The organism is Pseudoclavibacter sp. RFBB5, from assembly GCF_002931555.1.
GTDB lineage: Bacteria > Actinomycetota > Actinomycetes > Actinomycetales > Microbacteriaceae > Pseudoclavibacter.
Window position 1 is genome coordinate 172,127 of record NZ_PSTZ01000010.1, and the last position, 54,236, is coordinate 226,362.

Annotated in this window: 57 protein-coding genes, 1 tRNA gene, 1 pseudogene and 1 riboswitch (1 of these 60 cut by a window edge); of the genes and pseudogenes, 28 read left to right on the forward strand and 31 right to left on the reverse strand. The window is 69.1% G+C overall.

Annotated elements, in window-relative coordinates:
- Positions 1 to 87: 87 nt before the first annotated feature.
- The 4 genes from C5B97_RS15515 to C5B97_RS15530 form a co-directional block, all read right to left on the reverse strand.
- Positions 88 to 1,473, reverse strand: a complete 1,386-nt coding sequence (locus tag C5B97_RS15515) for a hypothetical protein (RefSeq protein ID WP_104312896.1) — start codon at positions 1,471 to 1,473, stop codon at positions 88 to 90.
- A gap of 249 nt (positions 1,474 to 1,722) precedes the next feature.
- Positions 1,723 to 2,106, reverse strand: coding sequence for a 50S ribosomal protein L7/L12 (gene rplL, locus C5B97_RS15520; RefSeq protein ID WP_104252146.1), 384 nt, complete (start codon positions 2,104 to 2,106; stop codon positions 1,723 to 1,725).
- A gap of 45 nt (positions 2,107 to 2,151) precedes the next feature.
- Positions 2,152 to 2,667, reverse strand: a complete 516-nt coding sequence (rplJ, locus tag C5B97_RS15525) for a 50S ribosomal protein L10 (protein ID WP_104252145.1) — start codon at positions 2,665 to 2,667, stop codon at positions 2,152 to 2,154.
- 278 nt (positions 2,668 to 2,945) lie between these two features.
- Positions 2,946 to 3,818: a LysR substrate-binding domain-containing protein gene (locus C5B97_RS15530; RefSeq protein ID WP_104313035.1), complete on the reverse strand. Its 873-nt coding sequence runs from the start codon at positions 3,816 to 3,818 to the stop codon at positions 2,946 to 2,948.
- 113 nt (positions 3,819 to 3,931) lie between these two features.
- On the opposite strand from C5B97_RS15530, the gene C5B97_RS15535 reads away from it, so the two are divergent.
- The 4 genes from C5B97_RS15535 to C5B97_RS15550 all read left to right on the forward strand — a co-directional run bounded on the left by C5B97_RS15535 (position 3,932) and on the right by C5B97_RS15550 (position 8,514).
- Positions 3,932 to 5,083 (forward strand): FAD-dependent oxidoreductase, encoded by a 1,152-nt coding sequence (locus C5B97_RS15535; RefSeq protein ID WP_104312897.1) that lies wholly within the window; start codon positions 3,932 to 3,934, stop codon positions 5,081 to 5,083.
- A 14-nt stretch (positions 5,084 to 5,097) separates the two neighbouring features.
- Positions 5,098 to 6,354, forward strand: a complete 1,257-nt coding sequence (locus C5B97_RS15540) for an allantoate amidohydrolase (RefSeq protein ID WP_258068306.1) — start codon at positions 5,098 to 5,100, stop codon at positions 6,352 to 6,354.
- Between the two features lie 76 nt (positions 6,355 to 6,430).
- On the forward strand, positions 6,431 to 7,423 hold the full coding sequence (locus tag C5B97_RS15545) for a YqaJ viral recombinase family protein (RefSeq protein WP_258068307.1): 993 nt from the start codon (positions 6,431 to 6,433) through the stop codon (positions 7,421 to 7,423).
- 89 nt (positions 7,424 to 7,512) lie between these two features.
- On the forward strand, positions 7,513 to 8,514 hold the full coding sequence (locus C5B97_RS15550; protein ID WP_258068308.1) for an NADP-dependent oxidoreductase: 1,002 nt from the start codon (positions 7,513 to 7,515) through the stop codon (positions 8,512 to 8,514).
- 21 nt (positions 8,515 to 8,535) lie between these two features.
- On the opposite strand, the gene C5B97_RS15555 is transcribed toward C5B97_RS15550, so the two are convergent.
- Complete coding sequence (locus C5B97_RS15555) at positions 8,536 to 9,204, reverse strand: FadR/GntR family transcriptional regulator (protein ID WP_104312898.1); 669 nt, start codon at positions 9,202 to 9,204, stop codon at positions 8,536 to 8,538.
- A 276-nt stretch (positions 9,205 to 9,480) separates the two neighbouring features.
- Between C5B97_RS15555 and C5B97_RS15560 the strand changes: the two genes are divergently transcribed.
- Positions 9,481 to 11,181 (forward strand): 2-isopropylmalate synthase, encoded by a 1,701-nt coding sequence (locus C5B97_RS15560; protein ID WP_308471456.1) that lies wholly within the window; start codon positions 9,481 to 9,483, stop codon positions 11,179 to 11,181.
- Positions 11,182 to 11,302: 121 nt separating this feature from the next.
- Here the strand turns inward: C5B97_RS15560 and rplA are convergent, their stop codons facing one another.
- The 5 genes from rplA to C5B97_RS15585 form a co-directional block, all read right to left on the reverse strand.
- Positions 11,303 to 11,989: a 50S ribosomal protein L1 gene (gene rplA, locus C5B97_RS15565; RefSeq protein ID WP_068482355.1), complete on the reverse strand. Its 687-nt coding sequence runs from the start codon at positions 11,987 to 11,989 to the stop codon at positions 11,303 to 11,305.
- A gap of 103 nt (positions 11,990 to 12,092) precedes the next feature.
- Complete coding sequence (gene rplK, locus C5B97_RS15570; RefSeq protein WP_104252140.1) at positions 12,093 to 12,524, reverse strand: 50S ribosomal protein L11; 432 nt, start codon at positions 12,522 to 12,524, stop codon at positions 12,093 to 12,095.
- A 110-nt stretch (positions 12,525 to 12,634) separates the two neighbouring features.
- Positions 12,635 to 13,564 carry a transcription termination/antitermination protein NusG gene (gene nusG, locus C5B97_RS15575; RefSeq protein WP_104312899.1) on the reverse strand — a complete coding sequence of 310 codons (930 nt, stop codon included), beginning with the start codon at positions 13,562 to 13,564 and terminating at the stop codon, positions 12,635 to 12,637.
- Between the two features lie 75 nt (positions 13,565 to 13,639).
- A complete protein-coding gene (gene secE / locus C5B97_RS15580) occupies positions 13,640 to 13,951 on the reverse strand; it encodes a preprotein translocase subunit SecE (RefSeq protein ID WP_104252138.1) in 312 nt (103 codons plus the stop codon).
- Between the two features lie 70 nt (positions 13,952 to 14,021).
- A tRNA-Trp gene (locus C5B97_RS15585) sits at positions 14,022 to 14,094 on the reverse strand.
- A gap of 192 nt (positions 14,095 to 14,286) precedes the next feature.
- Between C5B97_RS15585 and C5B97_RS15590 the strand changes: the two genes are divergently transcribed.
- Positions 14,287 to 15,498 (forward strand): pyridoxal phosphate-dependent aminotransferase, encoded by a 1,212-nt coding sequence (locus C5B97_RS15590; RefSeq protein ID WP_181027041.1) that lies wholly within the window; start codon positions 14,287 to 14,289, stop codon positions 15,496 to 15,498.
- Between the two features lie 159 nt (positions 15,499 to 15,657).
- Here C5B97_RS15590 and C5B97_RS18335 read toward each other — a convergent pair whose 3' ends face one another.
- The 4 genes from C5B97_RS18335 to C5B97_RS15615 all read right to left on the reverse strand — a co-directional run bounded on the left by C5B97_RS18335 (position 15,658) and on the right by C5B97_RS15615 (position 19,697).
- Positions 15,658 to 16,902 carry a hypothetical protein gene (locus tag C5B97_RS18335; protein WP_181027042.1) on the reverse strand — a complete coding sequence of 415 codons (1,245 nt, stop codon included), beginning with the start codon at positions 16,900 to 16,902 and terminating at the stop codon, positions 15,658 to 15,660.
- Positions 16,903 to 16,972: 70 nt separating this feature from the next.
- Positions 16,973 to 18,706: a ubiquinone-dependent pyruvate dehydrogenase gene (gene poxB / locus C5B97_RS15605; RefSeq protein WP_104312903.1), complete on the reverse strand. Its 1,734-nt coding sequence runs from the start codon at positions 18,704 to 18,706 to the stop codon at positions 16,973 to 16,975.
- Between the two features lie 81 nt (positions 18,707 to 18,787).
- Entirely contained in the window at positions 18,788 to 19,192 is a 405-nt protein-coding gene (locus C5B97_RS15610) for a VOC family protein (RefSeq protein WP_104312904.1), read from the reverse strand.
- A gap of 10 nt (positions 19,193 to 19,202) precedes the next feature.
- A complete protein-coding gene (locus tag C5B97_RS15615; protein ID WP_104312905.1) occupies positions 19,203 to 19,697 on the reverse strand; it encodes a helix-turn-helix domain-containing protein in 495 nt (164 codons plus the stop codon).
- 133 nt (positions 19,698 to 19,830) lie between these two features.
- Here C5B97_RS15615 and C5B97_RS15620 point away from each other — a divergent pair, with 133 nt between their 5' ends.
- The 6 genes from C5B97_RS15620 (at position 19,831) to C5B97_RS15645 (ending at position 24,751) form a co-directional block, all read left to right on the forward strand.
- Positions 19,831 to 20,754 carry an ABC transporter ATP-binding protein gene (locus C5B97_RS15620; RefSeq protein ID WP_104312906.1) on the forward strand — a complete coding sequence of 308 codons (924 nt, stop codon included), beginning with the start codon at positions 19,831 to 19,833 and terminating at the stop codon, positions 20,752 to 20,754.
- Positions 20,751 to 21,650, forward strand: coding sequence for an ABC transporter permease (locus tag C5B97_RS15625; RefSeq protein WP_104312907.1), 900 nt, complete (start codon positions 20,751 to 20,753; stop codon positions 21,648 to 21,650). Before C5B97_RS15620 ends, C5B97_RS15625 begins: the two co-directional genes overlap by 4 nt.
- A 54-nt stretch (positions 21,651 to 21,704) precedes the next feature.
- On the forward strand, positions 21,705 to 22,940 hold the full coding sequence (locus C5B97_RS15630; RefSeq protein WP_258068320.1) for a sensor histidine kinase: 1,236 nt from the start codon (positions 21,705 to 21,707) through the stop codon (positions 22,938 to 22,940).
- A complete protein-coding gene (locus tag C5B97_RS15635; protein WP_104312909.1) occupies positions 22,937 to 23,650 on the forward strand; it encodes a response regulator transcription factor in 714 nt (237 codons plus the stop codon). Before C5B97_RS15630 ends, C5B97_RS15635 begins: the two co-directional genes overlap by 4 nt.
- Positions 23,651 to 23,660: 10 nt before the next feature.
- Complete coding sequence (locus C5B97_RS15640) at positions 23,661 to 24,107, forward strand: hypothetical protein (RefSeq protein WP_104312910.1); 447 nt, start codon at positions 23,661 to 23,663, stop codon at positions 24,105 to 24,107.
- Between the two features lie 392 nt (positions 24,108 to 24,499).
- Positions 24,500 to 24,751 carry a hypothetical protein gene (locus C5B97_RS15645; protein WP_146080841.1) on the forward strand — a complete coding sequence of 84 codons (252 nt, stop codon included), beginning with the start codon at positions 24,500 to 24,502 and terminating at the stop codon, positions 24,749 to 24,751.
- Positions 24,752 to 24,846: 95 nt separating this feature from the next.
- On the opposite strand, the gene C5B97_RS15650 is transcribed toward C5B97_RS15645, so the two are convergent.
- The 3 genes from C5B97_RS15650 to C5B97_RS15660 are packed head-to-tail and all read right to left on the reverse strand — an operon-like array spanning position 24,847 to position 26,853.
- Positions 24,847 to 25,902 (reverse strand): UDP-N-acetylmuramate dehydrogenase, encoded by a 1,056-nt coding sequence (locus tag C5B97_RS15650; protein WP_104312912.1) that lies wholly within the window; start codon positions 25,900 to 25,902, stop codon positions 24,847 to 24,849.
- Complete coding sequence (locus C5B97_RS15655; RefSeq protein ID WP_104312913.1) at positions 25,899 to 26,390, reverse strand: MaoC family dehydratase; 492 nt, start codon at positions 26,388 to 26,390, stop codon at positions 25,899 to 25,901. Before C5B97_RS15655 ends, C5B97_RS15650 begins: the two co-directional genes overlap by 4 nt.
- 4 nt (positions 26,391 to 26,394) lie before the next feature.
- On the reverse strand, positions 26,395 to 26,853 hold the full coding sequence (locus C5B97_RS15660) for a MaoC family dehydratase N-terminal domain-containing protein (RefSeq protein WP_104312914.1): 459 nt from the start codon (positions 26,851 to 26,853) through the stop codon (positions 26,395 to 26,397).
- A 211-nt stretch (positions 26,854 to 27,064) separates the two neighbouring features.
- Here C5B97_RS15660 and C5B97_RS15665 point away from each other — a divergent pair, with 211 nt between their 5' ends.
- The 3 genes from C5B97_RS15665 to C5B97_RS15675 are packed head-to-tail and all read left to right on the forward strand — an operon-like array spanning position 27,065 to position 28,809.
- Positions 27,065 to 27,637, forward strand: coding sequence for a hypothetical protein (locus C5B97_RS15665; protein WP_104312915.1), 573 nt, complete (start codon positions 27,065 to 27,067; stop codon positions 27,635 to 27,637).
- Positions 27,634 to 28,206: an OmpA family protein gene (locus C5B97_RS15670; protein WP_104312916.1), complete on the forward strand. Its 573-nt coding sequence runs from the start codon at positions 27,634 to 27,636 to the stop codon at positions 28,204 to 28,206. The genes C5B97_RS15665 and C5B97_RS15670 overlap by 4 nt, the downstream gene beginning before the upstream one ends.
- A gap of 9 nt (positions 28,207 to 28,215) precedes the next feature.
- Positions 28,216 to 28,809 (forward strand): hypothetical protein, encoded by a 594-nt coding sequence (locus tag C5B97_RS15675; RefSeq protein ID WP_104312917.1) that lies wholly within the window; start codon positions 28,216 to 28,218, stop codon positions 28,807 to 28,809.
- Positions 28,810 to 28,844: 35 nt separating this feature from the next.
- On the opposite strand, the gene C5B97_RS15680 is transcribed toward C5B97_RS15675, so the two are convergent.
- Positions 28,845 to 29,168 (reverse strand): hypothetical protein, encoded by a 324-nt coding sequence (locus C5B97_RS15680; protein WP_104312918.1) that lies wholly within the window; start codon positions 29,166 to 29,168, stop codon positions 28,845 to 28,847.
- A gap of 204 nt (positions 29,169 to 29,372) precedes the next feature.
- Between C5B97_RS15680 and C5B97_RS15685 the strand changes: the two genes are divergently transcribed.
- Together C5B97_RS15685 and C5B97_RS15690 are read left to right on the forward strand one after the other, a co-directional pair.
- Positions 29,373 to 30,593, forward strand: coding sequence for a glycerate kinase (locus tag C5B97_RS15685; RefSeq protein ID WP_104312919.1), 1,221 nt, complete (start codon positions 29,373 to 29,375; stop codon positions 30,591 to 30,593).
- Positions 30,590 to 32,134: an SLC13 family permease gene (locus tag C5B97_RS15690; protein WP_104312920.1), complete on the forward strand. Its 1,545-nt coding sequence runs from the start codon at positions 30,590 to 30,592 to the stop codon at positions 32,132 to 32,134. Before C5B97_RS15685 ends, C5B97_RS15690 begins: the two co-directional genes overlap by 4 nt.
- Positions 32,135 to 32,282: 148 nt before the next feature.
- On the opposite strand, the gene C5B97_RS15695 is transcribed toward C5B97_RS15690, so the two are convergent.
- The 3 genes from C5B97_RS15695 to C5B97_RS15705 all read right to left on the reverse strand — a co-directional run bounded on the left by C5B97_RS15695 (position 32,283) and on the right by C5B97_RS15705 (position 36,469).
- Positions 32,283 to 33,173: a class II glutamine amidotransferase gene (locus C5B97_RS15695; protein ID WP_179557843.1), complete on the reverse strand. Its 891-nt coding sequence runs from the start codon at positions 33,171 to 33,173 to the stop codon at positions 32,283 to 32,285.
- Positions 33,174 to 33,407: 234 nt separating this feature from the next.
- On the reverse strand, positions 33,408 to 35,570 hold the full coding sequence (locus tag C5B97_RS15700) for a chorismate-binding protein (protein ID WP_104312922.1): 2,163 nt from the start codon (positions 35,568 to 35,570) through the stop codon (positions 33,408 to 33,410).
- A complete protein-coding gene (locus tag C5B97_RS15705; RefSeq protein ID WP_104312923.1) occupies positions 35,567 to 36,469 on the reverse strand; it encodes an aminotransferase class IV in 903 nt (300 codons plus the stop codon). Before C5B97_RS15705 ends, C5B97_RS15700 begins: the two co-directional genes overlap by 4 nt.
- A gap of 233 nt (positions 36,470 to 36,702) precedes the next feature.
- Between C5B97_RS15705 and C5B97_RS15710 the strand changes: the two genes are divergently transcribed.
- Positions 36,703 to 37,116, forward strand: a complete 414-nt coding sequence (locus C5B97_RS15710; RefSeq protein ID WP_181027053.1) for a low molecular weight phosphatase family protein — start codon at positions 36,703 to 36,705, stop codon at positions 37,114 to 37,116.
- A 28-nt stretch (positions 37,117 to 37,144) separates the two neighbouring features.
- Here C5B97_RS15710 and C5B97_RS15715 read toward each other — a convergent pair whose 3' ends face one another.
- From C5B97_RS15715 to C5B97_RS15745, 7 genes and pseudogenes are all read right to left on the reverse strand, one after another.
- Positions 37,145 to 37,816 carry a riboflavin synthase gene (locus C5B97_RS15715; RefSeq protein ID WP_104312925.1) on the reverse strand — a complete coding sequence of 224 codons (672 nt, stop codon included), beginning with the start codon at positions 37,814 to 37,816 and terminating at the stop codon, positions 37,145 to 37,147.
- 1 nt (position 37,817) lies between these two features.
- Entirely contained in the window at positions 37,818 to 38,312 is a 495-nt protein-coding gene (ribH, locus tag C5B97_RS15720; RefSeq protein ID WP_104312926.1) for a 6,7-dimethyl-8-ribityllumazine synthase, read from the reverse strand.
- 92 nt (positions 38,313 to 38,404) lie between these two features.
- Positions 38,405 to 39,007: pseudogene (ribB, locus tag C5B97_RS15725) on the reverse strand (3,4-dihydroxy-2-butanone-4-phosphate synthase); the annotation flags it as partial.
- The gene (ribD, locus tag C5B97_RS15730; protein WP_104312928.1) at positions 39,004 to 40,110 is read right to left on the reverse strand and encodes a bifunctional diaminohydroxyphosphoribosylaminopyrimidine deaminase/5-amino-6-(5-phosphoribosylamino)uracil reductase RibD; all 1,107 of its coding nucleotides are present in this window, start codon (positions 40,108 to 40,110) and stop codon (positions 39,004 to 39,006) included. The gene ribD and the pseudogene ribB, both read right to left, overlap by 4 nt.
- A gap of 109 nt (positions 40,111 to 40,219) precedes the next feature.
- Positions 40,220 to 40,344, reverse strand: a riboswitch (FMN riboswitch).
- Between the two features lie 87 nt (positions 40,345 to 40,431).
- Positions 40,432 to 41,211, reverse strand: coding sequence for a PIG-L deacetylase family protein (locus tag C5B97_RS15735; protein WP_181027043.1), 780 nt, complete (start codon positions 41,209 to 41,211; stop codon positions 40,432 to 40,434).
- Positions 41,204 to 42,466 carry a glycosyltransferase gene (locus C5B97_RS15740; RefSeq protein WP_104312930.1) on the reverse strand — a complete coding sequence of 421 codons (1,263 nt, stop codon included), beginning with the start codon at positions 42,464 to 42,466 and terminating at the stop codon, positions 41,204 to 41,206. The genes C5B97_RS15735 and C5B97_RS15740 overlap by 8 nt, the downstream gene beginning before the upstream one ends.
- A gap of 87 nt (positions 42,467 to 42,553) precedes the next feature.
- Positions 42,554 to 43,000, reverse strand: coding sequence for a hypothetical protein (locus C5B97_RS15745; protein ID WP_104312931.1), 447 nt, complete (start codon positions 42,998 to 43,000; stop codon positions 42,554 to 42,556).
- Positions 43,001 to 43,270: 270 nt separating this feature from the next.
- Here C5B97_RS15745 and C5B97_RS15750 point away from each other — a divergent pair, with 270 nt between their 5' ends.
- Positions 43,271 to 43,624, forward strand: coding sequence for an ATP-dependent DNA ligase (locus tag C5B97_RS15750; RefSeq protein ID WP_104312932.1), 354 nt, complete (start codon positions 43,271 to 43,273; stop codon positions 43,622 to 43,624).
- An 86-nt stretch (positions 43,625 to 43,710) separates the two neighbouring features.
- Positions 43,711 to 44,118: an ATP-dependent DNA ligase gene (locus C5B97_RS15755; protein ID WP_104312933.1), complete on the forward strand. Its 408-nt coding sequence runs from the start codon at positions 43,711 to 43,713 to the stop codon at positions 44,116 to 44,118.
- Here the strand turns inward: C5B97_RS15755 and C5B97_RS15760 are convergent.
- A complete protein-coding gene (locus C5B97_RS15760; RefSeq protein WP_104312934.1) occupies positions 44,100 to 44,357 on the reverse strand; it encodes a hypothetical protein in 258 nt (85 codons plus the stop codon). The genes C5B97_RS15755 and C5B97_RS15760 overlap by 19 nt on opposite strands.
- Positions 44,358 to 44,526: 169 nt before the next feature.
- Here C5B97_RS15760 and C5B97_RS15765 point away from each other — a divergent pair, with 169 nt between their 5' ends.
- The 5 genes from C5B97_RS15765 (at position 44,527) to C5B97_RS15785 (ending at position 48,235) form a co-directional block, all read left to right on the forward strand.
- On the forward strand, positions 44,527 to 45,234 hold the full coding sequence (locus tag C5B97_RS15765) for a GAF and ANTAR domain-containing protein (RefSeq protein WP_181027044.1): 708 nt from the start codon (positions 44,527 to 44,529) through the stop codon (positions 45,232 to 45,234).
- Positions 45,231 to 45,944, forward strand: coding sequence for a GAF and ANTAR domain-containing protein (locus C5B97_RS15770; protein WP_258068309.1), 714 nt, complete (start codon positions 45,231 to 45,233; stop codon positions 45,942 to 45,944). Before C5B97_RS15765 ends, C5B97_RS15770 begins: the two co-directional genes overlap by 4 nt.
- A 167-nt stretch (positions 45,945 to 46,111) precedes the next feature.
- The gene (locus C5B97_RS15775; protein ID WP_104312936.1) at positions 46,112 to 46,372 is read left to right on the forward strand and encodes a hypothetical protein; all 261 of its coding nucleotides are present in this window, start codon (positions 46,112 to 46,114) and stop codon (positions 46,370 to 46,372) included.
- Between the two features lie 73 nt (positions 46,373 to 46,445).
- The gene (locus C5B97_RS15780) at positions 46,446 to 47,822 is read left to right on the forward strand and encodes a cytochrome P450 (RefSeq protein ID WP_104312937.1); all 1,377 of its coding nucleotides are present in this window, start codon (positions 46,446 to 46,448) and stop codon (positions 47,820 to 47,822) included.
- A 122-nt stretch (positions 47,823 to 47,944) separates the two neighbouring features.
- Complete coding sequence (locus C5B97_RS15785; protein ID WP_104312938.1) at positions 47,945 to 48,235, forward strand: hypothetical protein; 291 nt, start codon at positions 47,945 to 47,947, stop codon at positions 48,233 to 48,235.
- A 22-nt stretch (positions 48,236 to 48,257) separates the two neighbouring features.
- Here C5B97_RS15785 and C5B97_RS15790 read toward each other — a convergent pair whose 3' ends face one another.
- Both C5B97_RS15790 and C5B97_RS15795 read right to left on the reverse strand, forming a co-directional pair.
- Positions 48,258 to 48,599 (reverse strand): ATP-dependent DNA ligase, encoded by a 342-nt coding sequence (locus C5B97_RS15790; RefSeq protein WP_104312939.1) that lies wholly within the window; start codon positions 48,597 to 48,599, stop codon positions 48,258 to 48,260.
- A 137-nt stretch (positions 48,600 to 48,736) separates the two neighbouring features.
- Positions 48,737 to 49,624, reverse strand: coding sequence for an SDR family oxidoreductase (locus C5B97_RS15795; RefSeq protein WP_104312940.1), 888 nt, complete (start codon positions 49,622 to 49,624; stop codon positions 48,737 to 48,739).
- Positions 49,625 to 49,813: 189 nt separating this feature from the next.
- Here C5B97_RS15795 and C5B97_RS15800 point away from each other — a divergent pair, with 189 nt between their 5' ends.
- The 3 genes in view from C5B97_RS15800 to C5B97_RS15810 are tightly spaced (at most 57 nt apart) and all read left to right on the forward strand, a layout consistent with a single transcriptional unit that may run on beyond the window.
- The gene (locus C5B97_RS15800) at positions 49,814 to 50,788 is read left to right on the forward strand and encodes a cation diffusion facilitator family transporter (RefSeq protein ID WP_104312941.1); all 975 of its coding nucleotides are present in this window, start codon (positions 49,814 to 49,816) and stop codon (positions 50,786 to 50,788) included.
- A 57-nt stretch (positions 50,789 to 50,845) separates the two neighbouring features.
- Positions 50,846 to 51,877 carry a PfkB family carbohydrate kinase gene (locus tag C5B97_RS15805; RefSeq protein ID WP_104312942.1) on the forward strand — a complete coding sequence of 344 codons (1,032 nt, stop codon included), beginning with the start codon at positions 50,846 to 50,848 and terminating at the stop codon, positions 51,875 to 51,877.
- On the forward strand, positions 51,874 to 54,236 hold the 5' portion of the coding sequence (locus C5B97_RS15810; protein ID WP_104312943.1) for a glycoside hydrolase family 65 protein. Its footprint extends 16 nt past the window's final position; the window shows 2,363 of its 2,379 coding nt (coding positions 1-2,363); it begins with the start codon at positions 51,874 to 51,876; its stop codon lies beyond the right edge, outside the window. Before C5B97_RS15805 ends, C5B97_RS15810 begins: the two co-directional genes overlap by 4 nt.

Sequence of the window (54,236 nt, forward strand, 5' to 3'; positions counted from 1 at the left end):
GAAAGATCACCCCGGCCTGAACGCAGCAGCGGGGCTGGCACCGTATGGTGCCAGCCCCGCTCAGCGTCAGTCCAGGTCGTGCGGTCGTCAGCTCTCGCGACGGCGGCTCAGGAAGCGCGCTCCCGTGACGGCCGCCGCGCCGAGCCCAAGGACCAGGAGGCCGATGCCAGCGGCACCGAACGCATCCTCAGCGCCCGTCGTGGCGAGGGACTTGCTCTGGGCCTTGCCCTTGGTGTCCGCGGTCCCGCTCGCGTTGCCGGTACCGCCGTTGCCAGCCGGCGCGGCAGTCGAGCTCGGGGAAGTCTCGGAAGTCGCGGGCGTCTCACCGGTGACGGCGAAGGACGTCGTTGCCGTCTGCTCCTCTGCCGGCTCATCGGCCTCGAGCTCGACCGCCGCGGACGACTCCGCCGGGGCAGTCAGGTCGGACTCCTCCTGGACGATCAGCGGCACGCCTCGCGCAGAGTCGGCCGCCGGAGCGTCGGTCTCCTCGCCAGCGGCAGGGCTGATGCTCGTCAGGGTGATGCCGTAGTCGCCGGCAACCCAGGCACCGTCGTAGGTGATGATTCCTGCGTAGTTGCCATCCGCATCCGGAACGATCGGCTCGGCCGACTCGAACTCCGCCGTCGTCTTGTCTGGAAGCAGCAACGTGAGGCCGAGCTCGACACCGGGAGTGAAGCCGGTAGCGACGTAGGTGATGCCCTCGGCCGCCTCTTCCTGCGTGTAGCTGGCCTGCTCGGTGGCGACGGCCGGCGCAGCGATGGGCGCTTCGGTCTCCGTCGGCTCCGGAGTCATCGTCTCGGTGGCTGTGGGCGGGACGCTCGCCGTCTCGGTCGGCTCGAGCGTCGGCTCTTCGGTGAGCGTAGGCTCTGGCGTCTCCGTGGAGGTCTCCGTGGGCTCAGGTGTGGCCGTCTCGGTCTCCGTGGGCTCAGGTGTGGCCGTCTCGGTCTCCGTGGGCTCAGGTGTGGCCGTCTCGGTTTCCGTGGGCTCAGGTGTGGCCGTCTCGGTCTCCGTGGGCTCAGGCGTCGAGGTCTCGGTAGGAGCCGCTGCCGAGAAGGCCGTGGAGGCCTGCACGTCGTCCGACTCGAAGAGCACAACCGAGTAGTCGCCCTCGCTCCAGTCCTCGTCGCTGGTCAGTTCGGCGCTGACGGCGCCCGACGCGTCGACTTCGTGTGACTCGGTGCCCCAGGACCAGTTCGTCTGGCCCTCTGGTCCGACGACTCGCACGTACACGAGGTTGCCCGGCGTGAATCCCGAGCCGGTGACCGTGAGGCCGGGGGTATCAGCGGAGATCGAGTCCGCAGAGACCGATGCGGATGCAGTGCTGGTCTCACCATCGACGCTCGCGTCTACCTGGTCGCCGTTCGCGGCGAACGAGGGCGCTGCCGTGACGGCGACTCCACCGGCAACGACGCCGAAGGCGATGACGAGGGCCGTGGTGCGAGCGCGAGCGCTCTTGAAGGTGTCGGAAAGCATGAAGGGACGCTAACACGGCGGATTATTGTCCGTCGAGGCTGAAAACGGGTCAAGCGACACGCGGAAAGTCGCGATTCTCCGTCGACACACCAGTCACATTCGTCACACTGACCTCAGAAATCGCATCTTCAACAGGGATTTCCCGGGGAAACGGAACGAGGCACCGCATCCGGAAACCGGATGCGATGCCTCGTGAAAAAAGTTCCTTCGGCGTGTCGGAACACGCCGCGAAGAACAGCTACGGGATGACTACTTGACGGTCACCGAAGCGCCGGCAGCCTCGAGGGCGTCCTTTGCCTTGTCAGCAGCTTCCTTGTTGACGCCTTCGAGAACGGGCTTCGGAGCGCCGTCAACGAGTGCCTTCGCCTCACCGAGACCGAGGCTCGTGAGGGCGCGCACCTCCTTGATGACCTGGATCTTCTTGTCGCCAGCACCCTCGAGGATGACGTCGAACTCCGTCTTCTCCTCCTCTTCGGGTGCGTCAGCTGCTGCAGCAGCAACGCCTGCAACTGCAACGGGAGCAGCAGCGGTGACCTCGAAGGTCTCCTCGAACGCCTTGACGAACTCGGAGAGCTCGATGAGCGTGAGCTCCTTGAATGCTGCGATGAGCTCGTCAGTCGTGAGCTTTGCCATGTGTTTTCTCCTTGTGTGTTGTTCTAGCCGCGAGATCCCGGAGGACTAGTTCGCGGACTCCTGCTTTTCGCGCAATGCCTCGACCGTGCGAACAGCCTTGGCTGCAGGCGCGGTGAACAGGTATGCGGCACCGAACAGCGAGGCCTTGAAGGCGCCGGCAAGCTTGCCGAGCAGAACTTCGCGGGACTCGAGGTCGGCGAGCTTGTTGACCTCTTCTGCGCTGAGAGCGTTTCCGTCGAAGAAACCGCCCTTCAGAACCAGCTGAGGGTTGTCCTTGGCGAAGGTACGAAGACTCTTCGCGACTGCGACGGGGTCGCCGTGCACGAACGCGATTGCGCTCGGTCCGGCCAGCTCGTCGTCGAACGCGGTGATTCCGGCGTTGTTCGCCGCAATCTTCGTCAGCGTGTTCTTCACCACGGCGTAGCTTGCGTGCTCACCGATCGTGCGACGCAGCGTCTTGAGCTGCGCAACAGTGAGACCGCGGTACTCAGTCAGCAGGACGGCGGTCGAGTTCTGGAACAAGTCCTGAAGCTCGGCAACAGTTGCTTCCTTGGTCGCCATGGCACTCCTCTCTCTCTTGCACGTGAATCACGTTTGTCATTCACGCACCGCAGGCGCATCTTCGATGCACAACACACAAAAAACGCTCCGGCCGCAGATGGCCGGAGCGGAGAGGATGCGATTGCTCGCACGACAACTTTGCTTCGTACACCTGCGCGGGACGTTCTTGCGAACTCTTCGTTCGTGTACGTTCTCACGCACAACGAAGACCTGCGGTCTTGGGCTTCGGTAAGAGTACATCCTCGTGGGCATCTCGTCAACGCGGGTCGCGCACTCCGTCACCGCGGTCCGCGGAGGCTGTCGACGAGCAGGTGCGCGCTCGGGTGGGAGCGCTGAGCTTCCACCGCGTGGAGCTCGGTTCGAGGCGACCCCAGCAGGGGGCGCGTGATCACTCCTGGCATGTGGAAGCGCGCGACCGACGCGGGCAGGATCGATGCGCCGACGCCAGCTGCGACGAGACCGAGCACCGTCTCCTGGTGGATGACGCTCTGCACGATGCGCGGCACGGCCTGCGCTTCCCCGAGCCAGGACATGACGGCGGACACGAAGCCGGGCATGAGCTCGAAGGGAAAGAGCACAACCTCTTTCTCGTGAAAGCTCGCGGGTGCCACGGTCGACTCTGCGGCGAGCGGGTCCCCCGCCGGAAGCACCGCGACCAAGTCCTCGCCTTCAAGGAGGGTCGTACGCAGCCCGGGCACCGAAAGGGGGTCGCGCAGGATCCCCACGTCGAGCTCCCCCTCGAGCAGGAGCGTGATCTGCTCAGCGCTCGTGAGCGACCGAGGCTCGAGGCGGATGCGCGGCCTGAGTTCCTGGAACGCCTGCAAGCCCCTTGGCAGCACGCTGTAGCTCGCGGAGCTCACGAATCCCACGCGAAGCCTGCCCGCGGTCCCGGCCGCGACGTCGCCGAGGTCGACCACCGCGACGTCAAGGTCTTCGAGGACCACGCCGACTCGCTGACGGAACGTGCGACCGGCCGCCGTCAGCGAGACGCTGCGAGTCGTGCGCTCGAAGAGCTGCACGCCGAGCTCGTCTTCCAGCCTGCGCACGGCGACTGTCAGGGGCGGCTGGGTCATGTGCAGGCTCGCGGCGGCGCGACCGAAGTGCAGTTCGTCGGCGACGGCGACGAAGTACCTGAGCTGACGGAGCTCCATGAGATCCATTCGAGAGAGCTATCAAAGTGTCCCTCAATGATATTGGACGCGGCGCCCTGTGAGTGGGGTAATCGAAGCACAGCAGCATCCGGACCACCTCCCGAGGAGCGGACATGACCGAAACCATCGTCATCGGCGCGGGACTCGCGGGCGCAGCAGCGGCCTGGCAGCTCGCCGAGCGCGGGCACCACGTGACCGTGCTCGAGCGCACGACGCCCGCCAACGAGCACGGCAGCTCTCACGGGTCCGCGCGCATCTTCCGCTACGCGTATCCCGAGCAGACGTACACCGACCTCGTCGTGCGCTCGAAGGCAGGGTGGGACCAGCTGCAGCGCACGACCGGAACCCAGCTCATCCGGCCGACGGGTGCGCTCGACCACGGCGACATCCGCAACCCCACCGGCCTCGCGACCGTGCTGGAGGCAGCTGGCGTCGAGCACGAGCTCCTCAGCGCAGGTGAGGCGCGTGCGCGCTGGCCGCAGTTCCGCTTCGAGACCGACGTGCTCTGGCACCCTGGGGCCGGCGTGCTCGACGCGGGCGGCACTGTGGACGCGATGCTGGCCGCCGCGTCCGCGACCGGGAGGCTCGAGGTGCGGACCTCGTGGCCAGTCGCTCGAGTCGAGCGCCGAGGCGCGGGCTACCGCGTGCACTCGGCGGCCGGCGAGATCGCCGAGGCGGACGCGATCGTGGTCGCTGCCGGCGGCTGGCTCCCCGCACTCCTCGGGGAGCTCTCACTGCCGAGCGCATTCCTCGACCAGTTCCCAGCGCTCGAGGTGCGGCAGGAGCAGGCGTACCACTTCCCCTACCGCGAGGCGGGGGACGCCGGGGCTGACGCCGACCCCTGGCCCACCTTCATCTTCAAGTCGCGCGAGCTGCAGACCTACGGACTCCCCGGTGGCCGGGACGCGGACTGGCGGGGGCAGAAGGTCGCGCAGTTCAACGGCGGCAAGGTCATCGACTCTGCGCTCGGGCAGGACGGGGTCGTGGATGCGGCCAATCGGCGCGCGCTCGTCGCCTACGCCGAGGCGTTCCTGCCAGGCGTGGAGCCGGAACCCTACGCGGAGACCACCTGCCTCTTCACGACGACGCCGACAGAGGACTTCGTGATCGACCGAGTCGACAACCTCGTGGTCGTCTCCGCCTGCTCCGGGCACGGCGGGAAGTTCGCCCCGCTGCTCGGGGAGTTAGCAGCCGACGTGCTCACGGGAGCCGGAAGCGTGCCAGCCGAATTCCGCGTCGCGGCCCAGGCCGGTGCACGCGCATGAACGGGGAGAGCATCATGGAGAGCATGGAAGCGACCAGCAGGGCCCAGCAGCCGACGAGCGTCTCATCGCTCATGCGCGAGATCGAGCACCTGGGCCGCGATCGAACGCGCGGCGGCTACAGCAGGCCCGTCTACTCGCATCCAGAACTCGAGCTGCGCGAATGGTTCCTCGCCGCAGCCCAGGCTCGAGGCCTCGACATCGAGGTCGACGCCAACGGCATCATCTGGGCCTGGTGGGACCGACCAGACGGCGACCGCTCCGGCGCGCTCATCACGGGGAGCCACCTCGATTCCGTCCCGGGCGGCGGTGCGTTCGACGGGCCCCTCGGCGTGACGGCGGCCCTCGCCGCGATCGACCTGCTGCGCAGCGAAGGGCGCGCGCCGAGCGTCGCCGTCGCGATCGCCGTCTTCCCCGAGGAGGAAGGGTCACGCTTCGGCGTCGCCTGCCTCGGGTCAAGGCTCCTCACGGGCGCCATCGACCCGGACCGCGCGCGCTCGCTTCGGGATGCGGACGGCACGACCTTCGCCGAGGCCTCCGCCGAGGCCGGCTTCGACCCAGCGCACCTCGGCCCCGACCCCGCTCGGGTCGCGCAGTTCAGCGCGTTCATCGAGCTGCACGTGGAGCAGGGCCGCGGCCTCATCGACCTCGCGGGCCCCGTCGCGATCGGATCCTCCATCCTGGGCCACGGCCGCTGGCGCGTGAGCTTCACCGGCCAGGGCAACCACGCCGGCACCACGCTCATGGCCGACCGCCGCGACCCCATGGTGGCCGCGGCGCGCCTCATCGTGGGTATCGAGGAGATCGCCCGATCTGTGCCAGGAGCCCGAGCGACTGTCGGGCGGCTCGAGCCGGTGCCAGGCGGAACGAACGTCATCGCCTCCCGCGTCGACACGTGGCTCGATGTCAGGCACCCCGACGACGAGGTGACCGCCGCCCTCGTGGAGCGCATCCGCGCCCGAGCGACGGAGGTGGCCGCTGAGCAGGGATGCGAGGCGACACTCGTCGAGGAGTCGCTCTCCCCCACCGTGTCCTTCGACGCCAGCCTCCGAGACACGCTCCAGCGCGCACTCCCGGACGCGCCGGTGCTCGACACCGGCGCCGGCCACGATGCCGGCGTGCTCGCCGCGCACCTGCCGACCGCGATGCTGTTCATCCGCAACCCGAGCGGCATCTCCCACTCGCCGGAGGAGTACGTCGAAGACGTGGATGCGGACCACGGTGCGCGCGCGCTCGCCACGGTGATCATGGCGACAGGTGCGGCGGAGGCCTGAGCCCGACCAGATTTCGGCGAGATCGGCGCTTGGTACCGCGACTGTCGGTGGTGTGGGAAACAATAGACAGATGGTCATGTTCCGCCCGAGCCACGACGTCGACGAGACGTCCTGGTTCCGAGAACCCCAGGAGGCACCGAAGTCGCGCCGCCGTGACCGCGAGCTGTACGGCCCGGCCGCACTGATGGACTACGCATCGGCACCCGCGCCGACATCGGCACCCAGAGTGGAGTCCCTGCCGCGCTTCTACACCTCGGAGACCAGGACCGCGCCGGCGACGACGCCGCTTTCGGCGAGCGAGGTCGGCGTATGGCGCGCCCGTGGCCCGGCCTCGGCCGAGACATCCGCCATCGAGCTTCCCGCGACCCCGGAGGTCGAGGCCATGAGCGCGCACCTCCTGCGTGTCCTCGCCGACTCCAACGACCGCGCAGCCTGGCTCAAGGCCCGCGCCGACGGCGTCACGGCCACCGATGCGGCACGCCTCGCAACACCGTCATCGGTCAAGCAGGTCGTCAAAGACAAGGTCATGGGCAACTCGTTCAACGGAAACGCCTACACCGACTTCGGACGTCAGCGCGAGCCGGAGATCGCCAGGTGGGTCCTCGAGCGCCACGGCATCCCGGCAAGCGGCCTCCTGTTCCACGCCGAAGCGTCCAAGAGCCACCTCGCGACCCCGGACGGCCTGCACTGCGACGAAGAGGGCCGCATCCTCCTCGCCGAGATCAAGACCACGAACAAGGTGTGGAAGCGCATCCCCCGGTCCTACATGCGCCAGATCTGGTGGCAGCAGTACGTGCTCGGCGCCGAGCGCACGCTCATGGTGTGGGAGCGACACCAGGACTTCATCGTCGTCGACCGTGAACCGAAGTTCGTGTGGATCGACCGCGACGAGGAAGAGATCGCCAAGCTCGTGACCCTCGCCAACGAGGTGCTCAAGGACGTCGAGAAGTACCGGGGCGAGTTCGCCCAGTACTCGACCGGCAACGCTCAGCCTTTCCAGGGATACGGAAACACGCACAGCAGCAGCGACTACACGCAGTCGTTCTACGACGCCGAGACCTACGCGTAGCGAGCATCCTCCCGGCCACGCCCATCTGTTCCACGCGAGTCTCATCTGTTCCGCGCGAGTCTCATCTCGTCCGCGCGAGAATGGCAGCTATGACTGACGCCGCAGATCTCCAACCGACCTCCGACACCATGCGCGCCGCCCTCCTCACGGGCATCGGCGGGCCAGAGATGATGCAGCTCGGCGAGACCGCCGTGCCGCTCACCCTCAACTCGGACACGCTCGTGCGCGTCAGGGCGGCGGGGGTGAACCCCATCGACGGCAAGACCCGCTCGGGTGCCGGGGCGGCGAAGGCGATCACCAGCTTCCCGTCGACCCTCGGCGGTGAGTTCTCGGGCGTCGTGGTGCGAGCTTCCTACGAGCTCGCCCCCTTCCAGCCCGGCGACGAGGTGTACGGGATGCTCCTCTTCCCCCGATACTCGGGCGCGTACGCCGAATACGTCTCGGTCCCCTTCATGAGCCTCGCGAAGAAGCCAAAGAACCTGTCCTTCATCGAGGCCGGCGGCGTTCCGCTCGCCGTGCTCACCGCCTGGGCCGCCGTCGTCGAAGCAGGCGGCGTCTACACGGGACAGCGCGTCCTCATCCACGCTGGCGCCGGCGGGGTCGGCCATTTCGCAGTGCAGCTCGCGAAGTACTACGGCGCGCACGTCATCACCACGGCCTCCGAGCGCAACCACGAGTGGCTGCGCGAGCTCGGAGCCGACCAGGTCATCGACTACCGCAACGAGCGCTTCGAGGAGGTCATCAGCGAGCCCGTCGACGTCGTCATCGACCTCATCGGCAACGTCAAGGATCAGACCGGCAGTCGGTCCCTTCGCGTCCTCCGCGACGGCGGCACGCTCATCAACGTGCCGACCGGCAGCTACCCGGACCTCTTCGACGAGGCCGCCGCCGAGAACCGGGGCATCGTCGCCTCCACGCTCAAGCTCTCGCCCGAGGGGCGCATCCTGCAGACCATCACGCAGCTCTTCGAACAAGGGGCCCTGCAGACGCACGTCGACCGTGTCTTCCCCCTCGCCGAGGCCGGCGCCGCGCAGGAGCTCATCGCCGACGGCCACGTGCGCGGCAAGGTCGTCCTCGACATCGACGCGTAGTCCGCGGCATCCCCGACGCGGCTAGCCCGTCCTCGCTTTGAGATCGAGCAGGTGGTCCCGAGTGAGGGCGGCGGCCGTCGGAGCGTCCTGCGCCTCGATCGCATCCAGGATGCGGAGGTGGACGTCGTGGTCGGCATCGCTGCCGAACTCGCCGCGAAGGCGCAGCATGCCGATCATCGCCCCCCTGCTGCGGGGCGCGAAGCCGTCGAAGAGCTCCGTGAGGATCTCATTGTGAGCCGCGATGACGATGCTGCGGTGTAGCGCGATGTCCGCGTCGACATGCGCTTCGATACTCGTGCGCTGCGCGATACGGACCTTGGCGGCGCGGACCATCGCCTGAAGCTCCGCGGTCGTGCGCCGTTCGGCCGCGAGCCCTGAGGCTTCCACTTCGATTGCGATGCGGGCCTCGATCACCCTCTCGATGTCCGCACGCATCACGATCGAATCCAGGGGCTCAGCCGCGTCGAGAGCGGTGACGAACACCCCAGCCCCCTGCCTGGTGGCCAGCACGCCGCTCCCCGCAAGCTGGCGGATGGCCTCGCGGATCGTCGACCGACCGACCCCGAGTTGGGGCGCGAGGGTCGTCTCGCCCGGCAGCTTCTGCCCCAGTTCCCACTCGCCACCGCGGATTCGCTCGAGGAGCAGCTGGGCAGCCTGCTCGGCAAGTGGTTCACGGCGAAGTGCGCTCATGCACCCATCATCCCCCACGTCGCATACTCCTCTACTTGTCTGAGGAGTTGTGATAGGTTCTGGCACATGCTCCCCGCATCGCTCCTTCTCCTTCGCCGCCACGACGGGTCCTAGCCTGACCGGCTCCCCGTCGTGGAGCCGAAGCGCGCGCCGGTCGTCACCCCCCACGCGACCACCAAGGACAAGAACATGCACAGCACCGAATCCAGAATCTCCACACCCGCCGGCCCCGTTCCAGACCAGGCACCGCACTGGAACCGCCAGCGGCACTCGCAGATGCCCTCCCACCGCTACCTCGACGTGCACTCCCGAGTGGACGTGCCGCTCACCGAACGGGACTGGCCCGCGAATCGACTCACGACCGCGCCCCTCTGGGTTCCCGTCGACCTGCGAGACGGAAACCAAGCGCTCTCGGAGCCCATGGATCCCGACCGAAAGCGCCGGTTCTTCGAGCTCATGATCCGCATGGGATACAAGGAGATCGAAGTCGGCTACCCCTCCGCCTCCCAGACCGACTACGACTTCGTGCGCCTCATCGCGACCACCGAACTCGCACCAGAGGACGTCACGATCGTCGTGTTCACGCCCGCGCGCCGTGACCTGATCGAACGAACAGTCGCCGCCATCCAGGGGATCAGGAACCCGGTTGTCATCCACCTCTACACGGCGACAGCTCCCGCCTGGCGCGACGTGGTCCTCGGGAAGAGCAAGCAGCAGCTCAGGGAGCTGATCCTCGCTGGTGCGAGCGACGTCCTCGAGCTCGCCGGCCACCTGCCGAACGTGCGATTCGAGTTCTCACCTGAGGTGTTCAACCTCACTGAGCCCGACTACGCCCTCGACATCTGCAATGCCGTCACGGAACTCTGGATGGCGACCCCCGAGCGGCCGGTCATCCTGAACCTCCCCGCCACCGTCGAGGTCGCGACCCCGAACATCTACGCGGACCAGATCGAATACATGCACAAGCACCTGGCGCGACGCGACTCCGTGATCCTCTCCGTGCATCCCCACAACGATCGAGGGACGGGAGTCGCCTGCGCAGAACTGGCGGTGCTCGCGGGCGCGCAGCGCGTGGAAGGGTGCATCTTCGGCAACGGCGAGCGCACGGGCAACGTCGACATCGCAGTCCTCGCGCTGAACCTGCACGCGCAGGGCATCGACCCCATGATCGACTTCTCCGACATCGACGAGATACGCCGCACCGTCGAAGACAGCAACCGCCTCGAGGTCCACGCGAGGCACCCCTACGTGGGAGACCTCGTCCACACTGCCTTCAGCGGCACGCATCAGGACGCCATCAGGAAGGGGTTCGCCGAGCAGCGCTCCCGCGCCGCGCACGAGGGGCGTCCGGAACGTGATGTCGAGTGGCGGGTCCCCTACCTGCCCATCGACCCGGCGGACATCGGCCGCAGCTACGACGCCGTCATCCGCGTCAACTCGCAGTCGGGCAAGGGCGGTATCGCCTACCTGCTCGAAACCGACTACGGCATCGAACTCCCCCGGCGCCTCCAGATCGACTTCGCTCGACGCGTTCAGGAGCACACCGACGCGAACGGCGAAGAGGTGGGGGCCGCGCAGCTGCTCGAGCTCTTCGAGCGCAGCTACCTGCGCGGCTCGTCTCCTGACGTGGAACTGCTCCAGCTCAGCGTCGAGACCCGCGCGGGGACCTCACGCACGAGCATCCGCGTTGGCATCGACGGCACCGAGCACAGCGGCACCTTCGACGGCATCGGTCCAGCAGAGGCCGTCACGAAGCTGCTCGCAAGCGCGGGTGTCACCGTCGACATCCTCTCGCTCCACCAGACAGCACTCGGGTTGGGCAGCAGCAGTGAAGCGCTGACGCTCCTCGAGTACCGGGACCCCTCGGGCACGCATTGGGTCGCCGGCCGAGACCGGTCGGTGCTGTCGGCAACCGTCACCGCGATCCTCAGCGCAGCACGCGACAGCGTCTCGACGCGCGTGCACACACCCGCGTAGTCGGGGCGGCGAGGCCCGGCGGATGCGCTCGCCGGGAACGCACGAACGGCCCAGTCCGAGGACTGGGCCGTTCGTGCTGGCGGATGCGCGCATCCGCCTGAGCTCTGCAGCTCGCGACAGACTAGATCGCGTTGACGTCCAGCGGGATGCCGGGGCCGAAGGTCGTCGAGACGACAGCCTTCTGGATGTAGCGACCCTTCGAGCTCGACGGCTTGAGGCGGACGACCTCGTCGAGGGCTGCGCGGAGGTTCTCTCCGAGCTGCTCCGACGTGAACGCCGACTTGCCGACGATGAAGTGCACGTTGGAGTGCTTGTCGACGCGGAACTCGATCTTTCCGCCCTTGATCTCGGTGACAGCCTTCGCCGGGTCGGTCGTGACCGTTCCGGTCTTCGGGTTCGGCATGAGGCCACGGGGTCCGAGGACCTTTCCGAGGCGTCCGACCTTGCCCATGAGGTCAGGGGTGGCGACTGCGGAGTCGAAGTCGGTCCAGCCGTCTGCAACGCGAGCGATGAGCTCGTCGCCGCCGACCTCGTCGGCGCCAGCAGCGATAGCCGCCTCAGCCTTGTCACCCGTCGCGAAGACGATGACCTTGGCCGTCTTGCCGGTGCCGTTGGGCAGGCTGACGGTGCCACGAACCATCTGGTCAGCCTTGCGCGGGTCTACACCCAGGCGAAGAGCGACCTCGACGGTGCTGTTGAACTTGGACGAGCCGGTCTCGCGTGCGAGCTCGACGGCCTCGGCGAGACCGTAGAACTTGTCCTCGCCGATCTTCTCTGCCGCGGCACGGTATGCCTTGGACTTAGCCATGTTGTTCTCCTTCAAGAGTTGCGGTTGCGAGCCTGGCCGGCTCTCCCGCGATGTTCAATGCCGCGCCCGAGGCGCGACGTGTGGTGTTGGGAGCGGGAAGGCCTTAGCCCTCGACCGTGATTCCCATGGAGCGAGCCGTGCCGGCGATGATGCGCGACGCCATGTCGAGGTCGTTCGCGTTCAGGTCGGACTGCTTCGCCTCCGCGATCTCGCGGACCTGGGCGGCGGTGAGCTTGCCGACCTTGGCCGTGTGAGGCGTCGGGGAGCCCTTCTTGACGCCGGCAGCCTTCTTGATCAGCTCGGCAGCAGGAGGGGTCTTCAGGATGAAGGTGAACGAACGGTCTTCGTACACGGTGATCTCAACGGGGATCACGTTGCCACGCTGCGACTCGGTAGCCGCGTTGTAGGCCTTGCAGAACTCCATGATGTTGACGCCGTGCTGACCGAGCGCGGGGCCGATAGGAGGAGCCGGGTTAGCGGCGCCAGCCTGGATCTGAAGCTTGATCAGACCCGAGACCTTCTTCTTGGGTGCCATGTCTTTTCCTTCTTTCGATTCGAACTCCGCGCAGACGCGCGGTGCTCTCCCGGTGGCCCGGCGGTTCCGGACTCCGGTGGTTTAGGGGCAGTCGCTTGGTGGAGCGAGTGCTAGAGCTTGGTGACCTGGTCGAAGCTGAGCTCGACGGGGGTCTCGCGCTCGAAGAGCGACACGAGCACGGTGAGCTTGCCGCTCTCCGGCTTGATCTCGCTGATCGAGCCGGTGAGCCCCTCGAAGGAGCCCTCCTTGATCGTGATGGTCTCGCCGATCTCGAAGTCGATCTCTGCGATCGGCTGGCGCTTCTGCACGCCACCCTGACCTGAAGCGTTCGCCTTCGCGGGTGCTTCTGCGATCTCGACAAGACTCTTCAGCATCTCAAATGCCTCGTTGAAGCGCAACGGGGTCGGGTTGTGGGCGTTGCCCACGAAGCCGGTGACACCCGGGGTGTGGCGCACGACGGACCAGCTGTCCTCGTTGAGCATGAGGCGCACGAGCACGTAGCCGGGGATGCGGACGCGCGTGACCATCTTGCGCTGGCCGTTCTTGATCTCGACCACGTCTTCCATGGGAACTTCCACCTGGTAGATGAAGTCGCTCATGTTCATGGACTCGGTGCGCTGGTGCAGGTTCTGCTTGACGCGACGCTCGAAGCCGGCGTACGTGTGGATGACGTACCACTTGCCTGGCTTGAGGCGCAGTTCGCGCTTGAAGGTCTCGTACGGGTCGACGTCAGGGTCTTCCTCGCGAGCCTCGACCTCTTCATCTTCGGTCGCGGCGGCCGCAGCCGCCTCTTCCTCGCTCGTGTCGATCTCGAGGACATCGTTGACGATCGCGTCGACCTCTGGGTCGACGACATCGGCGCCTTCTCCGTCGTCGAGGTCTTCCTCGGTCACGACTTCGTCGGACTCTTCGATCTCGTGGGCCTCTTCGAACTCTGCGTCGATGTCGCGGTCACCCTCCTGGGCCTCTGCGACTTCGGAGTCCTGCTCCAGCGCGGTCTCGTAAAGACCGTTCGGGTCGGCGACGTTCGGGTCTGACACGATTCCTCATCTCGATTGTGTGGTGCGGGGCTGCTCGCCCTTTTCGGTGGAGGCTCGGGAGCCGGAGCGGTGCGACTATTCCGTCGGAACGGGCGTCGCCGCCGGCTCACTCGGGAAGAGCGAGCTGCCCTGACCGAACACCCACGATGCGCCCCACCCGAAGAGCAGGTCGAGCACCGTGACGAGCAACATCATGAAGATGACGAAGACGAGCACGACACCCGTGAACTTGAAGAGCTCGGCGCGGGTCGGTGTGACGACCTTCTTGAGCTCGCCCATGACCTGGCGGAAGAAGAGAGCGATGCGGCCGACAAGGCCGCGCTTGGGCTCGGAGCCTCGCTTTGACTCGGCGACGTCGGTCGCTTCGTCGGACTTGCTTGGACTCACGCGCTCTCCCTTTCGATGGTTGAGACCTTCGATGGTGGGCCCCGTAGTGGGTGCGTTCAGCACCGAAATGCAGGGCGGACAGGACTCGAACCTGCAACCTGCGGTTTTGGAGACCGCTGCTCTACCAATTGAGCCACCGCCCTTTGCGTGAACACCGGATGCGTGCATCCGTTCACCCTGATACCGTCTGCAGCCGCTCCATAGGGAACGGTTTCAGGCGCGGTTCAGTATGTCGCTTTCGGCAACCAGGAAAGCATACGACAGGTGCGCGCCGGAAGTCCAACGCGGGTGCAACTCGCGGACGGCGACGTGCCTCCGGACCTAGACTCAAGGCCATGGTTTCCGACTCACGTCTCTCTCCTCGCATCGCCGCGATCGCCGAATCCGCCACCCTCAAGGTCGACGCGAAGGCCAAGGGCCTCAAGGCCGCCGGCCGACCCGTCATCAGCTATGCAGCGGGCGAGCCCGACTTCCCCACGCCGCAGCACGTCGTCGAGGCTGCGCTCGTCGCCGTCAGCGACCCCAAGAACCACCGCTATACGCCCGCAGCCGGCCTGCCGGAGCTCCGCGAGGCCATCGCCGAGAAGACCAAGCGCGACTCCGGCTGGGATGTCCCCGCCTCGCAGGTCATCGTCACGAACGGTGGCAAGCAGGCCGTCTACCAGGCCATCAACACGGTCGTCGGCGCCGGCGACGAGGTCCTCCTCCCCGCCCCCTACTGGACCACCTACCCCGAGGTCATCCAGCTCGCTGGCGGCACGACCGTTCCCGTCTTCGCCGGAGCCGACCAGGAGTACAAGGTCACCGTCGACCAGCTCGAGGCCGCGCGCACGCCCGCCACGAAGGCGATGCTGTTCGTCTCGCCGTCCAACCCGACCGGTGCCGTCTACTCCGAAGAGGAGACGCGGGCCATCGGCGAATGGGCTGCCGAGCACAGCATCTGGGTCATCGCCGACGAGATCTACCAGAACCTCACCTACGACGGCGTCCGAGCCGTCTCCATCGTCGAAGCGGCCCCTGCTGTCGCCGACCGCACCATCCTCGTCAACGGCGTCGCCAAGTCGTTCGCGATGACCGGCTGGCGCGTCGGTTGGATGGTCGGCCCCGCCGACGCCATCAAGGGCGCGGGCAACCTGCAGTCGCACCTGTCGAGCAACGTCAACAACATCGCCCAGCGCGCGGCCATCGCAGCCCTGACGGGGCCGACCGAGCCCGTCGAGGAGATGCGCCTCGCCTTCGACCGCCGCCGCAAGACGATGGTCGAAGAGCTCAGCAAGGTCAACGGCTTCCGCGTCCCGACGCCCGAGGGCGCCTTCTACGTCTACGCCGACGTGCAGCAGCTCATCGGCACGGAGATCGAGGGGCGACAGATCACCTCGTCGCTGGACCTCGCCGACCTCATCCTCGACGTCGCCGAGGTCGCCGTCGTGCCAGGTGAGGCGTTCGGGCCGTCCGGCTACCTGCGCCTCAGCTACGCGCTCGGCGACGACGCGCTGCTGGAAGGCGTGCGGCGCCTGCAGAAGCTCTTCGCCGGCGTCGAGCTCTAGGCACGCGGCGGCTCGGCACGCATCCGCTCGCCGCGCATACGCTTCGCTGAAGAGGCCAGTTTCACCTCATCCTGGCGCTCAGGACGGGGCGGAACTGGCCTCTTCTCGCGGTTCTCGGTTCTCGGTCCGCGGGCGCGCAGGGCCCGCGAGCAGGCGTGACTACGGCGTCGTGAAGCTGATCTCGGCGACCTTCTGCGAGATACGCGAGTTGGGGTCGTCGAGCTCGCCGCCCCACGCATTCGCCAAGATGGTGATCTTCGTACCGGTCGACGGCATGTAGCGGGTCGCCATCATCCCCTCGGACCCGTCCGACCAGCGCAGGCGCTGCGCGAGCAGCTCCAGCTCGTACCCGCCCTGCCCCTTGAGCACCAGCGGCACGGGATCACCGATCGGCTCGGGCTTCGCCGTGAACTGCAGCGAGGCCGAGTTCAGCTCCGACCGCGTCATGTCCTCGTCGCGGTACTCGCTCTTGTGCAGGTTCTCCTGCGCCACCGAGAAGTACGCGCCGGACTGCGGGTCGCTCAGGATGTACAGGTTGGGCTGGCGCTCGGAGACGTCCTGCTCCCAGCCGCCGACAGGTGGGTTCACCACCGTGATGCCGTTCGGGAACACGACGTCCGTCGTGATCGGGATGTACCCGGCGACCGCGTCCTGGGGCGCGGCGGGCATGAGCGTGCTCGTCGGGACGGGCGTTGACGTCGGAGCCTGCGGGTCAGCGCCCCCGACGGGGATGGTGGGGTCGTTCGGCGAGGTGAACGCCATGAAGAGGCCGACCACGAGGGCGACGATCGCGACACCGCTGATGCCGATGCCGACGAGGAGACCGACCGGGCGCTTGCGCTGCTTCTGCAGTTCCGGGTCCTCCCCCAGCTCGCGGCGCCTGGGCTGCGCGGCAGTCTGCTGCTGCGGCGCGAACCGGGGCGGCGGGACACCGGCGGGAAGATTCGCGGGAGGACCCTGCACGAACGGGGGCTGCCCTGGGAAACCGGCACCCGGCTGCCCCGGGCCCTGCACAGGACGTGGCATCGGAGCCTGCGACGGGAGATTGCCCGGCCCAGGGACGGAGGCGTTCGCGGGGTGCTGCCCGTGCGCGGGGTGCTGGGCCGGCGCGGGGTACTGGCCCGGCGCGGGATGCTGGCCCGGCGCGGGCGCCTGGCCCGGCGCGGGCGCCTGGCCCGGCGCGGGGAACTGCCCTTGCCCCGGTCCGGCAACGCGCGGTGGTGCGGAGAACTGTCCAGGCACTCGAGGGTGCCCCTGCGGCACGCCAGCCGACGGCACGCCCCACGGGGTCTGCTGACCGGCACCCTGCGCGGGTGGCACGGGTCCACCTCCGCGCGGCCGATCCCGGCGTCGGTCCTGACCGCCGTTCTGGCCCGGCGGTGGTGTGATGGGCGGTTGCGTCATGCCTGCGAGAGTACCGCCCGCGTCAGGCAGTCGCCTTGGCGCGGGCGGTACTCACCGAGAGAGCTGCGACTCAGTCGAAGATGCGGCGAAGCAGGTTCGTGTCTGCGAGGTCGACGAGCTCGTCACCGCGCCCGGACAGGACGGTGCGCAGGGCGTACAGCGTGAATCCCTTGACCTGCTCCGCTGAGATGGTCGGGGGAATCGACAGCTCCTGCCTCGCCGTCACCACATCGATGAGCGCCGGTCCGTCGTGCGCGAACGCCTCCCGGAGGGCACCCTCGAGGTCGTTCGGGTTCTCGACCCGCTGCCCGTGGATGCCGACCGCCTTCGCGACGTCTGCGAAGTTCGGGTTCTCGAGGTCGGTGCCGTAGTTGACGAAGCCGGCGGCCTTCATCTCGACCTCGACGAAGTTGAGGGAGGAGTTGTTGAAGACGACGATCTTCACGGGGAGCTTGCTCTGCCTGAGCGTGAGCAGCTCACCGAGGAGCATCGCGAGTCCGCCGTCACCCGCGAGCGCCACCACCTGGCGATCGGGGAACGCTGACTGCGCACCGATGGCCTGCGGCACGGCGTTGGCCATCGTGCCGTGGCTGAACGAGCCGATGAGCCTCCGCTGCCCGTTCATCTCGAGGTAGCGGGCGGCCCAGACGACGGGTGAGCCAACATCCGGGATGAACACGGCGTCTTGCGTCGCGAGCTCGCTGACGAGTCGGGCCACGTACTGCGGGTGGATGGGCGTGCGCCCGTGGTCGTTGTCGGCGAGCGAGTCGAGTTCCTTGCGCGCCTTGCGGTAGTGCTTGACGGACGACTCGAGGTGCTTGCTGCTCTTGTTTCCCGCGAGGAGCGGGAGCAGCGCGTCGAGGGTGTCCCCGACGTCGCCGACCAGTCCCAGGTCGAGCGGCGTGCGCTTGCCGAGCTGCTCGCCGCGGATGTCGACCTGGATGATCTTCGCCTTCGATGGGAAGAACTGCTGGTAGGGGAAGTCGGTGCCGAGCATGAGGAGCGCGTCGCAGTCCTCGATGGCGCGGTAGCCGGACGAGAAGCCGAGGAGCCCCGTCATGCCGACGTCATAGGGGTTGTCGTACTCGATGAACTCCTTGCCGCGGAGCGCGTGGACGATCGGGGCTTGCAGCGCCTCGGCCGCTGCCAGCAGCTGCGCGTGCGATCCCTGCGTGCCGGCGCCGCCGAGAATGGTGACCTTCCTTGCCGAGTTGAGGATGTCCGCGGCCCTCGCGAGGTCCTCGTCCGTCGGGCGCACCACTGACCTGGTGGGGAGGATCGGTGCGGACTTGCGCCGCCCGGCGCTCTCCTTCAGGAAGATCTCCCCCGGGATCACGACCACGGCCACGCCCTGCTTCTCGACAGCGGCGCGCATGGCGATCTCGAGCACCCGTGGCAGCTGCTCGGGTACGCTGACCATCTCGCAGTAGACGCTGCTCTCGCGGAAGAGCTCCTGCGGGTGCGTCTCCTGGAAGTAGCCGCTGCCGATCTCGGCGGAAGGGATGTGGGCGGCGATCGCGAGCACGGGCACGCGGCTGCGGTTCGCGTCGTAGAGGCCGTTGATGAGATGCAGGTTGCCCGGCCCGCAGCTGCCAGCGCAGACGGCCAGGTCCCCGGTCAGCGCGGCGTCTGCCGAAGCCGCGAAGGCCGCGGCTTCCTCGTGCCGCACATGCGACCAGGCGACGCGTCCGTTCCGGCGGATGGCGTCGGTGAACCCGTTGAGCGAGTCACCGGGAAGCCCGTAGACCCGCTCGACTCCGGCATCGTGGAGGATATCGACGATCGTGTCAGCGACTGTAGTCATGGCGCGATCTTCTGCCTCGAACCGGGGAGACAGCCGAGCGATCGACAGCCTGTCACCGCGAGACCGTGCTAGGCGTTCCCGCTAGGCCTGGCTGACCCGCACGAGGTTGCCCGAGGGGTCGCGGAATGCGGCGTCGCGCACGCCCCAGAACTGGTCGGTCGGCTCCTGCAGCACCTCGACCCCGCCCGCCGTCTGCACCTTCTCGAAGAGCGCGTCGAGGTCGCTCGTGCGGAAGAGGAGTCCGGGCAGCTCGCCCTTCGCGAGCATCGCGGAGAGCATCTCGCCGTCTTGCTCGGAGCGACCCGCCTTGGGATGGGAGAGCACGATCTCGAGCTCGGGCTGCTCCTGCGTCGACAGGGTGATCCAGCGGAAGCCCTCGTTCGGAACCTCGCTGCGCACCTCGAGGCCGAGGGCGTCTCGATAGAACGCGAGCGCCGCATCCGGGTCATCGGCGAACACGTGCACATGGCTGAGTGAGAGTGTCATGCTCCCGATGCTAGGACCGGCAACCGACATTCACTTCTCGGAAACTGCTCGAAGCCTCGACGACCGGTACGGCAGCCAGTCTCCCCTCCTTCTCGGCGCGCTCATGGACGCGCCTCGGCCGACCCCAGACCTGCGAGGTGCAGCTCGGGATGACGACGCTCTCGCGGTGATCGCGCGCTCGGTAGGCGCTCGGTGACTCCCCCACGATCTCCGTGAAGCGACTGCTGAACGAACCGAGGCTCGTCGCGCCGACCGCAGTGCACGCATCCGTCACGCTCACATCGCCTCGGCGCAGCAGCGCCTTCGCCCGCTCGATGCGCCTCGTCATGAGGTGCGCATACGGGGTCTCGCCGTAGGCCTCCCGGAAACGGCGGCTGAAGTGGGCCGTCGACATGTGCGCCGCCTTCGCCATGGCCGGAACGTCGAGCGGCCGCGCGTACTCGCGGTCGATGAAGTCGCGCGCGCGTCGGAGGCGGCGAAGCTCGTCGAGGTCGGTCGAGGCCATACCTCCAGTATGCGCGGGCGCCGTCGTGGGTTCGGTCACCGAAGTTGGCGGGCCCGCGCCTCCACCGATCGGTGGAGGCGAATCAGCCGGTCGGGCCCTGCCGCTGCGGGCAGGCTCACCGTTGGATAGGAGCATGAGCACACAGGCAGCCTTAGAGGTCACCGACCTCGTCAAGCGCTACGGAGACCGCGACGTCGTCGACGGCCTCTCCTTCGAGGTCCGCCACGGCGAGACCTTCGCCCTGCTCGGTCCGAACGGGGCCGGCAAGAGCACCACCATCGAGATCCTCGAGGGCTTCCGCACGGCGACGTCCGGCAGTGCGCGTGTGCTCGGCCATGACCCGGCACACGGGGACGCTGGATGGCGCGGCCGCATAGGCGTCGTCAGCCAGTCGAGCGCCGACATCGAGCGCTACTCGGCGCGTGAGGTGCTGCGTCACTTCGCGAGCCTCTACCGACAGCCTCGCGATGTCGCCGAGACCATCGAGCGCTGCGGGATCGCGCCGTTCGCGACGCAGCGCGTCGGTCGCCTCTCCGGCGGCCAGAAGCGCCGTGTCGATGTCGCGCTCGGCATCATCGGCAATCCGGAGGTGCTGTTCCTCGATGAGCCGACCACGGGCTTCGACCCCAACGCCCGCCGCGAGTTCTGGGGGCTCATCCAGCAGCTGAAGGGCGAAGGCATGACGATGGTGCTCACGACGCACTACCTCGACGAAGCGGAGCACCTCAGCGACCGAGCCGGGATCATCGCGGCGGGGAAGCTCGTGGAGATCGGCGACATCACGACGATCGGTGGGCCTGCGTCCCGCACTCCGCGGGTGCGCTGGCAGGAAGCCGACGGCCGATGGCGAGAGCAGAAGACGGATGCGCCCGCCCAGCTCGTAGCCGCGCTCGCGGACAGGCTCGGCCCGGAGCCCGCCGGCCTCACCATCACCCGGCCCTCGCTCGAGGACGTCTACCTCGAGATCATCGGCGAGCATCCGGTCGACAGCCCGGCGCATCCGGCAGCCGACACCCCCACAGCACTCACTCCCGCACTCCTCGGAGGCACGAAATGACTCAGATCTCAGCACTCGGCACCGCTGGCGACAGCACGCAGGACGCCCCGAAGTCCGGGCTGCGGGCGGCAGGCCGCCCGCCCAAGCCCAAGACGACGATCGGCAACGGGCTGCGGCGCATCTCCTTCGAGCTGCGGGGGTACTTCCGCCAGACCGATCAGGTGTTCTTCGTCTTCCTGTTCCCTCTGGTCATGTTCGCGCTCTTCGCATCGATCTTCAGCGGTGAGACGGTCGTCGACGACCCGAGGTTCGCCGACGTGACGATGTCGCAGTACTACCTGACGGGCATGCTCGCGATGGCGATCCTCCTCTCGGGCATGCAGTTCCTCGGCATCGACATCGCCACCGAGAAGCATGAGGGCGGACTCGCGCGCCTCGGCGCGACCCCGCTCAGCCCCGTCTCGTTCTTCATCGGGAAGATCGGGCTCGTGCTCCTCACCTGCACGGTGCAGCTCGCCCTGCTCATGGCCCTGGCGGTCATCGCGTTCGACATCACGCTGCCGGACTCGGGCGAGCTGTGGATGCGGTTCGCGTGGCTGTCGATCCTGGGCATCTTCTGCTTCGCCGCCCTGGGCATCGCGATCTCCGCGATCCCGCGGTCTGCCAGGTCGGCATCAGCGATCGTGCTGCCACTGGTGCTCGTTCCTCAGTTCCTCTCGGGCATCTACGTGCAGTTCTCGGTCCTGCCCGAGTGGATGCAGCAGGTCTCGAACCTCTTCCCCCTCGCCGGTCTCGTTCGGGGCATGCGCAGCGTGTTCCTTCCTGACGCATTCGCGGCGGCGGAGGTCGGCGGCACGTGGGGCCTCGGCAACGCGGCGATCACACTCGGCGTCTGGACGGTCATCGGTCTCGTCGCGAGCCTGCTGACGTTCCGGTGGAGCCGCGGCCGCAACTAGGTGCGAGCGCAGGTGGGCGTCGTTGTCGGTGGGTCGCGAGAGGATGAGCACGTGATGGATTTCCTGGTTCGCAACGGCCGCTGGTGGCACCTGCTGATCGTGGGCACGGCGCTCGCGAACGCGGTGGTCGCCGGCTTCGTCGCGGTCACGGCCCGGACTGCCGCCGAGCGCGCGGAAGGCCTCATCGCAACGGGGGCACTGCTCCTCATCCCCGTCGTGTGGCTGGTCTTCGGAGTGAAGTCCTTCGGGGACCGACGCCGGGGCGCGGCGCTCATCGTGCTCATGACGCTCCTCGTGACGGTGGCGATGGTGCTCGTGCCCTGGACCGGGTTCGTGCAGACCCTCATCTACCCGCTTGTCTGGCTCGTGTGCGTGAGCGCGCGGCGCAGCATCCTCGTCTCGATCGCCATCGCGTTCGGCATCGGCGCCGCGTCGGCGCTCTACAACGGTGTCGAGGAGATCCCGGACATCCTCCCCGGCCAGCTCTTCAGCGTCGCGGCGACCTGCGGTATCGGACTCTCGATCAGCTACGCCTGGCGGGTGGCGGACGAGCGGCGGGAACTGCTCGAGCAGCTCACCGCCGCTCAGGGTCACGTTCAGGAGCTGTCGCGGCAGAGTGGCGCATCCGTTGAGCGCGAGCGCATCTCCCGCGACCTGCACGACACGCTCGCTCAGACCCTCGCGGGGCTCGCCATGCTCGCCGACAGGAGCGCGAAGGACATCTCCCGCCTGCGCGACGATGAGGGGGCTGCCGGTGAGGCGGCGCAGGCGGCGCTCCTCGCCCAGGAGGAGCGCGCCGACCTCATCGCGTCGCTTGCCCGCGATGCCCTGGCAGAGGCCCGAGTGCTCATCGCCGAGAACGCGCCGGTGCGGTCGGCCGACGCCGCCGTCGCCACCTTTCCTGATGCTGTCGCGCGCCTCGTCGAGCGGTTCCGGCGGGAGACGGGGGTGCTGGCTGACGCGCAGATCGAGGTCTCACCCGGCGCTCTCGACCGCGAGAGCGAGGTGGTCCTCCTCCGGTGCGCCCAGGAAGCGCTCTCGAATTCGAGACGGCACGCGCACGCCTCGAACGTGCACCTGTCCGTGACCCCGCTGGGCACCAGCGTCCGCCTGCAGATCGAGGACGACGGCCGCGGATTCGCGCTCGACGCCGAGCCCACCGGCTTCGGTCTCGCCAGCCTCCGCGACCGCGCAGCGGCCATTGGCGGCCTCGTGTCAATCTCCAGCGAACCGGGCCGTGGCACGATCGTGACCGTGACGATTCCGGCGAGGGCAGGTGACCGCGCGTGATCCGCATCCTGGTCGCCGATGACCACCCCATCGTCCGCGCGGGCCTGGTCGGCATCTTCGAGGACGAAGCCGACATCGAGGTCGTGGCCGAGGCGGCAGACGGCGCCGCGGCGGTGACCCGGGCGCTCGCGACGACACCGGCGGTCGTCGTCATGGACCTCCGGATGCCGGTCACCGACGGCGTCTCGGCGACACGACAGATCCTGGCGGCCCTCCCGAGCACTCGTGTGCTCGTCGTCACGACGTACGACAGCGATGATGCGATCATCGGCGCCATCGAGGCCGGCGCAAGCGGCTACCTCCTCAAGACCGCGAGCGGGGCGGAACTCGTCGAAGCCGTGCGTCGCGTTGCTGCCGGCGAGCTGGCCCTGGCGCCCTCCGTGACCGCGAAGCTGGTCGCGCAGACCCGGGCGGCTGCTGTCGCAGCGTCCGGCGGTCCTGGTACCGCGCATCCGCCCGCCGGTTCGGCCAACGCCGCGCCCGCGCTGAGCGAGCGTGAACTGCAGGTGCTGCAGCTCGTCGCCGACGGACTCTCGAACCCCGAGATCGCGGTTCGCCTCCACATCGGGGAGGCGACCGTGAAGACCCATCTCGGCAAGGTCTTCGTCAAGCTGAACGTCAACTCGCGAGTGCGCGCCGTGACGCGCGGCCTCGACCTCGGCCTGCTCCGGCGAGGTGAGACGCCGGAGCATCCCAGGCGCCAGTCCTAGAGTCGGGGTCATGAAGTCTGCGCGTCGGGCCCTGCTCACCCTCCCCGTGATTGCGGCGGCGGCGCTCGCCCTGACTGGATGCGCGGACGCGTCCATGCCGACGAGCGTCGCGACCGACAGCTACGGCGGCCTGCCTCCCGAGCACAGCGGCGACGTGGGCGCCGGAGACATGGAGGGGCCGCTCGTGCTGTGGCTCGACGAGGGCAGCTCGATCTCTGTGACCACGTGGGGAAGCTCGGGGTGCCCGGCGATCCTCACCGAAGTCAACGTGGTGGACGCACAGACGCTCGACCTGCAGTACGCGGACACCACCGCCTACGCCGACCAGGTGTGCACGGCGGATTATGCGCCGCACACGAGCGAGATCGACCTGCCGGCAGAGATCACGGGCGCGCCGCTGACCGTCTCGGTCAGCTTCGACGGCGAAGAGCCGCGCGCCTCCGTCATGCTCGACTGAGCCCGACACGAAGGGGTCCCGTTTCGGTCGTGCTGAGGTCCACCTCTCATTCGGGTTGCGTCCCTCACCCAAGACACGATTGACGGGCAACCGCGGTATCGGTAGGGTCGCAGCACACGCCTAGCCAGAGAGGAGTCCCGATGATGCGCACGATCACGTTCAGCAAGCAGCCGCCGGTGACCCGTCTGCTGGGCGCCCACATCTCCTAAGCTCCGCGTCGCGGGTGGACTCTGTCCCCGCTCAGCCCGGATGCGCCTCGGCACAGGAGCCGAAGCCTCCCCATGCCGCCCCGGCAAGCACCATCGCCGTGCCATGCCCGCGCAGCGCCGCTCCTTCGCGAGCCCCTCCTTCGCACGTCTTCTTCAAGAGAAACGCCTCTCATGCACCACGTCATGACCACCGTCCAGACCCCAACGCCGAGCACCGTGCTCGTCACCTTCGCACCCACCACCACGACCACGTCCTCGCTGCTCCAGCGCCTGGAGCTGCGAGTCGCTCTGTGGCTGCTCCTGCGCACCGCGCGACGTCAGGACCCCGAGCTGAACCACGCTGAGCAGCATCGCCGCCGTCGCAACCGCGCGGCGCGGGCCCGACGCGAGCAGGCTGCGCTCCGTGCCTGGTGCACGCAGTGCATGCACCACTGAATCGCGTCCGAGGGGAACGATTTCAGCACCACTAGGAAAAGCCCCGAAGCGCTGACAGCGCTTCGGGGCTTCCGCCTCACGGGGTCTTGCGGGCTCTAGAGCTCGAGGCCGACGAGGACGGGCTCGTTGACGAGCCGCACGCCGTACTCGGCTTCGACGCGGGCGCGCACGTAGCGTGCGAGCTCCACGATCTGCTCCGCCGTCGCTCCCCCTCGGTTGGTGATCGCAAGGGTGTGCTTCGACGAGATCGCCGCGTTCGAGCCCGGCAGCGAGAACCCCTTCTTCACGCCTGCGTGGTCGATGAGCCAGGCGGCGCTGAGCTTCACGAGCGGCGCGCCGTCCTCGTCCTTGCCCGCGTCGAACTTCGGCATCTCGGGAAGCTCACTCGCGAACGACGAACGCACGATGGGATTCATGAAGAACGAGCCAGACGAGACGGAGTCCTGGTCGTGCGCATCCAGCACCATGCCCTTCGACGCCCGCAGTCGGACGACGGCATCGCGCACAACGTGCACGGGCATCCGCTCACCGAGGGGCACACCCAGGGCGCGGGCGAGCTGGTCGTAGCGCACGGGTTCGCTCTGGCCTTCCGGCATCTCGACGAGGTCGAGCTCGACGCGGGTGACCACGCCCCGCAGCTCACCGCGTTTGATGGCGGACGTGCGGTAGCCGAGGCTCAGGTCGGCGGCGTTGATCCAGCGCACGGTGTCGAGGTCGGCGTCGTAGAACTCGACGCGCGCGAGCACGTCGGAGAGCTCCTGGCCGTACGCCCCGATGTTCTGCACGGGCGTCGCGCCAACCGAGCCGGGGATGCCGGCGAGGGCCTCGATGCCGCTCCAGTTGCGGGCGACGGCGTAGTCGACGAGCGCCGTCCACGACTCCCCCGCATCGACGCGTACGCGCGCCTGACCGACCTTGTCGACGGGACCGTCGAGCTGGTGGATGCCCCGCGTGACGACGTGGAGGACAGGTTCGTCGATGCGGTCATCGGTCGCGATCGTGTTGGACCCGCCGCCCAGGACTAGCGGCTGCTCGTAGTTCGCGAAGAGCTTCCCGGCAGCGTCGACCAGCTCGTCACGGGTCGCGGCGGCGACGAGGTTCGTCGCCTCACCGCCCACCTGCGTGGTCGTCAGCTCGGAGAGCCTCGTCACGCGACGATCTCCTCAGGGAGCCCCGCGGGCACCTCACCCTGGAGGTTGGCGCGCACCTGCGACTTGGCGAGCACCGTCTGTCCGCCGAAGGAGACGACGAGATCGATGCGGCCGATGCCGTCTTCACCTGCGAGCTGACCGATTTTCGCGACGATCGACACCTCGGCGCCGTCCTGCGGGTCGACGACGACGGGGCGCGTGAACCGCACCTGGTAGTCGACGACGCGGCCAGGGTCGCCGAGCGCGTCGACGACCGGCTGCAGCGCGACGCCCATGGTGAGCATCCCGTGCGCGAGCACCCCGGGGAGACCGACCTCTTCGGCGATGTCGTCGCGGTAGTGGATGGGGTTGAAGTCGCCGGATGCGCCGGCGTAGCGGACGAGGTTGTCCCGCGTGAGCGTCACCGTGCGCTCCGCGATGACCGTGCCCACCTCGAACTCCGTGAAATCGGGGCGAGGGAGCTTCGCGATGGCAGTCGAATCGGTCATGCGGCTACTCGCTCTCGTTGGGGGTGGCGCGGACGACGAGGGTAGCGGAAGCCGTGACGACCGTCTCGCCCGCGGCGTCCGTCAGCACCGTCTCGGCGGTGATCATCGAGTTGCCGCCGAGCGACTTGACGCTCTTCACCTCGAGGGCGGCGCGCAGCTCGTCGCCGGCGACGATGGGGCGCGCGTACGTGAAGCGCTCGTCGCCGTGCACGATGTGCGAGAGCTCGATCTGGGCTTCAGGGTCGGAGAGCAGCAGCTGCAGCCCCGCGTCCTGCAGCACGGCGGGGAACGTGGCGGGCGCGACGAGGTCGGCGTAGCCAGCGGCCTGCGCGGCGGCCACGTCGAAGTGCGTCGGGTGCGAGGCCAGCACGGCCTTCGCGAACGAGCGGATGTGCTCTCGGCCCACGAGGTACGGCTCGGGGAGCTCGTACCGGCGGCCGGCAAGTTCAGGGTTCACAGACACGGCCGCCAGTCTACGGGGCGGCACGGACACTGGCATGAGGCCGCCTGCGCGCAGACCGCCGGGGAGTTCTGCCCTTTCCAGTGTCGGTGGCTCGTTCTAGGGTGCCGATGACGGCGTTCGGGGAAGGACGCCGCTGCACCAAGTTCATGGGGGTTCCGTCTTGTCACGCATACAGATACGGCCGAGCGGCACGAGGAAGCTGAGAGTTGCGATGCGTGGCTTCGTCGTCGCGGCCACGCTCACGTCGGCACTCACCCTCGCCGGATGCACCGCGCCAGGAGGCTCCGAGGGTGGGACTGACGGGGGCTCGGGGCAGGCCCAGGCCACGCAGGGCGGCAGCGGGCCAGGCGCGACCGGGACGCCCGGCGTCGAGTCGATGGAGAAGGGCGACATCGTCGCCACGCAGGAGGTGACGCTGCCGGGCGACCGCGGAACGGCGACAGTTGAGATCGAGGCGCTGCGCGTCGACGGCCAGGTGCAGACGCTCACGATGTTCGTCACCCCGCATCTCACCGACACGAGCGGGTCGCTCAGTCTGTTCCACTTCCTCGACATGCACGGCTTTCGACCTCGGCTCGTCGACAAGGCCAACCTGAAGGAGTACACGACGCTCGAGAAGGGGGCCGAGGCGTGGTCGAGCGACTCAACTGCCACTGAGGCTGGTGACGGTGAGACGTTCAAGGCGTGGGCGGTCCTCGCGGCACCGGAGGACGGCGCAACGAGCTTCGACGTGACGATCTCCGACGCCTACCCGCGCTTCACCGACATCCCGGTGATCTCGTGAGCGCCGTCGGCACGATGGGCGCGCTGACCCTCGCGACGGTGCTCGCCTTCGGCGGCGCGCATCCGCTGACCGTCGACTCGCCAGACGACCTGCCGGAGCCGACGCAGGAGATGCTCGACGCGTCCGTCACCCGGTGGAACCCGGAGGGCTCGGTCACGCAGTGGTCACTCGACGGCAGCGTCGACGAGCTCTCCAAGGAAGTCGATGAGGGGCCGAACACCGTGGTGACGCTGAAGAGCGACATCCTGTTCGACTTCAACAGCGCAGCCGTGCCTGACACCGCTGGCGTCGCGATCGCCGAGGCAGTCAAGGACGCCCCTCAGGGGGCCGCCGTCACGATCGGTGGCCACACCGACGGCGTCGGCGACCCGGCGTCGAACCTGACACTCTCCCAGCAACGCGCCGATGCCGTGGCCGCGGTCATCCGCGCCGAACGCCCCGACCTGCAGATCACGGCGACCGGCTACGGCGACACGCAACCCGTCGCCGAGAACACCACCGGCGGCGAAGACAACCCAGAAGGACGCGCGCAGAACCGCCGCGTCGAGATCACGTACGCGAAGGCCTAGAGCACCACCATGAGCAGAACACGCAGCACAGCCCTGGCCAGCATCTTCCTCGTCGGCACGCTCGCGCTGAGCGGATGCTCGCTGCTCGGCGGAGGGGACGGCGCCTCGCAGCAGACCGCCGGCACCGACAGCACCTCGCAGACAGACGGCTCACAGGGGCAGGCTTCTGATGAACCAGGGGTCGTCGCCTACGACGAGTCGAAGGTCGTCGCGACGCAGGAGATCACGCTGCCTGACGGTGTTGGCACGGCGAACCTCGAGCTCTACCCGCTCGAGGTCGTCGGCGAGACCCAGGTGATGACGGCGTTCATCACTCCCAAGCTCGTCAACCCGGAGGGGAGTGTCAATCTTTACGACATCCTCGGGGGTGCGACCTACTGGTCTCCCAAGCTCATCGACCACGAGCACCTCAAGGAGTACAAGTCCCTCGAATCCGAGACGGCCCCGGGCCGATGGACGAGCGGCCTCTTCGAAGCTTCGGGTGGCGACGGCCAGCCGATCCCGCTCTGGGCGGTGTTCGCGGCTCCTCAGGACGGTGCGACGAGCTTCGACGTCATCATCCACGACGCCTACCCGACCTTCGCGGACATTCCCATCCAGTAACGCGGGCCACACGTGTTCGGCAGCACCGGCCGACGTCAGGGCTCGGCGGGCGTGCGCCAGTTCGGCACGACTCCCATCCAACCGACACCCTGGTCGTCGAACCGGAACTCTTCTCTGGTACTCCCGTTGGGCCCGCAGAGCACTTCCGAGAGGTAGTTCGCGAAGGCCATCTCGTCGTCGAAGTCGCCCTCGATCCAGTGCGCTTCCAGCCCGATCCGAAAGTCGTTGCCGCGACTCTGAGTGATGACGAACACCGAGTCCTCTTCGGTGGCCCCGAGCTCCAGTACCTTCGGGGCGTGTGGCATGCCCTCGGGCACCAGGTACCTGCGCAGGTGCTCGGCGACGGTGTCTGAATGCATCCACCGATTGTCGCTCCGTCGCTACAGAAAACCGAGCAGTCTTGCCCGGCATGGCCGGGATGCGGTGCGGCGACGCGCTGGATCGCTGCAGCTCGTGCCGTGAGATCTTCCTCATGAACGGGTCATGAACGGTTTATGAACGGCGACCAGTGTCGTACTCACGCCGCAGCGATTGGCGCTGTGGCCTCGAGGAGGTCGGCGAAGATGACACAGGTTCCAGGACGCATTCTGGTTGCCCCCAGCGGGTTCAAGGAGAGCCTCTCGGCAGAGCAGGTCGCGGACGCCATCGCGTCCGGTGTGCGCCGGGTGCTCCCCGGTGCGGTGATCGACCGCGTACCGGTTGTCGACGGCGGCGAGGGGTCGGCGCGGACGCTCGCGGCCGCCACGGGAGGTCGACTCGTCGAGCGCACGGTCACGGGCCCGGTCGGGCACCCGGTGTCCGCCGTCCTCGCCCTCCTCGGGGGTGACGCGAAAGGTACCGCGGTCGTCGAGATGGCCGAGGCCGCGGGGCTCCGCCTCGTGCCGCAGGACCTGCGGGACCCGGGCGCCACGACGACCTATGGTGTCGGTGAGCTCATCCGCGCCGCCCTCGACGAGGGCGCCAAGCGCATCCTCGTCGGCTGCGGCGACTCCGGCACCTGCGATGGAGGGGCCGGTGCGCTGCAGGCGCTCGGCGCGAGCATCACGGATACGGCCGGCGCCGAGATCGGTCCGGGAGGCAACTCCCTCGCGGACGTGGCGGCTCTCGACCTCTCCGGACTCGACGGTCGTCTCTCGAGCGTCGATGTCTTCGTCGCCTGCAACCCGCACAACGTGCTCACCGGCCCCCGCGGCGTGGCCCGCGTCTTCGGCCCGCAGAAGGGGGCGACGCCCCAGCAGGTCGACACCCTCGACGCGGCGCTCGAGCGCTGGGCCGGCGTGCTGAGCCGCGACGGCGTGCAGCCGAAGTCGTACGACCTCGCCACGGGCAGCTGCACCGGCGCATCCGGTGGTCTCGGGGCGGGCCTGGCCGGCGGCATCGGAGCGCGCCTCATGCCGCGGTTCGAGGTCATGCTCGACCACATCGACCTGGATGCCCTCGTGCGGCAGGCAGACCTCGTCATCACGGCCGAAGGGTCCATCGACGAGCAGACACCTCACGGCAAGGTGCCCGCCGAGGTCGCGCGACGTGCCAAGGAGCAGGGGAAGCCCGTGTTCGCGCTCGCCGGCACCATCGGCCGGCACGCGCGAGACGTGCACGACATCGGCATCGACGCGATCGTGTCGATCGTGCCGCTTCCTCTGACCCTGGAGGAGTCGATCGCCCGCTCGCCGCAGCTGCTCACCGACGCGGCCGAACGCTCCATGCGGCTCATGATGATCGGCTGCCAGCTCGGGCAGGTCGAGCGTTCCGAGCCGGTGCCGCTGCTGCGGAGCGTGTCGTGAGCGCGCGGGCTACGGCCGACCAGGAGCAGGCACACGACCGGGATCAGGAGCGCGAGCCGCGGCAGGAGCTTGGGGCAGAGCAGAGCACCCAGCACCGCAAGCGCTCACCGATCCCCTTCCGCGGGCTCCTCGCCGCGTGGACTCGCCTGCCCATCCGCACGCGCTGGGCCATGGCCCTCATCGCGGTCATCGGGGCAGTGGTCTGCCTACCCGGCGAGCTCCCGGCGGAGGTGCGGTTGGCGCTGTTCGCCTTCGGCTCCGCCACGGTGCTGTGGACGCTGACCGACCTCGAGCCCGGCTATGTCGCGCTCGGCGCTGGCCTGCTGGCGTGCATCCCGACGGGACGCCAGGAGCAGTTCTTCTCCGCACTCGGCAACGACGTCGTGTGGCTCATCATCGGGGCGTTCGTCATCGGCGGGGCCACGGCGGGCTCCGGGCTCGCCGCTCGCCTGACGAGCGCGATCGTCGGGCGGGCACGGACGGTGCGCGGACTGATGTGGATGGTCACCGCGGCCGTCGTCCCGCTGTCGTTCCTCGTGCCATCCACCTCGGGTCGCGCCGCCGTGCTGCTTCCCGTCTACCGCTCGCTGACGGAGCGGTTGGGCGACGCGCGGATCGCGAAGGCCCTCGCACTGCTGATGCCCACGGTCGTGCTCGTCTCGACGACGGCGACACTCGTGGGCGCGACGTCGCACCTCGTCGCCGTCGACCTCCTTCAGCAGACGACCGGCGACACCATCTCCTACCTGCAGTGGGCGCTCTGGGGCGCGCCGTTCGGTATCGCCGCGAGCGTCGTGGTGTGCGTCGCCGTGCAGGCCCTCTTCCTTCGCCGAGACGAGCGTCGCCGGCCAATCGCGCAGCAGGTGTCCCTGCAGCCGTCAGGGCGGTCGCCGCTCACGCGGGCCGAGCGCATCGTGGCTGCGGTCGTCGGCCTTGCGCTTGTCGGCTGGCTGACGGAGCCGCTGCACGGGCTCGGCATCGCGGCCGTCACGATCATCGCCGCCGTTGTGCTCTGCGCCCCGGGCATCGGTGTGATGAAGTGGAAGGAAGGCGTGGCCGCGGTGTCCTGGCCGCTTGTGCTGTTCGTCGCCGGGGCGCTCGCGCTCGGCGGAGCGCTTGTGGAGACGGGGGCAGGCGACTGGATCGTCTCCAGCCTCTTCGCGGTGAGCGGCATCGAGGGGCTCACCTCGGCCCTGGCACTCGTGGTCATCATCGCGGCGCTCTCAGTGACCGCGCACCTCTACGTCACATCGCACACCGTGCGCGCGATCGCGCTCATCCCACCGTTCCTCGCGCTCACTGCGACGGTCGACCTCTCCCCCGTCGCGGTGGTGTTCATCGTGAGCATCGGCCTCGACTACTGCCTCACGCTGCCGGTCAGCTCGAAGGCCCTGCTCGTTTTCACGGATGCCGACGGTGACGGCCAGGGGCTCGACCCGCGCGACCTGCTCCGGCTCTCGCTTGTGGTGCTCCCCGCCTACATCGCGCTCATGGTCGTCACGTACGAGCTCTGGTGGAAGCACACGGGCCTGGCCCTGTAAGCCCGCGCTTCAGCTCGGTGCGGGGACGCTCTCGGGATGGGAACCTCGCTTCGTGCTGGAAAACTTCCCGCAACGAAGCGAGGTTTCCATCCCGAAACCCTGCGGGCGGGGCCGGCGAAGCAGGGCAGACCGAGGCCAGGCTCGCGACTCAGACGGCGACGAGACGCGGCTGAGCGGATGCCGTGGCCACGGCTGCCCCGGACACCGACGCGCGCGCCTCGGCTGCGCTCGAGAAGAGCGCGCGCTGCGTGAAGTCGAGCGAGTCGAGGTCGACGCGCGAGATCGTGTCCTCGGGAACCGAGGTCCAGCCGGCCGTGTCGATACCCGTCGACGAGAAGACGGTGGTGCCGTCGGCCGCGCGGAGCATGCTGAGCCGGTAGTACTCGTCGGTGTGCCCGTTGGGCAGCGTGGATGCGTCGATGCCGTAGCGCGCGAACGTCTCCTCGGTGACGTGAGCGGTGCTCGAGGCGTGGACGACGACGAGCTCGTCCGCGGAGAGGATGGTCGCGTTGAGGCTCGATTCGGGGAACTCGGCGCGCAGCACGCGCACGGCGGCAGCGGCCGCGTCCTCGAGCGAGAGCCCGTCGCGGACGCCCTGGCGCACGAGACCGAAGTACAGCTCGCTGTCGGTGTCGCCAGCGATGGTCGCGCGGATCTCCGGGCGAAGCAGGTCGTCGAAGCGCCACGTGGGAACGATCGAGCCGTTGTGCGCGAAGGCGAGGCCATCCGACACGAACGGGTGCGTGTTGACCTTGGTGCGCTTGAAGTCGTCGGTCGCGAGGCGCAGGTGCACGATGCGGGCGTTGGAGGGCGCGTCCGCGAGCAGCGTCGACAGCAGCGGGTCGTTCTGACCCGGCGTCGAGACGCGCAGCGATTCGATCTCGCGCTCGGTCTCGCCGAACCCGGCGGCGAGCCAGGCGGTGCCCCAGCCGTCGTTGTGCACGCTGGTCATGCGCTGGAAGGCGTCGCTGTTCATGTCTCCGATCACCTTCGTGACGGTGGTGTCACGTGGGGCTGCGTAAGCGAGCAGACGGCACATGTGCGAACTCCTTCCCAATTGTCGGGCTTGCTGTCGGGTGTTGTTCGGAGCCGAGCGGCTCACGAGCATCTGACAATCCTGTGACACTCGTGTCGCGGGGTCCACCTTCGCGACGCTGTATGACGGACGATTGCGGCGGCCTACGAGGTTCGTGCCCGCGGTGCCTGTCCACCATGAGTGCGATGTGCGGCCGAATCGGGTCCGCAGGGACGCGGCGGCTTGACGCGACCCGCCTCAGCTCCGCGACGACCTCGCGAAGGCACGACGCAGGGCACTCGCCTTCAGCTCCACTTCGAGCGTCTCGGCCTCCGGGTCGCTCGCGAGCACGATCGCGCCGCCTGCCCCGATCGACCAGCCTCGGGCATCACGAACGGCCGTGCGGATGACGATGCTCAGCTCGGTCGAGCCGTCGGCGCCGAGCACGCCGAGTGCGCCCGAGTAGACGCCGCGGTCGCGGCCCTCGATGTCGCGCAGCAGCTCGACGCTGCGCAGCTTGGGGGCACCCGTCATGGACCCGCCGGGAAAGAGCGCCCGCACGACGTCGAGCGGGGGGACACCAGGCGCCGAGCCGCGAACCGTGGTCACGAGCTGGTGCACGGTCGCGTACGACTCGACGGCCATGAGGCTCGGCACGTGGACGGTGCCGGGCGCGCAGACGCGGCCGAGGTCGTTGCGCAGCAGGTCGACGATCATGAGGTTCTCGGCGAAGACCTTCGGGTCGTTCGCGAGCTCGCGGGCGGCTGCCGCGTCGAGCAGCGGGTCGGATGCGCGGGCGGTGGTGCCCTTGATGGGCTTCGTCTCGTAGTCGCCGTCTGGGGTGCCACGCAGGAACCGCTCTGGCGAGGCGCTCACGATCGCGCCGCCGTCGAACTCGAGCAGCGCGGCGTAGGGGGCCGGGTCGGAGGCGCGGAGCTCGAGGAACAGATCGAGCGGGTCCGGGTCGGCGTCCGGCCTGAACTCGTTGGTGAGGCACAGCTCGTAGGAGTTCCCGGCGAGGAGGCGCTCGCGGCACCGGGCGATGTCGGCGGCGTACTGGGCTCTGGACGTGTGCCAGGTTCCGGCGGCGAGGGTGTCCTGGCGGTCAGGGCCGGCGGATGCGCGGGGCGAGCTGGGCGCGTCGACGAGCGTCGTTCGAGGCTCGGCATCGAGCGCGTCGCGAACGACTTCCGCGAAGCTGTCTGCCGCTGGTTCCGCGAGCGCGAGGGTCGAGGCCGTCGCGACGACCGTGACCGCGCCGGTCGCGCGGTCGACGATGACGGCGCGGCGCGGGTCGAGCCACCACGCGTCCGGGAGGTCGGGCTCGGCGGCGTCACCCCGTGGGGGCAGCGCACCGAGCATCCGGACGCCGAGTTCGTAGCCGAAGTAGCCGAGCAGTCCGCCGCGGAACGCGAGGCCCTCGCCGCCGACGGGGAGCCTCCGCTCGAGGGTCTCCTGCACGGCCTCGAAGCTGCCATCGCCGAACAGCCGCAGCACTCGGGCCGGTTCGCTCGCCGCGCCTCCGTCCGAGATGGCGGCGTCGTCCGCGAGGATGCTCCACTGCGCCTGCCTGCCCGCTTCGTCCGGCACATCGACCCACACGCTCGCGGATCCCTGCCGCAGCACGTCACGGTAGATCTGCGTGGCGGCGGCCTCGGCGGCCGCACGCCCGTCGCTCTGCGGCCCGCGCACGACGCGGCTCGCGACGAAGAGGTCGCGCGCCGGCGGAGCGACCGCGTCGGAGCCGTGGGCGGGCGCACCGCCCCGTCCCAGCTCGCGTCCGGCCGGCTCCCCCCGGGGAGGTGCGACCCGGCGAGCCGCATCCGCTGCCGCCACGAAGTTCGCGAGCATCTGTCGTCCGTGCTCGCTGGCGATCGACTCCGGGTGGAACTGCACGCCCCAGACGGGTCTGCCCTCGACGTCGAGGCCCTGCACGACGCCGTCCTCACTGCGGGCGGTCACCCGCAAACCTGCTGGCAGCGGCTCGCGGACGGCGAGCGAGTGGTAGCGGGTGACCAGCGTGCGCTGTGGGATCCCGGTGAAGGGGCCCGTGCCGTCGTGCTCGAGTGGCGAGCGCCAGCCGTGCCTCGCCTCGGGGGAGGCGACGACCTCGCCGCCGAAGTGGAGGGCGATGCCCTGGTGCCCCAGGCACACCCCGAAGACGGGCAGGTCCACCCCTGGCGCGAGGGCAGCATCCAGCACCGCGGCCGACCCGTCGAAGTCGGCGGCGGTGGCCGGATGCCCTGGCCCGGGCGAGATGACGATCCCTGAGACGAGGCTATCGGCGACCCAGCCGACGCACACGCGGATGTCAGCGGGGTCACCGGCGTCGATGACCCGGACCTCGCGGTCGCTGAGCTCGAGCAGCAGCTGCACGAGGTTGTAGGTGTAGGAGTCGCGGTTGTCGACGACGACGATCACGCGCCGCGCCCGTCAGGCGGGCGGCCGTCGAGGAGCGGCACGGCGCTCGTCTCCTCGAGGCGGGGCCGCCAGCGTCGCACGCGGGCGACGTCGAGGCCGAGGCGGGTGCCGTCGAGCATCGAGACGGGGCTGATGCCGTGGAGCGTGTTGAGGTACCAGAGCTCATCCCACCCCCGGTCGGCGGATGCGGCGAGCGGGTCGGCGAGCAGCTCGCCTTCCACGCGCGGGATGCCCGCCGTGGCGAGCAGCTTCTCGAGCACGCCCAACGTGGTTCCCGGAACGCGCCGACTCGCGGCGGGGATCACGAGGGTCTCGCCGCGCCAGCCGACGACGGTGCCATAGGCCGCCTCGGTGATGACGCCGCGATCGTCGACGAGCAGCGCGTCCGCGGCGCCTTGCTCAGCAGCGCTCGCACGGAGCTGCAACAGGGACGGGAAGTCGGGGCCCTTGACGGTCGGCCAGCGGCGTTCGTCGAGGCGCGTCGCGAGCTTCGTGAGCGGCCGTGCCTCCGGGGCCGGCCGCAGGGCGAGCTCGATGAGCACGCGGTCGCCGCCAGCATCGCCCTCGCCGTCGAGGCGTGCCGACAGTCGCGGGAACCATGAGTCGGCGAGGGGCACGCTCTCGAACACGTCGGCCCAGATTCGTCGCCAGTCGGCGTCGATGGTGTTGGTGCCCGCGGGGCTTCCCGACCAGAGCAGCGGGTGGGCGGTCGCCGCCTCTCCGAACAGCTCGCCGACGGATCGCTCGAAGCGCTCGCGGTGGGCGGCGTGGGCGATGACGCGGCCGGAGTCGACGCGCCACGATTCGACGACGCTGACGGCCGCGGTCTCCCGGCCACCGGCGTCGCTGTCGTCGCGCGCGGCACCTTCGCTGGCTTCAGCTGCACCATGACCCTGCATCGCCCCATTCTGCCCCAGGCGCGAAGGCGCGTCCTCGACGCTGCAAAGGTGTGACCCTGCGCTGAGCACCAGAACCCGTCGGGGTCGGCGAAGGCGAGGGCGGACTTGCGGTCGCTTCCCGCCTGTTTTGATGACCACAACGCTGCCCTCGGTAGCGACTCCGCGAGGGCGGCCATCCGTTGCCCGATGACCTCACGGCTACCAGCGTGACGCAGAATGCTCACATGACCAGCATGAGCACCCCAACGAACGTCGTCTTCGTCTGCAAGAAGAACGGCGGCAAGTCGCAGCTGGCGGCCGCCCTCCTGCGCGCGCTCGGCGACGAGTCGATCAGCGTCGCCTCCGCCGGCACCGCGCCGGGCGGCTCCCTCAACGCCGAGTCGGTGGAATCGCTCGCCGAGCTGGGCATCGACGTCGGCGACGAGCATCCCAAGCCGCTCACCTCGGAGATGCTCGACGACGCCGACCTCGTCGTGGTCCTCGGCGACGAAGCGCGGCTGCCGGACGGCGTGACGGCTCCCGTCGAGCGCTGGATCACCGACGAGCCCTCCGAGCGCGGCATCACCGGCATGGAGCGGATGCGGCTCGTGCGCGACGACATCCGCGCGCGCGTCGCGGAGCTGCACACGCGGCTCCGCGACGCCTGAGCGGACGGCCGCCCGTTCCACCCTCAGCTCACTGAGTCCGCGCAGCTCCATCACTCGCGGAGGTCGCGAAGCTCACGAGCCGAGCCACGTGTCGCGCGAGGATGTCCGTCTCGACGTTGACGCGGTGGCCCACATCGAGCGTGCCGAGCGTCGTCGCGCTGAGCGTCTCGGGGATGAGCGACACCTCGAACCAGTGACCGTCCCCGGGCGCGCCGCTCGGGCCCGCAGCTCCCTCGGCGCTGACGGCCCCGACCGCGCTGACTGTGAGCGACACCCCGGACACCGCCACCGACCCCTTGTCGACGAGCAACCCGGCGTGCACCGGGTCGATGGCGAAGCGGATGCGCCGCCACGCGTCGAAGTGCTCGACCTCCAGCACCTCGCTCGTCGAATCGATGTGCCCCTGCACGATGTGGCCGCCGAGCCGGTCGCCGAGCCGCATGGCCCGTTCGAGGTTCACGGCGTCACCCTCCGCTCTGTCGCCGAGGGTGGATGCGCGCAGGGTCTCCCCCATGACGTCGGCCGTGAAGGCATCGGCGTGCAGCTCGGCGACGGTGAGGCACACGCCCTCGACGGAGATGGAGTCTCCCACCTTGGCGTCGCTCACGCTGAGCGGGCCGCGCACCGTGAGGCGCGCATCCGTGTCGTTCCTGATGATGCTCGTGATCTGGCCGAGCTCCTCGATGATCCCAGTGAACACGCTACTGACCCGCCGTTCCAGCTGCTGCCGGGAAGTCGCGAAGGGCGGCGGCCGTCGCGATCGCGGCGAGCGCCGCGTCCGCCCCCTTGTCCTCGAAGCTGTCTGGCAGGCCGATGCGTGCCTGCACCTGCTCCTCGTCGTCGCAGGTCAGCACGCCGAACCCGACCGGGATGCCCGTGCGCACGGCGACATCGGTGAGGCCGTTGGTCGCGGCAGAGCACACGTACTCGAAGTGCGGGGTGCCGCCGCGGATGACGACGCCGAGGGCGACGATCGCATCCGGCCCGCTGGCGGCGACTCGGCTCGCGGCGACGGGCAGCTCGAAGGAGCCGGGCACCCGCACGATCCGCACGTCGGTGACGCCGGACGTCTCGAGCGCCCGGTGCGCCCCGTCGAGGAGCGCCGCCATCGCCGTGTCGTGCCATCGAGCCGCGACGATCACGACCCTCAGCCCGGTGCCGTCTGCCTGCACCGCTGGTGCTCCCTGTCCGCTCATCGTCGTGCTCCTCTGGTCAGCGCCTCCGCGGCGCGCGTGCTCGTTTCGTGGTGGTGGTGGCTCTCCGTGCCGGTCAGAGCCGGGAAGCCCGGGTGCCGCCTCCGGTAGTCGACGATGTCGTCGACGTGCAGCAGCACGAGGTCGTGTGCCGATGCGAGCGCGCCCGCCTCGGTGTACGAGAGCATCTCGCCGTCGTCGCGCACGAGCTCGGCGATGACGCCGACCTCGCCTGCACCAGCCAGGCCCACGAGGTCGACGGCCGCTTCCGTGTGGCCGGGCCGCTCGAGCACGCCACCGTCGACGGCTCGCAGCGGCAGCACATGGCCGGGGCGGATGAGGTCGCGCGGCGTCGAGCCGGCGGCCGCGAGCGCTCGCACGGTCGTGGCCCGGTCGCTCGCGGAGATGCCGGTCGTCACGCCAGCGGCCGCATCCACGGTGATCGTGTAGGCGGTGCGGCGGGCGTCCTCGCTGTGTTCGACCATGAGCGGCAGCTCGAGCCGATCGGCGAGGTGGCCGGGCAGCGGCGCGCACAGCAGTCCCGACGAGTGGCGGATGATCCACCCCACCCATTCGGGGGTCGCAGTGCTGGCGGCGAGGATCGCGTCGACCTCGTTCTCGCGCGAGGAGTCGTCGGCGACGAGCACCGGGCGTCCGGCCCGCAGCGCGTCGAGCGCGCGGGCGAGCTGGCCGCTCATGCTGCGACCCCCTCGGCCGCGACGGCGCCGACGTGCTGGGGGTGCGCGCGCGTGTCCCGAACGAGGTGGATGAGCGTGTCGACGCCAAGCGGATGCACGGACTCGGTGGTCCACCGGTTCGCGTCGCGCAGACGCCCGACGTCGAGCGACGCGACGGAACTCGCGCCGTCGCCCAGGAGGATCGGCGCGACGTAGGCGTCGATCTCGTCGACGAGACCAGCTCGCAAGAACGCAGCCGAGATGGTCGGACCGCCCTCGACGATCACGTGGCGGGCGCCGAGCAGGTGCAGCTCCTCGAGCGCGGTGACTGGGTCGTGGGTCCTCAGGTGGACGAACAACTCGGGGTCGGCGCGAACGGCGGCATCGGCGGCCACATCCCGCATGCCCATGACGACGCGCAGAGGCTGGGGCGCATGGACGGCCGCGGGCCCGCGGACAGAGAGCGTCGGGTCATCGGAGCGCTGCGTGCCCGTGCCCACGAGGATCGCGCAGGCTTCGGCCCGCCGCTGGTGCGCGTGCAGCCGCGCGGCTTCCGAGGTGATCCACCGGCTCGACCCGTCTGCGGCGGCGACCCGCCCGTCGAGGGTGGAGGCGAGCTTGAGCGTCACGAAGGGCCGGCCTTCGGCGACGCCGGTGAGCCAGGCGCGCAGGAGCGCCTCGCCTTCGGCAACACGGAGCCCCTCGAGCACGCGCACCCCGTTCGACCGCAGCCGCGCAGCTCCCCCGGAGGCAACCGGGTTCGGGTCGGCGACCGCGAACACGACCTCCGCGACGCCAGCCTCGAGCAGGGCGTCCGCGCACGATGCCGTCCGCCCGGTGTGGGAGCACGGTTCGAGCGTCACGACGGCGGTCGCGCCCCGCACTTCCGTCCCGGCAGACCGGGCGTCGTCGAGCGCGGCGGCCTCCGCGTGCGGGGTGCCCGCCCCTCGGTGGAAGCCGCGTCCCAGGATGCGGCGCGGGCCGCCGCCCGGAGACGGCGGTGCGAGGAGCACGCACCCGACCCTGGGGTTCGGGTCTCTCAGTGGCCCGCGGGCCGCGAGGGAGAGCGCCAGTTGCATGGCGGCGTCGACAGACTCGACGCGGTTGGATTCTTGGATCGGCATCGCCGGTGACCTCCGCATTTCGCGTGCCACGGGGCCATATCCCGGTACCGGCGCAGCCGGAGATTCCGGCAGCCGACGCCAACGAAGGCCCTCGCCGAAACGAGCGCCTCCCATGCACCTACCATCCGGACTTTAACCGTCGGTCCTGGAATTCCACCAGGTCAACCGCTCGCGGACGAGCGGGTCGCGGACTCTCACCGCCGGTTCGGACTTTCACCGACCCCGGAGCATGTTGCACGGCGAGCCTAAGCGAGACGACCGTCGGAAGACAGCGTGTGACGCCCGGAAACCGACTTCGTCGCGATGTTTCGGGAAGGCGGCCTACGCGACCACTTCGCGCAGGCCGATCGCGAGGTGCACGTCCTGGCGCTGACCGCCGGAGTGCACCAGCGCGGAGCCGTCATCGTCGACGGTGAGCTGCGTGCGGTGGCTGCGCAGGGCGGCCACGACGGCGTCGCGGTGCTGCTCGAGGTCGAACCATTCGAGGTCGCCGATCTCGGCCGCGAGCTCGCGTTCGCTCTGCTCGACGAGTTCGGCGAACCGCACGCCGGCACCCCGCGCGGCGGCGAGGCTCGCTTCGCGGGCTCGAACGTGGTCGGGGTGCCCGTAGCCGCCCGTCGCGTCGTAGCTGATGACGAGGTCCGGCTCGTCGTGGGCGATGACGGCGGCGAGGTCGGCCGTGACCTCCTCGACGGGAGCCACGCTGAACGCCCGCAGGTCGGTTTCGTCGGCGGGACCAGCGAGGCCTGGCCGCAGCCAGCGCATCCCGGAGTCGCGGTACTCGCGCACCTTCAGGCCCTCTGCCCGTGCGGGCGGCGTTCCGAGCCACCGGTGCTGGTCGATGCCGAGCGCGTCGAGGGACCCGCGCAGCTCGCGCTCGCGCACGTCCGCGAGGTCCGCGACCGACGTGTCGGCGGGAAGGACGCCCGCGACGATCTCACCGAGCTCACCGCGCGTGCAGGTCACGAGTGTCACCTTGGCGCCGCGCTCGTGCAGTTCGCGCAGCAGCGCTCCGCCCGCGAGGGCTTCGTCGTCGGGATGCGCGTGCACGACCAGCGCGTGTCGCACGGAGTCGAGCAGGCTCGCGCTGCCCTCAGGCACGCGACGACCCCTGCCCCGCCTGAACGACCAACTGGCGGAACACGGCCAGGAGGCCCTCAGCGCTCAGATCCCAGGAGTGGGCGAGCGCGTGCTCGCGCGCGGCGACGCTCAAGCGCTCGGCGAGCTCCGGGTCGCGCAGGATGCGCGCGATGGCGGCTGCCCAGTCCGCGGGGTCGCGGGTCTCGAGCAACGTGCCGGTGACGCCGTCGACAACTGCCTCGCGAAGCCCGCCAGCGGCGGAGGCCACAACCGGCACTCCCGAGGCTGCGGCTTCGAGGGCGACCAGACCGTACGTCTCGGAGTGCGACGGGATCAGCACGACGTCGACGAGCCGCAGCTGGGCGGCGAGCGCCTGCCTGCTGAGCGAGCCGATGTACTGCACGTGCTCGGCGAGCCCGTGCCGCGCGACCGCCTCGTGCAGCTTCGCTTCGTAGGCGCGCCCGTCGTCGTCCGGAGGGGCGGCGCCCACGAGCACGTAGTCGGGGCGCACGTCGTCGTCGATCTCGGCGATCGCGTCGAGCGCCAGGTCGAAGCCCTTGAGCGGATGCAGGCGCCCAGCTGACAGGGCGCGCTTGGGTCGCGACTCCCGGGCGGCTGGCTCGGCCCGCGCATCCCGGGCCGGGAAGAAGAGGTCGGCGTCGACACCGGGCGGCACGATGTGGGTGATCGCCGGGTTGCCGCCGAGCCTCGAGAGGACGGTGTCGCGCTCCGCTCTGCTCACGACGACGATGGCGTCGACCGACTTCGCGAGCATCGCCTCGCCGGCGAGGCGGCCTGGCGACTCGGCGCGCTCCCCGTCGGCGAGCGGCGTCGAGCTGCCGGCGGCGATGGAGTGGAAGCTCTGCACGATCGGGATGCCCAGCTCGCGTGCGACGGGTAGGGCGGCGACGCCAGAGAACCAGTGCTGGGCGTGGAGCACGTCGACGGACAGCTCGACGAGGAGGACGGCCAGCGCATCCCGGAACTCGTCGATGACGTGCTCGTGCTCGCCTTTCGAGATGAGTCGAGCGGGGCCGGCCTCCAGGTTGTGGAGCCGGAGGTTGTCGCCGAGCTGCACGGTGGGAGCGGAGCCGGGGTCGCTGCGCCTCGTGATGAGCTCGACCTGGTGGCCGCGGTCCGCGAGTGCCTCCGCCTGCGCCAGCACCACGACGTTCATGCCACCCGCATCCTTGGTCCCCGGCTCGTCGAGGGGAGAGGTGTGGAGCACGACAAACGCGATGCGGAGGGGGCGCTCGTCGGGGAGGACATCAGGCATGCCTCCGACCGTAGGCGTCGCGGGCCCGCTTCGCCATTCGGGATGCCCCGCGTTACGCGGCCCGGATGAGTGCGGGTTCGGTCGCGCTCAGATATGCAGGCAGCGGCACACGGCGTGGCAGCCGTCGAACGATCGCCCGCGTGCGTTGCGGAGCACGTTGATGGCCGGCGGCGACAGATGGCGGCGCACGGCCTCGCGCAGCAGATCGTCCCCTGAGGCCGGATACTCGATCTGCCACAGCAGCTCTCGGATCTCGCCGCGCAGGGGCGCCTCCACAAACGACTCCCGAATGTCAACGATCCCGGCGAGCGCGGTTTCCGATGTCGAGCCGGCGGCGGCTGGACGCTGGTTGGCTTTCATGAGGACCTCCCTGTCCGTCTGATTCCAGGGTCCCGCATCCGGGTCACGGGCGGCAGTGGTGGCACGATTCGAAAGAACGTGGTAGCGGATCCAGCGTCGAGCTCGCTTGGCGAGCTGCCAGGCAGCGCAGCCCGCGGCGCACGCCCAGAGCACCGCGAACTGGATGAGGATCACGACCCCCCGCCAACTCCAGCACCGTCATCGATCACCACCTCCTCGGACTCGGCACCCAGCGAACCTAGAGCGGGACGGAGCAACCTGAAACGGCTTGCGCCAGCGTTGCCGTGCCGCTAGTGATCGCGACGGCTCGCCGGCAGTCGACCGTCTGGGTGCCCCCGCCCCTTAACGCGAATCGGAGCCGGAGGGAATCCACGCGTCGCCGTTCGGCGCACTTCCTAGGCTGGATGCACGTGCCACACACGCGCCGACCGGAAAGGCAGCACGATGGGAACCCTCACGTACGCGTCCTTGCACCTGGAGTTCGAGGACCGTCTCCTCCAGCATCTGCAGATCGTGATCATCCAGAAGTTCCGTCGCCACGAGGCGTTTCTCATGTCGTGGAAGGAGTCCGCGAGCGCGGCTGATGGGCGGGCGGCGATCTGGCTCACGCCGAACGTCCCGATCTCCTTCAAGTTCTACGGCAGCAAGGCACCGTCGGTGAACCGCGACTGGCTGTCGTCGCTCGCGCGTTCCGCGGACAGCTCGACGGGCCTGATCGTCACCGGGGAGGACGGCGAGCTCGCGCTGGCGTCCCCCGACAGCGGGCAACCAGGAACCGCCCACCATAAGTGGCATTAGCACAACTCGCCAGCGATCTCTACCCCTCGAATTTTCAACTCCGCCTCGGGACGCTACTAGGAGGCCACGAGGATTGGGGGACCGCCATGGGATACCTGTACTACGGGGCGGACGCCCACGCGATCGAGATCGAAGACCGGCCGTTGGCGCACCTGCGAGTCGCGATCTTGAGCCTCCTCCGGGCCGGGCACAGCGTTGCCTTCACCTGCCCGCGGTCGAAGGACCTCGGTGGCGGCCGCGAGTCGCTCTGGATCACGCCGCAGACCGACCTCCGCTTCCGCTTCCGTGGAAGCCGTGCACCGAACCTGAACGAGCACTGGGTGCGCGCCATCATCGCGACGAACGATTCGGCGGCAGGGCTCCACCTGGTACCGGAGTGCACGCAGTTCAATGAGCCCGTCGCGCACCACCCCGCGGCCCAGCAGAGCGCACCCGTGCACCAGTCGGATCTTGGGCGCCGCTCGGCGCCTGAGCATCAGCTCTCGAAGTCGTAGAACGAGATGTCGGCGAACGGTGCGCCGTCATCGCCCTCGTCAGCGATCACCGGCACCTCGCGGACGCTCACAGACGACGCCGTCGTGATGAGTTCCCACTGCTCCAGGCGCCCACGCACGGGAAAGCGAACCAGGTCTCCGCCCTGGCGGACCGCATCCACGATCATGTGCTGCAACGTCGGCATCGCCTCATCGTCGACGTAGTGCGCACGGTCATCGACTGTCACCAGGAATGGCATGTCCACCTCCACCGGGAAAAGAACTCACCGTCCAGTGAACGCCTTCGCGAGCCCAGAATCTGGGCCTGGAACAACGTCGACGTATGTGCTATCGAGCAGACGCGGGGCGCAGTTGCGGCATTGCAATAGAGTTGGGGCAGGGTTTCGACGGACCGAGAACGGGATCAACATGGCACGGGACGCATACGACGCAGCAGTCCAGACGCTGCAGGCGCCGCTCGATTCTGTCGATGGCGTGGCTGACTCCCTCGTCGGTCTGTTCCCCGTCTCGGGCGCGGCCGTCTCCACGATCGGCGAGCTGCTCGGCAACCAGACGGTCTCTGCGTCGAACGAGGTCGCCGCACGGCTGGACGAGCTGCAGTTCGACCTCGGCGAGGGACCATGCTGGGACACCCTCGCCACAGGGCGCCCTGTTCTCGAGCCGAACCTCCGAGAGCTGCCAGACACCCGCTGGCCGGCGTTCGGCCCGGCCATCCCCCGCGACAAGGTGGGAGCTCTCTTCGCGTTCCCGATGCTGGTCGGCCCGCTGCGGGTCGGGGCCATCGACCTCTACGCCGCCGCCCCGATCGGCTTCGAGCCGCTCCAGACGCGTCAGGCCACTCACCTCGCCTCGCTCGTCGCGCGCAACGTCCTCCGCCTCGCGCTCGCCTCCTCGGGCGACGAACCCCACCCGGAGGGCAAGCACTCGCGTCGCAAGATCCATCAGGCGACCGGGATGGTGCTGGCGCAGCTCGAGACGACCGCGGACGAGGCGACCCTCGTCATCCAGGGACACGCCTTCGCGACAGGTCGATCCATGATGGAGATCGCCGAGGAGATCCTCGCCGGACAGCTGGCGTTCCGAGCGGGGCCGTCCGGAATCGAGGAGCGGCGATGATCCGCGATGCAAGGGACACGCAGCTGCTCGAGACCTTCGCGGTGCTCGCCGACACGCTCGTCGCGGGCTACGACGTCGTTGACCTGCTGCAGATACTCGTCGATCGCTGCCAATCGCTGCTCGAGGTGACAGCAGCCGGCATTCTGCTCGCCGACGAGCACGGCGATCTCGAGCTGGTGGTCTCGACGAGTGAGGCGGCGAGCGTCGTCGAGACGATGCAGATCTCAGCAGACGCCGGTCCGTGCATCCAGAGCTTCAACGAGGGGCGCATCGTCGCGGTCGAGGACATCCGCGAGGCTCCGGACTCCTGGCGCATGTTCAAGCAGAGCGCGCTCGAGCACGGTTACCTGGCCGTGCAGGCTGTGCCCTTGAAATTGCGCGAGACCACGATCGGCACGCTCAACCTGCTGCGCTCGACACCTGGAGAGTTTCCCGAGCAGGAGACCGTCGCCGCGCGCGCCCTCGCGGACGTCGCGACGATCGGCATCATCCAGGAGCGCACGATCCGTCATGCCGACACGGTGCGCGAACAGCTGCAGAACGCGCTCAAGAGCCGCGTCGTGATCGAACAGGCCAAGGGCGTCGTCGCCTACCGACGCTCGATCACGCCTGAGGAGGCGTTCGATGTGATCCGCGGATACGCGAGGTCGAATCGACTGTCGCTCTCGCAGGTCGCCGCGCAGCTGGTCGCGCGTACGCTCAGCATCTGACCGACCCCATACTCACCTTCAGGGCGTACGCTCACCCTGTTGGCCAGGACCTCGCCGCCGAGCCCCGCTCACGCAGCCGGGCCGTACGGTCGCCGCCATCCGCTGAACTCGGACCTTGGCGTCGAGATATGAGAGGCCTCCGCCGGGAGGCTGAACCGAGGTCAGCTATGTCCATTCTTGTCACCGTCAATCGTGAGCAGTTCGTGCTGCGTGACCCGGAGGCGATCACTCGCGTACGCGCTGAGATCGAGGAGGCGGCCCGTTCGGGTGGCCGGATGCTCGTGATCGGCGACTCGGCCGACGGCCCCGAGGTGCTCGTCACGCCGTCCACGAACGTGCGCATCGATATCCTGCCGCTCGAAGCCCCGGACGAGGGCGAGAGCGACGACCGCGACGAAGTTGCCTTCGTCGACTTCGACGAATACTGATTCCCGCAGGACGCTCACCGGACGCTGAGGGCTTCCCCAGCCACCTACCTGAGCGGTTTGCCAGCCTGGAGGCATGACAGACGCGACCGCCTTCGACGCCCGTTCGACCACAGACCCAGGTACCGCCCCGTGGCGGGCAGCGCTCGACGACGACTCACTGTCGTTGATGACGAGGGGCTACGGGTTCGGTGCACACATCTGGAGCAGGGCTCGCGCGCAGGCCAGGGCGGTGCCACTGCGGCTCCTCGGCAGGGAGGCGTTGCTGGTGCGCGGCAGCGACGCCGTCCGGCTGTTCTACGACGAAGGCAGCATCGCGCGCCACGGGGCGATGCCCGCGTTCGTGCAGGAGTCGCTCTTCGGCCACGGCTCGGTGCACAGTCTCGACGGGGCCGAGCACCGGCACCGGAAGGCGACGTTCCTGCGCGTGGCCTACGACGACGATCGTGTCGAGGAGCTGGTCCCCCACTTCGAGCGTGAGTGGCGGGAGCAGGCCGACTCGTGGGCGGATGGCGACGACGCCTCGGCCTACGACGCGGCAGTCACCGCGTTCGGACGGGCATCCATGACCTGGGCCGGCTTGCCCGGCACGTCGGCTGCGAAGTCGCGGTGGGCGGCGCGCCTCGCCCAGATCGTCGACGGCTTCGGCGCCCCGTACTCTCCTGAATTCCTGCTCGCGTTCAGCAACCGCATGTGGTCTGACCGACACGCTCAGCGGCTCATCAAGGCCGCGCGGTCCGGTGAGCTTGCGGCTCCGGCTGGCACCGCCTTGCATGAATGGGCCTGGCACGTCGACGAGCAGGGGGAGCTGCTGCCGCCGAGACTCGCGGGCGTCGAGCTGCAGAACAGCATCCGCCCGATGATCGCCGTCGCACGCTTCGTGGCCTTCGCCGCGAAGGAGTTGCACGACCGACCCGGTTGGCGCGCGCGGATCGGCGACGAAGCGGCGGCCCGCGGTTCGTTGCATGGCGGCCCGATTGCCACCGCATTCGCGCAGGAGGTGCGGCGCACCGCCCCGTTCGTGCCACTCCTGCCAGGGTGGGCGCGCGAGGACATCGAACTGGACGGTTCGCGCGTGCGGGCAGGTGGACGGCTGCTCCTCGACATCCTCGGCACGAACACCGACGACAGCTCCTGGGAGGACGCTGGTGCTTTCCGGCCGGAGCGCTTCCTCGACGTCGACGACCACGAGTCCATCACCGAGTTCATCCCCCACGGTGGGGGCGACGTCGCGGCCGGGCACCGCTGCCCCGGAGAGAAGCTCGCGATCGCGGGCCTTGCGACCGCCATCGCAGCCCTCAGCGACCCCCGCGTCGACATCTCGGGCGTCGGCCTGGAGGTGAACCGGAGGCGACTGCCCACGAAGCCCTCCTCCGGAGGGCTCATCCGCCCGGCTGCGCCATCGAGCCGGTCCAGGTCGGAGCCCGCTGCATCCCGCTGCCCCGTGCACTGATCGTGCGACGGGGCGCCGGATGCATCAGCGCGTCGATCGACCCGCCTTCCCATCCGAACCGCCTGGGGCTCCGAACAACTTCGCAACACCCCAGCCGAGCGGGGCCGGAAGCGAGGTCACCGATGTCGATTGTGCTCACGGTCAACCATGACCGGTTCGTGCTCCATGACGCCGAGTCGATCTCCCGCCTGCACGGCGACATCCGCGCCGCCCTTCAGGCGGGCGGCAGCCTCGTTCCCATCGGCAGCCGGCCGGGGAGCCCTGAGGTGCTGATCACGCCAGCCACGCATGTTCGCATCGACGTCCTCGATGTGCGCGACGTTGATCGCTCCGTCGACGGCTCCGTGGACGGCGCCGACACCGAGGGCGCCGACCATGGCGACGTGGTGTTCATCGACTTCGATCAGTACTGACCCGCCTGTCAGCTCGAGTCGCTCAGCGCAGAGTGCCGGGGTAAGGCGCGTCCGTGCCCACGAGTGCGAGCTTGCCCTCTTCGTCCGTGACCAGGAGACCGGTGCTGCTCTCGGCCGACTCCCCGAGCCGCTTGAGCCAGTCGCGATTGATCTCCGGCACCTTGCCGCCCAGGAACTTGAACTGCATGGACGTGTTCGGGGTCAGCCAGATCGCCGAGCGTCCGTCGCCAACCGAAGGCGAGTCCTTCCAGGACATCAGGAACGACTCGTTGCGGCTCAGCTTCTGCACGATCACGATCTGCAGGTGCGTGAGGAGCCGGTCCTCGAAGTGGATCGACGTGCCGTCGTAGACGAGCGTGCCCATGATGTGCTCCTGTCAGCCTTGGGGGATGCGGCCTAGGATACGGACCGTGACCGGGAACGCCCAGGACGTGCGCTGGATGCGCCGACCGCGAGAGAGGCGAGGCACGATGCCCCGCCTCCCCGTTCATCGCTTCCGTCCTAGAACGCGGGCGTGCCTCCGGCGATCGTGATCGTCGCCCCGCTCGTGTAGCTCGACTCCGGGCTGACCAGGTGCACGTACGCGGCGCCCAGCTCAGCTGGTTGTCCCGGCCGCCCGTACGGGGCCTGCTCGCCGAAGTGCGCCACGGTCTCGCCATCAGATGAGGCTGGCTGCAGCGGCGTCCAGATCGGGCCCGGAGCGATCGAGTTGACTCGGATGCCCTTCGGCGCGAGCTGCTGCGCCAGACCAGCGGTGAAGACGCCGATCGCGCCCTTTGTGAGTGCGTAGTCGAGCTTGTCAGGCGACGGCTCGGCGCCCTGGATGGAGCCGGTCGTGACGATCGAGGAGCCCGGTTCGAGGTGCGGGAGCGCCGCCTGCGTCAGCCAGAACAGCGAGTAGACGTTGGTCTTCATCGTCTGGTCGATGCTCGCAGTGGTCATGGTGGTGATGTCGCCGTTGCTCTCCTGGTGGCCGGCGACCATCACGAGCGTGTCGAGTCCGCCGAGCTCCGCGACGGCGCGTTCGACGAGGTCACGGCAGAACTGCTCGTCGCTGATGTCGCCCGGCAGGAGCACGACCTTTCGCCCCTCGCGGACGAGCAGGTCGCGCACTTCCTCCGCATCCGCCTGCTCGCTGGGCAGGTAGTTCAACGCGAGGTCGGCGCCTTCTCGACTCAGGGCGATGGCCGCCGCTCGGCCGATGCCCGAGTCGCCGCCCGTGACGATGCCGCGGAACCCCTTCAGCCGGCCGAGGCCGACGTAGCTCTCCTCGCCGTGGTCTGGTCTGGGGGTCATCTTCCTCGCCAGGCCGGGGAGCTGCTGCTCTTGTTCGGGGAACGGCGGCTTCGGGTAGAGGTCGAGCGGGTTCTTCTTCTCGTAGTGGCTCATGCCCGCGACGCTAATTTCGGGCAGGGCGTGCCGACAACTGCTTGACCTCCCAGCTTTCTCCCGCCGTGGCACCGGCGAGGGTCCACGTCAAGGTCTCGCGGTGCGTGGGCGCATTCGTGACACTGATTCGGAGTCGACCGATGGGTCGCGCGTGACGGCGAGGAGATTCCAGTGGGGAGCACGGGCCGCATGGACCTGCCACAGGAGCAGCGGGAGGCGCTGAGGGCCGCGGTTCGCTGGGAGTGGGCGACCATCGCCTTCACGGCCTGCACCATCACGCTCGTCGCGTTCGTGGTGGGCAACTCGCAGGCGATGAAGACCGCCTGGATCGAGGACATGCTCTCCCTCATCCCGCAGTTCGCGTTTCTGATCGCGCTCGTGTTCATCCGGCGCAAGCCGACCCGCACCTTCCCGTTCGGGCTGCATCGGGCAATGGGCATCGGGCATCTCGTCGCCGGTGTCGCTCTCCTTGCCGTCGGCGGCCACCTCGCGGTGGAGTCCGTCCTGGGGTTGGTGAACGCCGAGCATCCCACCATCGGCAGCGTCCAGCTCTTCGGGACCGTCATCTGGCAGGGGTGGCTCATGGTCGCCGTCATGGCGGTCATCGTGGTCGGACCGCTCGTCTACGGTCGCGCGAAGGCCAGGCTCGCCCCGAAGCTCCACAACAAGCTGCTCGCGGCGGACGCCGACATGGCGAAAGCCGACTGGCAGACGAACGCCGCGGCGATCCTGGGCGTGCTCGGCATCGGGGTCGGACTCTGGTGGCTCGACGGCGTCGCGGCGCTCTTCATCTCCGCAGGGATCGTCTGGGACGGGGTGATGAATACCCGCTCCTCGGTGCGCGACCTCCTCGACGAGCAGGCGCGCACCCATGACGATCAGGAACCGCATCCGCTCATGAAGCGGGTGATCCTGCGCCTCCAGGACGAGACGTGGGTCGACGAGGCCGGCGTTCGGATGCGCGACCCGGGTCAGGTGTTCCACGTGGAGGCGTTTGTCGTGCCCGTCGATCGTCGTCCCCCGACCGTGGATGCGCTGCAGGACGTCGCACGGGATCTCGCGCGACTCGGCTGGAAGATGCAGGACGTGGTGCTGGTTCCCGTCGCGAGCATCCCGGACGGGGCGCAGACGCTGGCGTCCATCCGAGGGACCGGTCGGACCTGACGCCGCTGCACGCTCACCACCATGAGATGTCCAAGGGGACGTCGGTACCCTCTCCTCATGTCGAACGGCACCCCGGGCATCCCCGCGCGCACGGCCCAGCCCGTCTCGCCGGCGCGCGTCGCGGTGGTCGGGCAGGCCGGCCGGGATCTTGTGCTGCGCGTTGCGGGGATCCCGGACGCGGGGGTGAGCGCCGTGGTCAGCGAGCGCATCGAACGTCTGGGCGGAAAGGGCGCGAGCATCGCCGTCGGGATCCGCCAGCTCGATCCCGCAGCGCAGGTCTCGCTGATCGCTGTCCTGGGTGAAGACGGTGACGGCACGGAGATGCTGCGCGAAGCCGCCAGCCACGGTCTCGATACGCGCCACGTCGTCCGACGCGGCGTGACGGCGCTGCTCACGGATGTCGTCGCCGATGGCGGCGTGCGCCGACTGCTCGAGCACATCCCGGAGCAGGCGCTCCTCACCCCTGACGACGTCCGCGCCGCGACAGCCCTGACCACAGCGGACGCCGTCGTCCTGCAGCTGCAGCAGCCCTTCGACACGCTGCTCGTCGCTGCGCAGCTCACGAGGCAGCGGCCCGCGAACGGTGCCCCGAGAGCGCTGCTGGTCCTCGACGGAGCCGTCGACGCGACCGAGGACAGGGCCGGACGAGACGAGCTTGTCGGATTCGCCGATGTGGTGCGCGCGAACGCGAGAGAGGCGTCGATGCTGTCCGGGTCCGAGGTCAGGAACCGAGAAGACGCGCTCCGCACAGCCGAGACGCTCCGCGACCTCGGCCCCCGCGTCGTCGCGCTCACGGTCGACGATGCTGAGCTCATCGCCTGGCCTGGTGACCACGTGTTCCTGCCGCACGAGCGCACCCGAACGGTCGACCCCACCGGCGCGGGTGACGCGTTCGTCGCGGCGCTCACGACCGCGCTGCTCTCTGGAGCGAGCCCCCGCGAGGCAGGGCAGCGCGCGACGCAGGCCGCCGGCGCGAGCGTGCAACGCCTTGGCGGGCACCCCAGGCTCCGACGGCTCTCTCCCGACAGAAAGGGCAGCATGCTCCCCTCTACCCACCTCCCCTCGACCGACGGCGAGACGCTCGCGTGACCGGCGCGATCCCCTTCGATGTCGCACCGTGGAGCCTCGGCTTCACCGGGCTCGACCTCGACGCACCCCAGCTCGCGCATCTGGAGTCGGTGTTCGCCCTCTCCAACGGCCATATCGGCTGGAGAGCGAACTTCGACGAGGGCGACCCGCACGAGGTGCTCGGCACCTACCTGAACGGCGTCTTCGAGGACCACCCGATGCCCTACGCCGAGGACGGCTACGGGTATCCGGACACGGGGCAGAGCGTCGTGAACGTGCAGAACGGGCAGGTGCTTCGCCTGCTCGTCGGCGATGAGCCGCTGGATCTCCGCCGGGGCACGGTCGTACGCCACGAGCAGCGCCTCGACTTCCGCGCGGGCACGCTGCGGCGCGATCTCGAATGGACGTCTCCCGCAGGGCGCACGGTGCGGGTCACCAGCATCCGCCTCGTCTCGCTCACCCATCGCTCGCTCGCGGCCGTGCACTACGAGGTCGAGGCGCTCGGCGACGGCGTGCACGTGAGCGTGCAGTCCGAGGTCGTCGCCAACGAGGACATGCCGGAAGTGCATCCCGACCAGCGGGTCAACGACCAGCTCGACGAGCCGTTCGAGGGCCTCGGCCACTATTCCCTGGGCAGCGCGGCCACGCTCGTGCACCGCACCCTGAGGAGCGGCATCAGCATCGCCGTCGCCATGGACAACGTGGTCGCTGGCACGTGCGCGGCGCCTCCGAGCATCGAGACCGAGACGTCCCGAGACCTGGCGCGCACGACCGTGAGCGTGGAGCTGAAAGCCGGGGAGACCCTCGAGATCACGAAGTACGTCGGCCACGAGTTCTCGTCGACGCTCTCCCCGGAGGCGCTGCGCGACCGGGCGGAGGGCGCCGTCGACGACGCGAGACGGGACGGCTGGGAGCGGGTGCTCGCGGACCAGCGCGCGGACCTCGACGAGTTCTGGGCGTGCGCGGACGTGGAGATCGACGGCTCGCCGCGACTGCAGCAGGCGACCCGCTTCGCGCTCTTCCACGTCTACCAGTCGGCAGCCCGGCTCGAGGCGCGTTCGGTGCCAGGCAAGGGCCTCACCGGCGCCGGCTACCTTGGTCACACGTTCTGGGACTTCGAGAGCTACGTGCTGCCGCTCCTCTCGGCGACGGTGCCGGCTGCCGCCGAGCAGGCGCTGCGCTGGCGGCACTCCACCCTCGAGTACGCCCGCGCGCGCGCGAAGCTCCTCAAGCTCGAGGGGGCCGCGTTCGCGTGGCGCACGATCGACGGCCGGGAGAGCTCCGGCTACTGGCCTGCGAGCACGGCAGCGTTCCACGTCAACGCGGACATCGCCGCGGCCATGGTGCACCACATTCGCACGACCGGTGACGAGCGCTTCGAGCGGGAGGTCGCCGTCGACGTGCTCGTCGAGACCGCCCGGCTCTGGTGCTCGCTCGGTCGATGGGACCCGGACGGGGGCCTGCACTTCGACGGGGTGACCGGTCCGGACGAGTACTCGGCGCTTGTCGACGACAACACGTACACGAACCTCATGGCGCGCCTGAACCTGCGCGCCGCGGTGTCCGTCGCGGAGCGACACCACGCCGAGGCGGGCGCACTGGGCGTCGATGACGACGAGATCCGACAGTGGATTCGTGCCGCCGACGCCATCGTGGTGCCGTTCGACGAGCGCCGCGGCGTCCACGCGCACGCGGCCGGGTCGACGGACCTCGCACAATGGGACTTCGCCGCCACCTCCGCATCCCAGTACCCCCTGCAGGAGCACTTCCCGTACTTCCACCTGTACCGCAAGCAGGTGATCAAGCAGGCCGACCTGGTGCTCGCCCTCTACTTCGCGCACGAGGCATTCACCTTCGAGGAGAAGAAGCGCGCCTTCGAGTACTCGGAGGCGCTGACGGTGCGCGACTCGTCGCTGTCCGCCTCCGTGCAGTCGATCCTCGCGGCCGAGGTCGGGCACCTGCAGCTCGCCGCCGACTACCTGGCCGAGGCTGCCACGCTGGACCTCGACGACCTCCGCGACAACACCTCGCAGGGGCTGCACATGGCGTCGCTCGCCGGCATCTGGACGGCCGTCACGGCTGGCCTCGGCGGCCTGCGCGAAAGCGACAGGGGGCTCCGGTTCGCGCCTCGCCTCCCTGATCAGCTGACACGCATCCGCTTCGGGATGTTCGTGCAGGGGCGACGGCTGCACGTCGAGATCCGGCCAGAGGCGACCGTCTACCAGCTGAGCGCCGGCGAGCCCCTCCTGATCCGCCACTTCGACGAGGAGTTGGAGCTGCGGGCGGGGGACGAGGTGACCGCATCCACTCCCCCGCTGCCAGCCCCGGGCCCGGCCCCGGCCCAGCCGAGACACCGGGCGCCGAGACCCTTCGCTGAGGC

Bases quoted from the DNA above. Each gene is read 5' to 3' on its own strand.
- C5B97_RS15515 (WP_104312896.1), bottom strand. From the start codon at position 1,473: ATGCTTTCCGACACCTTCAAGAGCGCTCGCGCTCGCACCACGGCCCTC.
- rplL (WP_104252146.1), bottom strand. From the start codon at position 2,106: ATGGCAAAGCTCACGACTGACGAGCTCATCGCAGCATTCAAGGAGCTC.
- rplJ (WP_104252145.1), bottom strand. From the start codon at position 2,667: ATGGCGACCAAGGAAGCAACTGTTGCCGAGCTTCAGGACTTGTTCCAG.
- C5B97_RS15530 (WP_104313035.1), bottom strand. From the start codon at position 3,818: ATGGAGCTCCGTCAGCTCAGGTACTTCGTCGCCGTCGCCGACGAACTG.
- C5B97_RS15535 (WP_104312897.1), top strand. From the start codon at position 3,932: ATGACCGAAACCATCGTCATCGGCGCGGGACTCGCGGGCGCAGCAGCG.
- C5B97_RS15540 (WP_258068306.1), top strand. From the start codon at position 5,098: ATGGAGAGCATGGAAGCGACCAGCAGGGCCCAGCAGCCGACGAGCGTC.
- C5B97_RS15545 (WP_258068307.1), top strand. From the start codon at position 6,431: ATGTTCCGCCCGAGCCACGACGTCGACGAGACGTCCTGGTTCCGAGAA.
- C5B97_RS15550 (WP_258068308.1), top strand. From the start codon at position 7,513: ATGACTGACGCCGCAGATCTCCAACCGACCTCCGACACCATGCGCGCC.
- C5B97_RS15555 (WP_104312898.1), bottom strand. From the start codon at position 9,204: ATGAGCGCACTTCGCCGTGAACCACTTGCCGAGCAGGCTGCCCAGCTG.
- C5B97_RS15560 (WP_308471456.1), top strand. From the start codon at position 9,481: ATGCCCTCCCACCGCTACCTCGACGTGCACTCCCGAGTGGACGTGCCG.
- rplA (WP_068482355.1), bottom strand. From the start codon at position 11,989: ATGGCTAAGTCCAAGGCATACCGTGCCGCGGCAGAGAAGATCGGCGAG.
- rplK (WP_104252140.1), bottom strand. From the start codon at position 12,524: ATGGCACCCAAGAAGAAGGTCTCGGGTCTGATCAAGCTTCAGATCCAG.
- C5B97_RS15590 (WP_181027041.1), top strand. From the start codon at position 14,287: ATGGTTTCCGACTCACGTCTCTCTCCTCGCATCGCCGCGATCGCCGAA.
- C5B97_RS18335 (WP_181027042.1), bottom strand. From the start codon at position 16,902: ATGACGCAACCGCCCATCACACCACCGCCGGGCCAGAACGGCGGTCAG.
- poxB (WP_104312903.1), bottom strand. From the start codon at position 18,706: ATGACTACAGTCGCTGACACGATCGTCGATATCCTCCACGATGCCGGA.
- C5B97_RS15610 (WP_104312904.1), bottom strand. From the start codon at position 19,192: ATGACACTCTCACTCAGCCATGTGCACGTGTTCGCCGATGACCCGGAT.
- C5B97_RS15615 (WP_104312905.1), bottom strand. From the start codon at position 19,697: ATGGCCTCGACCGACCTCGACGAGCTTCGCCGCCTCCGACGCGCGCGC.
- C5B97_RS15620 (WP_104312906.1), top strand. From the start codon at position 19,831: ATGAGCACACAGGCAGCCTTAGAGGTCACCGACCTCGTCAAGCGCTAC.
- C5B97_RS15625 (WP_104312907.1), top strand. From the start codon at position 20,751: ATGACTCAGATCTCAGCACTCGGCACCGCTGGCGACAGCACGCAGGAC.
- C5B97_RS15630 (WP_258068320.1), top strand. From the start codon at position 21,705: ATGGATTTCCTGGTTCGCAACGGCCGCTGGTGGCACCTGCTGATCGTG.
- C5B97_RS15640 (WP_104312910.1), top strand. From the start codon at position 23,661: ATGAAGTCTGCGCGTCGGGCCCTGCTCACCCTCCCCGTGATTGCGGCG.
- C5B97_RS15645 (WP_146080841.1), top strand. From the start codon at position 24,500: ATGACCACCGTCCAGACCCCAACGCCGAGCACCGTGCTCGTCACCTTC.
- C5B97_RS15655 (WP_104312913.1), bottom strand. From the start codon at position 26,390: ATGACCGATTCGACTGCCATCGCGAAGCTCCCTCGCCCCGATTTCACG.
- C5B97_RS15665 (WP_104312915.1), top strand. From the start codon at position 27,065: ATGCGTGGCTTCGTCGTCGCGGCCACGCTCACGTCGGCACTCACCCTC.
- C5B97_RS15675 (WP_104312917.1), top strand. From the start codon at position 28,216: ATGAGCAGAACACGCAGCACAGCCCTGGCCAGCATCTTCCTCGTCGGC.
- C5B97_RS15680 (WP_104312918.1), bottom strand. From the start codon at position 29,168: ATGCATTCAGACACCGTCGCCGAGCACCTGCGCAGGTACCTGGTGCCC.
- C5B97_RS15685 (WP_104312919.1), top strand. From the start codon at position 29,373: ATGACACAGGTTCCAGGACGCATTCTGGTTGCCCCCAGCGGGTTCAAG.
- C5B97_RS15695 (WP_179557843.1), bottom strand. From the start codon at position 33,173: ATGTGCCGTCTGCTCGCTTACGCAGCCCCACGTGACACCACCGTCACG.
- C5B97_RS15705 (WP_104312923.1), bottom strand. From the start codon at position 36,469: ATGCAGGGTCATGGTGCAGCTGAAGCCAGCGAAGGTGCCGCGCGCGAC.
- C5B97_RS15710 (WP_181027053.1), top strand. From the start codon at position 36,703: ATGAGCACCCCAACGAACGTCGTCTTCGTCTGCAAGAAGAACGGCGGC.
- ribH (WP_104312926.1), bottom strand. From the start codon at position 38,312: ATGAGCGGACAGGGAGCACCAGCGGTGCAGGCAGACGGCACCGGGCTG.
- ribD (WP_104312928.1), bottom strand. From the start codon at position 40,110: ATGCCGATCCAAGAATCCAACCGCGTCGAGTCTGTCGACGCCGCCATG.
- C5B97_RS15740 (WP_104312930.1), bottom strand. From the start codon at position 42,466: ATGCCTGATGTCCTCCCCGACGAGCGCCCCCTCCGCATCGCGTTTGTC.
- C5B97_RS15750 (WP_104312932.1), top strand. From the start codon at position 43,271: ATGGGAACCCTCACGTACGCGTCCTTGCACCTGGAGTTCGAGGACCGT.
- C5B97_RS15755 (WP_104312933.1), top strand. From the start codon at position 43,711: ATGGGATACCTGTACTACGGGGCGGACGCCCACGCGATCGAGATCGAA.
- C5B97_RS15760 (WP_104312934.1), bottom strand. From the start codon at position 44,357: ATGCCATTCCTGGTGACAGTCGATGACCGTGCGCACTACGTCGACGAT.
- C5B97_RS15765 (WP_181027044.1), top strand. From the start codon at position 44,527: ATGGCACGGGACGCATACGACGCAGCAGTCCAGACGCTGCAGGCGCCG.
- C5B97_RS15770 (WP_258068309.1), top strand. From the start codon at position 45,231: ATGATCCGCGATGCAAGGGACACGCAGCTGCTCGAGACCTTCGCGGTG.
- C5B97_RS15775 (WP_104312936.1), top strand. From the start codon at position 46,112: ATGTCCATTCTTGTCACCGTCAATCGTGAGCAGTTCGTGCTGCGTGAC.
- C5B97_RS15780 (WP_104312937.1), top strand. From the start codon at position 46,446: ATGACAGACGCGACCGCCTTCGACGCCCGTTCGACCACAGACCCAGGT.
- C5B97_RS15785 (WP_104312938.1), top strand. From the start codon at position 47,945: ATGTCGATTGTGCTCACGGTCAACCATGACCGGTTCGTGCTCCATGAC.
- C5B97_RS15790 (WP_104312939.1), bottom strand. From the start codon at position 48,599: ATGGGCACGCTCGTCTACGACGGCACGTCGATCCACTTCGAGGACCGG.
- C5B97_RS15795 (WP_104312940.1), bottom strand. From the start codon at position 49,624: ATGAGCCACTACGAGAAGAAGAACCCGCTCGACCTCTACCCGAAGCCG.
- C5B97_RS15800 (WP_104312941.1), top strand. From the start codon at position 49,814: ATGGACCTGCCACAGGAGCAGCGGGAGGCGCTGAGGGCCGCGGTTCGC.
- C5B97_RS15805 (WP_104312942.1), top strand. From the start codon at position 50,846: ATGTCGAACGGCACCCCGGGCATCCCCGCGCGCACGGCCCAGCCCGTC.